General features: G+C 38.8%; 49 protein-coding genes. 29 read left to right on the top strand and 20 right to left on the bottom strand.

Annotated features, from left to right (window positions below):
- Positions 1-36 precede the first annotated feature (36 nt).
- Both FNZ24_RS12095 and FNZ24_RS12090 read right to left on the bottom strand, forming a co-directional pair.
- The gene (locus tag FNZ24_RS12095) at positions 37-1,215 is read right to left on the bottom strand and encodes a VIT domain-containing protein (protein WP_153914738.1); all 1,179 of its coding nucleotides are present in this window, start codon (positions 1,213-1,215) and stop codon (positions 37-39) included.
- Entirely contained in the window at positions 1,212-1,655 is a 444-nt protein-coding gene (locus tag FNZ24_RS12090) for a MerR family transcriptional regulator (protein WP_228768465.1), read from the bottom strand. Before FNZ24_RS12090 ends, FNZ24_RS12095 begins: the two co-directional genes overlap by 4 nt.
- A 171-nt stretch (positions 1,656-1,826) precedes the next feature.
- Here FNZ24_RS12090 and FNZ24_RS12085 point away from each other — a divergent pair, with 171 nt between their 5' ends.
- Positions 1,827-2,093 carry a hypothetical protein gene (locus FNZ24_RS12085; protein WP_153914737.1) on the top strand — a complete coding sequence of 89 codons (267 nt, stop codon included), beginning with the start codon at positions 1,827-1,829 and terminating at the stop codon, positions 2,091-2,093.
- A 559-nt stretch (positions 2,094-2,652) separates the two neighbouring features.
- Here the strand turns inward: FNZ24_RS12085 and FNZ24_RS12080 are convergent.
- Together FNZ24_RS12080 and yegS are read right to left on the bottom strand one after the other, a co-directional pair.
- The gene (locus FNZ24_RS12080) at positions 2,653-3,300 is read right to left on the bottom strand and encodes a hypothetical protein (RefSeq protein ID WP_324187474.1); all 648 of its coding nucleotides are present in this window, start codon (positions 3,298-3,300) and stop codon (positions 2,653-2,655) included.
- Positions 3,301-3,339: 39 nt separating this feature from the next.
- Positions 3,340-4,242 carry a lipid kinase YegS gene (gene yegS, locus FNZ24_RS12075; protein ID WP_153914736.1) on the bottom strand — a complete coding sequence of 301 codons (903 nt, stop codon included), beginning with the start codon at positions 4,240-4,242 and terminating at the stop codon, positions 3,340-3,342.
- A 380-nt stretch (positions 4,243-4,622) separates the two neighbouring features.
- Here yegS and FNZ24_RS12070 point away from each other — a divergent pair, with 380 nt between their 5' ends.
- A complete protein-coding gene (locus FNZ24_RS12070) occupies positions 4,623-6,398 on the top strand; it encodes a DUF885 domain-containing protein (protein ID WP_153914735.1) in 1,776 nt (591 codons plus the stop codon).
- Between the two features lie 87 nt (positions 6,399-6,485).
- On the opposite strand, the gene FNZ24_RS12065 is transcribed toward FNZ24_RS12070, so the two are convergent.
- The 5 genes from FNZ24_RS12065 to FNZ24_RS12045 form a co-directional block, all read right to left on the bottom strand.
- On the bottom strand, positions 6,486-6,929 hold the full coding sequence (locus FNZ24_RS12065; protein ID WP_153914734.1) for an N-acetyltransferase: 444 nt from the start codon (positions 6,927-6,929) through the stop codon (positions 6,486-6,488).
- A gap of 110 nt (positions 6,930-7,039) precedes the next feature.
- Positions 7,040-7,390, bottom strand: coding sequence for a putative quinol monooxygenase (locus tag FNZ24_RS12060; protein ID WP_153914733.1), 351 nt, complete (start codon positions 7,388-7,390; stop codon positions 7,040-7,042).
- Positions 7,391-7,485: 95 nt separating this feature from the next.
- Positions 7,486-7,971, bottom strand: a complete 486-nt coding sequence (locus FNZ24_RS12055) for a hypothetical protein (RefSeq protein WP_153914732.1) — start codon at positions 7,969-7,971, stop codon at positions 7,486-7,488.
- A 215-nt stretch (positions 7,972-8,186) separates the two neighbouring features.
- Positions 8,187-9,269: an ACR3 family arsenite efflux transporter gene (arsB, locus tag FNZ24_RS12050; RefSeq protein ID WP_153914731.1), complete on the bottom strand. Its 1,083-nt coding sequence runs from the start codon at positions 9,267-9,269 to the stop codon at positions 8,187-8,189.
- 104 nt (positions 9,270-9,373) lie between these two features.
- Complete coding sequence (locus FNZ24_RS12045) at positions 9,374-9,712, bottom strand: ArsR/SmtB family transcription factor (protein ID WP_153914730.1); 339 nt, start codon at positions 9,710-9,712, stop codon at positions 9,374-9,376.
- A gap of 322 nt (positions 9,713-10,034) precedes the next feature.
- On the opposite strand from FNZ24_RS12045, the gene FNZ24_RS12040 reads away from it, so the two are divergent.
- From FNZ24_RS12040 to FNZ24_RS12025, 4 genes are all read left to right on the top strand, one after another.
- The gene (locus FNZ24_RS12040) at positions 10,035-10,706 is read left to right on the top strand and encodes a response regulator transcription factor (protein WP_153914729.1); all 672 of its coding nucleotides are present in this window, start codon (positions 10,035-10,037) and stop codon (positions 10,704-10,706) included.
- A gap of 415 nt (positions 10,707-11,121) precedes the next feature.
- Positions 11,122-12,252 carry a M14 family metallopeptidase gene (locus FNZ24_RS12035; protein ID WP_153914728.1) on the top strand — a complete coding sequence of 377 codons (1,131 nt, stop codon included), beginning with the start codon at positions 11,122-11,124 and terminating at the stop codon, positions 12,250-12,252.
- Positions 12,253-12,259: 7 nt separating this feature from the next.
- On the top strand, positions 12,260-12,577 hold the full coding sequence (locus tag FNZ24_RS12030) for a zinc ribbon domain-containing protein (RefSeq protein WP_153914727.1): 318 nt from the start codon (positions 12,260-12,262) through the stop codon (positions 12,575-12,577).
- A complete protein-coding gene (locus tag FNZ24_RS12025; protein ID WP_153914726.1) occupies positions 12,574-12,855 on the top strand; it encodes a YeaC family protein in 282 nt (93 codons plus the stop codon). Before FNZ24_RS12030 ends, FNZ24_RS12025 begins: the two co-directional genes overlap by 4 nt.
- Positions 12,856-12,968: 113 nt before the next feature.
- Here FNZ24_RS12025 and ansA read toward each other — a convergent pair whose 3' ends face one another.
- Both ansA and sppA read right to left on the bottom strand, forming a co-directional pair.
- Complete coding sequence (ansA, locus tag FNZ24_RS12020) at positions 12,969-13,991, bottom strand: asparaginase (RefSeq protein WP_153914725.1); 1,023 nt, start codon at positions 13,989-13,991, stop codon at positions 12,969-12,971.
- 174 nt (positions 13,992-14,165) lie between these two features.
- Positions 14,166-16,007 carry a signal peptide peptidase SppA gene (gene sppA / locus FNZ24_RS12015; protein ID WP_153914724.1) on the bottom strand — a complete coding sequence of 614 codons (1,842 nt, stop codon included), beginning with the start codon at positions 16,005-16,007 and terminating at the stop codon, positions 14,166-14,168.
- A gap of 163 nt (positions 16,008-16,170) precedes the next feature.
- Between sppA and FNZ24_RS12010 the strand changes: the two genes are divergently transcribed.
- The 6 genes from FNZ24_RS12010 to FNZ24_RS11985 all read left to right on the top strand — a co-directional run bounded on the left by FNZ24_RS12010 (position 16,171) and on the right by FNZ24_RS11985 (position 23,434).
- Positions 16,171-18,186 carry an NADPH-dependent 2,4-dienoyl-CoA reductase gene (locus FNZ24_RS12010; RefSeq protein ID WP_153914723.1) on the top strand — a complete coding sequence of 672 codons (2,016 nt, stop codon included), beginning with the start codon at positions 16,171-16,173 and terminating at the stop codon, positions 18,184-18,186.
- Positions 18,187-18,273: 87 nt separating this feature from the next.
- Positions 18,274-18,744 carry a GNAT family N-acetyltransferase gene (locus FNZ24_RS12005; RefSeq protein WP_228768464.1) on the top strand — a complete coding sequence of 157 codons (471 nt, stop codon included), beginning with the start codon at positions 18,274-18,276 and terminating at the stop codon, positions 18,742-18,744.
- A gap of 38 nt (positions 18,745-18,782) precedes the next feature.
- Positions 18,783-19,445 carry an SDR family oxidoreductase gene (locus FNZ24_RS12000; RefSeq protein WP_153914722.1) on the top strand — a complete coding sequence of 221 codons (663 nt, stop codon included), beginning with the start codon at positions 18,783-18,785 and terminating at the stop codon, positions 19,443-19,445.
- A gap of 288 nt (positions 19,446-19,733) precedes the next feature.
- Positions 19,734-21,281 carry an AbgT family transporter gene (locus FNZ24_RS11995; protein WP_228768463.1) on the top strand — a complete coding sequence of 516 codons (1,548 nt, stop codon included), beginning with the start codon at positions 19,734-19,736 and terminating at the stop codon, positions 21,279-21,281.
- Positions 21,282-21,527: 246 nt separating this feature from the next.
- The gene (locus tag FNZ24_RS11990) at positions 21,528-22,790 is read left to right on the top strand and encodes a sensor domain-containing diguanylate cyclase (RefSeq protein ID WP_153914720.1); all 1,263 of its coding nucleotides are present in this window, start codon (positions 21,528-21,530) and stop codon (positions 22,788-22,790) included.
- A gap of 89 nt (positions 22,791-22,879) precedes the next feature.
- Positions 22,880-23,434 (top strand): YciI family protein, encoded by a 555-nt coding sequence (locus FNZ24_RS11985; protein ID WP_153914719.1) that lies wholly within the window; start codon positions 22,880-22,882, stop codon positions 23,432-23,434.
- A gap of 31 nt (positions 23,435-23,465) precedes the next feature.
- Here the strand turns inward: FNZ24_RS11985 and FNZ24_RS11980 are convergent, their stop codons facing one another.
- Positions 23,466-24,881 carry an MATE family efflux transporter gene (locus FNZ24_RS11980; protein ID WP_153914718.1) on the bottom strand — a complete coding sequence of 472 codons (1,416 nt, stop codon included), beginning with the start codon at positions 24,879-24,881 and terminating at the stop codon, positions 23,466-23,468.
- A gap of 134 nt (positions 24,882-25,015) precedes the next feature.
- On the opposite strand from FNZ24_RS11980, the gene FNZ24_RS11975 reads away from it, so the two are divergent.
- Entirely contained in the window at positions 25,016-25,936 is a 921-nt protein-coding gene (locus FNZ24_RS11975) for a LysR family transcriptional regulator (protein ID WP_153914717.1), read from the top strand.
- A gap of 49 nt (positions 25,937-25,985) precedes the next feature.
- Here the strand turns inward: FNZ24_RS11975 and yfaE are convergent, their stop codons facing one another.
- From yfaE to ubiG, 5 genes are all read right to left on the bottom strand, one after another.
- On the bottom strand, positions 25,986-26,339 hold the full coding sequence (gene yfaE / locus FNZ24_RS11970; protein ID WP_153914739.1) for a class I ribonucleotide reductase maintenance protein YfaE: 354 nt from the start codon (positions 26,337-26,339) through the stop codon (positions 25,986-25,988).
- The gene (gene nrdB, locus FNZ24_RS11965; protein WP_153914716.1) at positions 26,314-27,444 is read right to left on the bottom strand and encodes a class Ia ribonucleoside-diphosphate reductase subunit beta; all 1,131 of its coding nucleotides are present in this window, start codon (positions 27,442-27,444) and stop codon (positions 26,314-26,316) included. Before nrdB ends, yfaE begins: the two co-directional genes overlap by 26 nt.
- Positions 27,445-27,498: 54 nt before the next feature.
- A complete protein-coding gene (gene nrdA, locus FNZ24_RS11960) occupies positions 27,499-29,787 on the bottom strand; it encodes a class 1a ribonucleoside-diphosphate reductase subunit alpha (RefSeq protein WP_153914715.1) in 2,289 nt (762 codons plus the stop codon).
- Between the two features lie 562 nt (positions 29,788-30,349).
- Complete coding sequence (locus FNZ24_RS11955) at positions 30,350-31,027, bottom strand: HAD family hydrolase (RefSeq protein ID WP_153914714.1); 678 nt, start codon at positions 31,025-31,027, stop codon at positions 30,350-30,352.
- 225 nt (positions 31,028-31,252) lie between these two features.
- A complete protein-coding gene (gene ubiG / locus FNZ24_RS11950; RefSeq protein ID WP_153914713.1) occupies positions 31,253-31,981 on the bottom strand; it encodes a bifunctional 2-polyprenyl-6-hydroxyphenol methylase/3-demethylubiquinol 3-O-methyltransferase UbiG in 729 nt (242 codons plus the stop codon).
- A 356-nt stretch (positions 31,982-32,337) separates the two neighbouring features.
- On the opposite strand from ubiG, the gene gyrA reads away from it, so the two are divergent.
- A complete protein-coding gene (gene gyrA, locus FNZ24_RS11945) occupies positions 32,338-35,025 on the top strand; it encodes a DNA gyrase subunit A (protein WP_153914712.1) in 2,688 nt (895 codons plus the stop codon).
- A gap of 185 nt (positions 35,026-35,210) precedes the next feature.
- Here the strand turns inward: gyrA and FNZ24_RS11940 are convergent, their stop codons facing one another.
- Positions 35,211-36,377: a serine hydrolase domain-containing protein gene (locus tag FNZ24_RS11940; protein WP_153914711.1), complete on the bottom strand. Its 1,167-nt coding sequence runs from the start codon at positions 36,375-36,377 to the stop codon at positions 35,211-35,213.
- 474 nt (positions 36,378-36,851) lie between these two features.
- Here FNZ24_RS11940 and serC point away from each other — a divergent pair, with 474 nt between their 5' ends.
- Positions 36,852-37,943, top strand: a complete 1,092-nt coding sequence (serC, locus tag FNZ24_RS11935; protein WP_153914710.1) for a 3-phosphoserine/phosphohydroxythreonine transaminase — start codon at positions 36,852-36,854, stop codon at positions 37,941-37,943.
- 99 nt (positions 37,944-38,042) lie between these two features.
- Here serC and FNZ24_RS11930 read toward each other — a convergent pair whose 3' ends face one another.
- On the bottom strand, positions 38,043-39,233 hold the full coding sequence (locus tag FNZ24_RS11930; protein WP_153914709.1) for an amino acid aminotransferase: 1,191 nt from the start codon (positions 39,231-39,233) through the stop codon (positions 38,043-38,045).
- 406 nt (positions 39,234-39,639) lie between these two features.
- Here FNZ24_RS11930 and aroA point away from each other — a divergent pair, with 406 nt between their 5' ends.
- From aroA to FNZ24_RS11875, 11 genes are all read left to right on the top strand, one after another.
- Entirely contained in the window at positions 39,640-40,920 is a 1,281-nt protein-coding gene (gene aroA / locus FNZ24_RS11925; RefSeq protein WP_153914708.1) for a 3-phosphoshikimate 1-carboxyvinyltransferase, read from the top strand.
- Between the two features lie 180 nt (positions 40,921-41,100).
- Positions 41,101-41,778, top strand: a complete 678-nt coding sequence (gene cmk, locus FNZ24_RS11920; protein WP_153914707.1) for a (d)CMP kinase — start codon at positions 41,101-41,103, stop codon at positions 41,776-41,778.
- 92 nt (positions 41,779-41,870) lie between these two features.
- Entirely contained in the window at positions 41,871-43,559 is a 1,689-nt protein-coding gene (gene rpsA / locus FNZ24_RS11915) for a 30S ribosomal protein S1 (RefSeq protein WP_259651398.1), read from the top strand.
- A 78-nt stretch (positions 43,560-43,637) separates the two neighbouring features.
- Positions 43,638-43,925 (top strand): integration host factor subunit beta, encoded by a 288-nt coding sequence (gene ihfB / locus FNZ24_RS11910; protein ID WP_153914705.1) that lies wholly within the window; start codon positions 43,638-43,640, stop codon positions 43,923-43,925.
- Between the two features lie 143 nt (positions 43,926-44,068).
- Positions 44,069-44,356, top strand: a complete 288-nt coding sequence (locus tag FNZ24_RS11905; RefSeq protein WP_153914704.1) for a LapA family protein — start codon at positions 44,069-44,071, stop codon at positions 44,354-44,356.
- A gap of 1 nt (position 44,357) precedes the next feature.
- Complete coding sequence (lapB, locus tag FNZ24_RS11900) at positions 44,358-45,518, top strand: lipopolysaccharide assembly protein LapB (RefSeq protein WP_153914703.1); 1,161 nt, start codon at positions 44,358-44,360, stop codon at positions 45,516-45,518.
- 82 nt (positions 45,519-45,600) lie between these two features.
- Entirely contained in the window at positions 45,601-46,296 is a 696-nt protein-coding gene (gene pyrF / locus FNZ24_RS11895) for an orotidine-5'-phosphate decarboxylase (RefSeq protein ID WP_153914702.1), read from the top strand.
- 41 nt (positions 46,297-46,337) lie between these two features.
- Positions 46,338-47,183 (top strand): SDR family oxidoreductase, encoded by an 846-nt coding sequence (locus FNZ24_RS11890; protein ID WP_153914701.1) that lies wholly within the window; start codon positions 46,338-46,340, stop codon positions 47,181-47,183.
- A 26-nt stretch (positions 47,184-47,209) separates the two neighbouring features.
- Complete coding sequence (locus tag FNZ24_RS11885) at positions 47,210-47,761, top strand: DUF2058 domain-containing protein (protein WP_153914700.1); 552 nt, start codon at positions 47,210-47,212, stop codon at positions 47,759-47,761.
- Between the two features lie 127 nt (positions 47,762-47,888).
- Complete coding sequence (locus FNZ24_RS11880; RefSeq protein WP_153914699.1) at positions 47,889-48,707, top strand: CLCA_X family protein; 819 nt, start codon at positions 47,889-47,891, stop codon at positions 48,705-48,707.
- A 203-nt stretch (positions 48,708-48,910) separates the two neighbouring features.
- Complete coding sequence (locus FNZ24_RS11875) at positions 48,911-50,668, top strand: acyl-CoA dehydrogenase C-terminal domain-containing protein (protein ID WP_153914698.1); 1,758 nt, start codon at positions 48,911-48,913, stop codon at positions 50,666-50,668.
- A 229-nt stretch (positions 50,669-50,897) separates the two neighbouring features.
- On the opposite strand, the gene dacB is transcribed toward FNZ24_RS11875, so the two are convergent.
- A complete protein-coding gene (gene dacB, locus FNZ24_RS11870) occupies positions 50,898-52,418 on the bottom strand; it encodes a D-alanyl-D-alanine carboxypeptidase/D-alanyl-D-alanine-endopeptidase (RefSeq protein ID WP_153914697.1) in 1,521 nt (506 codons plus the stop codon).
- A gap of 431 nt (positions 52,419-52,849) precedes the next feature.
- Between dacB and pssA the strand changes: the two genes are divergently transcribed.
- The 3 genes from pssA to FNZ24_RS11855 form a co-directional block, all read left to right on the top strand.
- Positions 52,850-54,163, top strand: coding sequence for a CDP-diacylglycerol--serine O-phosphatidyltransferase (gene pssA / locus FNZ24_RS11865; protein ID WP_153914696.1), 1,314 nt, complete (start codon positions 52,850-52,852; stop codon positions 54,161-54,163).
- Between the two features lie 195 nt (positions 54,164-54,358).
- Positions 54,359-55,174: a tRNA-uridine aminocarboxypropyltransferase gene (locus FNZ24_RS11860; protein WP_153914695.1), complete on the top strand. Its 816-nt coding sequence runs from the start codon at positions 54,359-54,361 to the stop codon at positions 55,172-55,174.
- Positions 55,175-55,251: 77 nt separating this feature from the next.
- Positions 55,252-55,517: hypothetical protein (locus FNZ24_RS11855; protein WP_153914694.1), on the top strand; the 266-nt coding region annotated here is incomplete at its 3' end.

Here is a 55,517-nt window from a genome sequence, read left to right as displayed (position 1 = left end):
MCATTACAATACAAAACGCGGGCATAGTTACAATAATTATATGACCCCAACGGCAGCTGAATGCRTAGCATTTGCAAGTAATTCATCTTCGCTCCAAGTTTGACCATCGGTAATGAGCAGTATATCGGTTGGTAAATGGGGTATTGTTTTTGAGTTGTAGGCTGCAGTTAATGCTGGTTGCATTTCAGTACCACCTAGATTGGCTGCAAGTATCTGTAACTTATCCTTAGCGATACTAATATTTGTGCTATCAGCAATAACAGATTCGTTGAACAGTTGATGGTGAACAGAGCCAAATAGAATGATATTGAAATAGTCTTGAGCATCTAACAAATTGAGCATATCAATTAATGCGACACGCGCTTGGGCAATTGAATCACCGGCCATTGAACCTGAGCAATCTACAACCATTTTAATACAGCGCGGCTGGTATGTCGGCGGACTTGTTTGAGGTTGGTCTAGCTGCGGAATAAATGATGTTAACGCAACTATTTCCTCTCCATCATTTGCCCAATAACCTTCTCCAATATATCCGTTGGGCTTATCAATTTCTAAAATGAAGTCACGATCCATAGGCTGAGCATGCTTAAGGCTGGCCTTCATGACTTGATCTATCACTTGGTATGCCACGTTATGAGTGGGGCTATTGATTGCAGCTCCTGCGAGTAAACCTTCAACAGTAATAGAGAAATTTAATTTATACGATGCTGATAATGACTGCTGTGGAATTTGATGCTGAGTAATATTAGCTTGTTGCGGGTTGCCGTACTTTGGTGCAATTGTCGTCGGAAGGTAAAACCGAAGGCTATCACCTTGCCAGTGGTGAAGTTGAGCATAGCTGATAGAAATGGTTGCTTCATGCTCAGCAAGAAGGTTCCCTAGGTTAATACAATATAACCCATCGGTGACTTTAGTTAATAGAACAGCGGTATCGCCGCTAACAATGGCTTGTTCATAATCTTCTTCAGCGACAGCGTTTGCTTTGACTTGACCTTGGAGTAGCTCGCCATTTATTTCAACTTCTAGTGACGTTAATATGGCATCAATAGGAAGAGGGAAGGTATAAACTGTTTCAATATTATTTGATGAGTTATTTTTATATTGCTGCTCAATTTCAACCTCTGATAGTACTCCCGTTAGTTTGGCAGATATATCGACTGATTTTAGTGCTACGTGTTCACCAGATATTGAGGTTAATCCAATTTCACTGTTCATTTATCTTCCTTATCGCTTACTGCAATGCGTTGGTATAACGAGATGATTTCTAGTGTGAGTTGTTTAGTTTGTTCTGGGCTGAGATTAGCTTTACTTGGGTTTAATGTAAGCGTTAAACCTTCATCAATATATATATGGCTACATACTTCAATATCGCCAGGTTGTGAACGTTTCAGCGGCGGTAATGGCTTAGAGCTTCCTTCATCAAAAAGAAGCTCGTTAATACGCTCAAGTGACAAGCCTGCGTCTTGCCATTTTTTAATCTCAAGTAGTCGCTCTAGGTGTTTTTGTGTATAAAAAGATCCTCGACCACTTCCTTCTGGAGCTGGTAATAATGTCTTTTGAATGTAGAAACGAATTGTTCTAGGTGTCAGTTCTACGAGCTGGCAAAGATCATTTAAGGTGTAGCGCATATTATTTTGACTAGGATTATTTTTCATGACATTAATACTAGACAGTGTTACTGTTTAGATCAACTGTTAAGTTTAAATTTATTACCAACCTAGTTAGTTGTTGAGAAAGGAGCTTGGTATTGCCTAATCATAAATTTGTTTATCTCCCGATATGGCGGTTGCTGGAAGCAGTAACCACCTCAAAAGAGGAGAAAGAAAATGAAATACAAACGCTCGCTGAGAAGGCATCACTACGACCGTAAAAAGCTAAAAGTTGCTAATTGTCATTACTTTGGTCACTCAAAACTGACATGGGATTTAGAGCTGAATTTGAAATTAGGCCTCTATGCCAATACCCCTAAAGCTTGGTCTTGTAGTTGTTGCTCAAGTCCACGGAAAAATAAAAATCTTAAATTAAAGGATAGGTTGTCTGTGCAGGAAAAAATTAGTGATATTAGACTAAAAGAATTTACTACTGATAACTAGAGATAGAACTATTGGGTAAAAGAGAAGTCTTATTTATACAAAATTGTGTATTAATGTAAAATTTAAACTTTAAGTACATGTAGTGGTAAAGCGAAAATGTTTTTAATAGAAATATTCTTTGTACTACTGCATGTGCTACTAGAACTCAGGTATTGGTTTTAAATTTTGATAAAACAGTAAGATAAATATTAATATAGACTGCCTCCGTCCCGCCAAATTTTGTGCAAATTACTTTCTTATCTGTTTGTTTCAAGCTGTCTGTTTCAAGCTGTCTGTTTCACTCTATCTGTGCCTAACTATCTTTTTCTGATTATCGGTTTCTATAGGCTATCTCTCGATAAACTTTTCCTAAGTAAATTCTTTCTAAAAATGCCTTCCCTGTTGAGTGAATTATTATTTTGAATGGCCAACATAAAAGTCTACAGCGTTAAAACGACATATGTGTGCATCTGATTTAAAATAGCTTAAAAGTGCGGCCTTTGCATTTGACGAAGAGCACACTTCTTAACTCAAAATAAGTTAACTTCACTTCACTTCACTTCACTTCACTCAATGATGATTAACTCTTAGGCGTACTCAACAATACTATCCCTAGCCAAGAAAACCATATGATTTGGCTTAAACCGAAAATCTCTGTCAGTACATCTGCAGGGTAGATTGTGAAAATACCTACAATGCCTACAAAAAGGCCAAAGTAATTGAGTATTTTAGGTAATTGGTTACCTTTTAAAGCAGCAAAACTCAGTAATAATACCCACAGACCGCCAACAACCTCGTTTCCCCCACCTAAGCCTTCGACGACTGCATAGATAGATCGCCAGACTGACATCGCTTGCTCAGGGTCTTTTGTTGCCAAGTCCAATGCCGTAGCTAACCCTATATTGGCAATCATTCCACTGGCAATGACCAAACCCACCCAAATGATCCCAAAGACCGAAGAAATTTGTGACAACAATGGAGTGTTTATTGTTAATCGGTGATGCATAGCCATCACTAATATCGCTAGCAAGACACCGAATAATACATACATGATGAGATTGACTATAGATAAGGCAACTTGGTTTTCAGCCAGAAAAGCAAACTGTTGCGCGGGGGTAGCATCTATCGGATAAGCCCAGAATGCGCCAAAAAAAATGAAAGCTGACACGTAAATACTAGCTTGTAAAAGCGCTGCAATTCCGCCAGCTTTTTGTAATTGGTTCAGCATATAAACTCCTTGTTAACTGAAGGCTGCCACAGGAACCGGTTAAATCAACGGACTGTGCTCAGGCAGTACAAATTTGATCGCATTAGGTTTAACTTCGAAACGAACTTGTTCACAACGATAAGGTTCACCATCAAGATTTAGTGGTAAGGCAATCTGAAAATCTATCTCTAGCCATTTAGTTTGAAAGTGAAAACAAAATTCCCCGTCGGTATTTGCAGTATGGATTTCTTCAATGACTTGGGGCAGGTCAATTGGGCTAAAGCCTTTGATTAAAGTCACGTCCATCAGGCCATCATTTATTTTTGCAGTGGGTGCTAATACTTGACCACCACCGGCTTGTCGGCCATTGCACATAGCTCCTACAACAATATTGCCTTCAAATCGGCCTTTGTCAGTAGTGATAGATCCTTCATAAGGCTTAAACCCGATCGCTTTGGCTAAACCTGTAAGGGTATATGCGCCTCCACCAAGGAAATCTTTTAGCTCCACAGGGGTTTCTGCGGTGACTTGGGCGCCAAAACCTGCGGCGGCAATATTGATGAAGTGACGATCGTTAGCACTGATCAGATCGATAGGAAAACTGTCGCCTGTCATGGCAAAGTTAAGTGCTTCAGTAATGGTGGTGGGGATTTGGCAAGCGGTAGTAAAGTCATTGGCCGTGCCTAGTGGTAAAGCGGCTATTTCAGGTAATGAATAGTTATTCTGTAAGTACATTAACGCAGTAACAGCTTCATTTAGTGAGCCATCACCGCCACCAATGATAATTCTATCAACACCTGCAATGATTGACTCTTTTATAAGGCGCTCCATATCTGCACCTTCCCATGTAACTTTAACTGCAAGGTCATAACCTTTATCTCTTAATGCATAAACCGCTTTACGGATCTCTGGAATACCCGCTTTTTTGCCATTTAAAATCAAACTGTAACGAAGCGTTGTCATTTCAAATCCTTTTTGCGATGCGCTTAATGACATAGTGTGCCATGAGTGATTAATCTATTACCTCAGAGTGACCGAATAAGTTGTCACAAAAGGTGTCAAAAGACTAAATTGAGCTGAAATAAATTGAAGTTCATGATTTACTTATGCCATAAAAAAGTTAACAACTGAATGTTAAAACGCTTAAAAAATTAAAATAAATAACAATAAAAACATATCAAGCTTGCTAACTAATGTTTTAAATCAGTTTGTGAAAGAAGTTTGTAACTAAGGTTTACAACCGCATTTTATAGCTAAAGTTTATACCAAGATTTCTAACTAACGTTAGCAGCATCTATAAGTTCATGAATAACATGTTCTCAAAGAATAAAGGAATACAAACAATGAAAAAATCCACCATTTCAGTCGCTATTGCATTAGGACTCACTGCACTAATGGGATGTAATAGTGCATCGACAACAAGTGATACCACATTAGCTGTGGAGCAAGTTCAAGCGCCGAGTTTCAGCCAGTTCTCTGATGGATTTATTGATGATTTATGGCAGTGGTCACCAACATGGGCGCTATACAGTGGAAAGCATGTCAATGATGGCTATTTAGAAATCCCAGACGATGCATCACGAGCGAAAACATTGGCGTTTGTTGAAACCCAGCAAGCTAAATTACTGGCATTTGATAAAACCGCTCTGACTACCAATGAATTGATCGACTACGAATTAATCTCAAATTTACTTGGCAGTATTAAGTGGCAACAAGAGCGCTTTAAATCTTGGCAGTGGAATCCATCACAATACAATGTGGCAGGTGGTTTTGCGCAAATTATTAATGAAGACTTTGCGCCATTAGATGTACGACTTAAATCTGTGGTTGAGCGTTTAGAGAATGTGCCTGCCTATTACGCTGCTGCACAAGCCAATATTGTCGATCCAACGATCGAACATACACAATTGGCGATTATGCAAAACAAAGGCGCATTTTCTGTATTATCAGACAAGCTTAAACAGCAAGTCAGTGAGTCCGGTTTATCTGATGCCGATAAAGCGTTATTTAACCAACGTTTTATCAAAGCAACTGACGCGATTAATCAGCATATTGAATGGTTGACCCAGCTAGAAGCCAAGCTTGAAAAAGAGGGCTCACGTAGCTTTAGAATTGGTGAAGAGTTATATGAAGAAAAGTTCGCTTTTGATATTCAAGCGGGCATGTCAGGCAAAGCATTATTTGAAAAGGCGACCGCAGATAAGTATCGCGTTCAAGCGGAAATGGCCAAAATTACACACGATCTTTGGTCTAAATACATTGATACGCCAAAACCACAAGATGACAATGCTGCGATTAAGCAACTGATTGACGTATTGTCAGTTAAGCACGTTAAGCGTGAGGATTTTGTTGATGAAGTGCGCGCACAAATTCCTGAATTAGTTAAATTCGTTAATGAAAAACAACTTATGATGCTTGACCCTTCAAAACCGTTAGTCGTGCGTGAAACTCCTGAATACATGCGTGGCTTTGCAGGTGCATCCATTAGTGCTCCAGGCCCTTATGAGAAGTCTGCCAATACCTACTATAACGTGACACCGCTTGATGGCATGAGTGATGAGTCCGCAGAAAGTTATTTACGTGAATATAACCACTGGATATTACAAGTCCTTAATATTCATGAAGCAATTCCAGGACATTACACCCAATTAGTCTATTCAAACAAATCACCAAGCTTGGTTAAAAGCTTATTCGGTAATGGTGCCATGGTTGAAGGTTGGGCTGTGTATACCGAACGTATGATGCTTGAAGAAGGCTACGGTGACTTTGAGCCAGAACTATGGCTTATGTACTACAAGTGGAATTTGCGTGTTATCGCCAATACCATCTTAGATTACAGTATCCAAGTGAATGGCATGACCGAAGAACAAGCGTTAGATCTGATGATGAATGAGGCTTTCCAGCAACGTGCAGAAGCCGAAGGTAAGTGGCGCCGTGCAACCTTAAGCCAAGTGCAGTTAACCAGTTATTATTCGGGTTATCGTGAAATTTACGATCTACGTGAAGAGCTTAAAGTCTCACAAGGTGAAGCGTTTGATTTAAAAGCATTCCATGAGCAATTCTTAAGCTATGGTAGTGCGCCAGTTAAGTACATCAAACAATTAATGACCAGTAAATAACGCCATAGTGATATGACAAAGCCGACTTTTAAACCGAAATTGTTAAGTCGGCTTTTTTATTTTTACGTTATTTTTACTTTCTTGTTTTTATTTACTTTCTCGTTCAAGTGTAACCGATACCATAGAGTAGGTCGGGTGACCTGTATGTTCACAAAGTTGCTCGCTAAGTAGGGTAAAACCTTGTGATAGATAAAACTGATAACTTGCATTGTTTTGTTTATAGACGTTCAAGGTTAAAGCATCACTTTGCTGTTTAGCATGCTCGATTAATTGAGTGCCTATTTTCTGATTTTGAAAAGCGGGGGCAATAAAAATAGCAGCTAACATGTTTTCTAATAGTGAATAAAAACCAACAACTTTAGAATTTAAAACAAACACATAAGTTGCAGAGTTTGGAATATATACATCTCGCATGATATTGACTTGTGAGTGCCAATATTCTTTTTCTACAAAATGGTGCGATTCAATGGAAGCGGTAAGCCAGATATCGATAACCGTATCGATATCTGCTGAGGTTAAGGCTCTGATCATGTCTTTCTTTAATCGCTCGTTATTGATATTTGATACTTAATGATGACGCTTTACATGTAAGCGATTGAATGTTAATAAATTTTAAAGCACATCAAAGAGTTGTCTCAAAGCTATTCATATATTGGTGTATCATAATGATAACCTTCATCAGAGTATGCCGTTACTTTAGCATCTTCAACTAAACCTGATTCCGCTTGTACTTGGGTTTCGAAAAAATGTTGAATTTGTTTTCTACGACCATGGGCTGCCCATGATTCTGCATCATCCCAAATCTCATTGAAAACAATTGGGTATTCGTTTCTAGTTGCACTTGGATGGTCAATTTGACGAGTCAGCATATATTGAATACATCCTTCTTCACGATATGAATCAGGTTCTAGTGCTTTAAGGATTTCAAACAGCTCAGACTCTTTTCCGGCTTTAGGCTTAAATTGTGCTAATACATAAACGCGACTACTCATGATATACCCCTTAACTTCAATAAATAAGAAATTATAATTAATACAGCATACTAGATTAAAAAACTGAAAATTGAAACGGAATAAATAAGCTTGCTTTAAAATGTCTTATTTAACCAGTCTTGCCATGTAATTGTTCGCCCCGGATATGCAACTTGGGTAAAGTTCCATGTTTCATTAAGCCAGCTTTTGATGGTTTGAAACAAAACACTCTCTTGTTCAATACTATCGTTTCGTATCCAAAAATGAACCACACATTGATATTGTGAAAAGTCACTTGGGTCAATGTAAATAGAGCCTAGGCACTTGGTTTGCGAAAGGTTAAAAACTGAATAAGCAAATGCCTTTCGTGCTTCAAATTCTTGTTTATGTACGTTAAGGCTAATAATGTTTTGCTCTAGTGTCATGTCTTGCTCAGGCCAATTTGAATGGGGGCCGAAGATACCTTGCAAAGATTGTTGGCTAGACATAACGGCTTCATAATCTAACTCCGCAACGTTTTCATCTAGAGTTGTAAAATAGAAATCTTCTGTACTGTGTATTAACGGCACTGAAAATGATGTAGACACTAATGGTTTTGTCATTTCACAACCTTTTATAATAATGACTTTTCAATTCATAAAACTTGTAAATCTTATCAAGATAGTGGTTTATTGATAGAGTTTTCGAGATGATTTGAACACTAATCAGTGCTTTATAGTCATTACTTTATAATCGTATCTAGTAAGGAATAATAAAAAAGCGAGCCATTAAAATAATGACTCGCTATGCTAATTAAAATTGAACTGACTGACTAAGTTTAACCATTCACTTTTCTCGCGGCTAATTTTGCTTCAGATTTTGCCTTCATTCTTAAGGCGATATTAACCAGTGCAATTAATACTGGCACTTCAATTAATGGTCCAATAACACCAGCAAAAGCTTGGTCTGAGTGAATACCAAATACAGCGATAGAAACTGCAATGGCTAGCTCAAAGTTGTTACCTGTGGCTGTGAATGCAATTGATGCATTCTTGTCGTACGGGATCCCCATCTTTTCGCCAATAAAAAAGCTGATAAAGAACATTAGTACAAAATAAATTCCTAATGGTAAAGCGACTCTAAGTACATCCATAGGTAGCTCAAGGATCATGTCACCCTTTAAACTAAACATTAGTACGATAGTGCCGAGTAATGCGATTAAGGTAATAGGTGAAATTTTAGGAATAAATACTTCGTTGTACCATTGCTCACCTTTACGAGCGACTAAGATTTTACGACTTAAAAATCCTGCTAAGAATGGTATACCTAGGTAAATCATTACACTTTGAGCGATATCAGCCATTGAAATATCAACAACAAAACCTTCGTAGCCGAAAATGGGTGGTAAAACAGTGATAAACAACCACGCCATGACACTGTAAGTTAATATTTGGAATACGCTGTTAATCGCTACAAGTGCTGCGCCTAATTCTTTGTTACCACCGCCTATATCATTCCAAACGAGTACCATAGCAATACAGCGTGCAATACCAATTAATATAATGCCGACCATATAACCAGGGTAATCACTTAAAAATGTGATAGCCAAAATAAACATTAGGATTGGGCCAACAATCCAGTTCATGATTAATGAAAGGGTAATGGCTTGTTTATCTTTGGTGACTTTGCCTAGTAATTTGTAATCTACTTTTGCTAGTGGCGGATACATCATCAAAATAAGACCAATAGCTAGCGGAATGTTAGTACTACCTACACTCATTGAATTGGTGATTTGTTCGACTTGTGGGAATAGGGCACCAATCGATACGCCTATTGCCATAGCAACAAATATCCAAAGAGTAAGGTAGCGATCAAGAAAGCTCATTTTTTTTGTTGCAGTTTCAGGAATATTTTCACTCATTGTCATTTCTCTTATCTTTTATAGCTTTATCGATTATCGTCGAAAAACGATTAAGTAAAGCAGAATTAAATATTATATCTTTGCACTAACCATGTGCTCTAAATTTAAAACAGCTCGCAATATTGTTGTTTGAAATCTTCTAATGCCTCGCGATTAATGCGATAGCATATTTTTGGTGGATTGGGTTCAGCACAAATAAAACCTGCTTGCTTTAAAATACGAATATGTTCAGAAACCGTTGATTGCGCAAGACCTACTTCAGCAACCAGATCACTACTTAAACAGCCGCCAAGTTCATCAAGATTAAACAGTATCTTTAGTATTCTTACACGGGCAGGGTGTGACATCGCCTTAGCTTGCGCTGCGAATGACTTTTCATTGATTAACTGTTGCTCTGTCACGCTGAAGGCTAGTTGAGCACTTTTACCGCAATCTGCTGCCATGAATTAATCTCACTATTGTCGAAAATATGAATCAACTATTAATATTGCAACTCATATTTTATCTAAGCTAATTGAATCTAAGCTGATTGGATCTGAGCTGATTGAATCAGAGTAGCAAGTGCAAATAGTTAATCGTCGATTAACGATGAGTTTATGCCTATCTCAGATGACTGGCAAACATTTTTGTTGGATTATGCATATTTATCTTTAATTAGATAACGAAAAGTTAACTTAGATCTCAAATTTACATAAATATAGTAGTAATAACAAAATCACAGTGATAATCTAAATGGTAATTGTTCTCGTTTAGATTAAGTCCGTTATGAAAAAGATTCTCCTGATTGATCAACAGCTCACCAATAGCCTACAACTATGCCAGCAAATGGAGTCCATGGGATATGTCATTCAGATAGTAGACAATGGCTTTAATGCACTGGTGGAACTGGAGCGTAACGAATTTGAAGTTATCTTATTAGATTACTGTGTTCCGAAGATGGATTCATTCTGGCTATTAATGGCTAAGCATTGCCAAACTCCAGTGATTGTATTGGCTAACAGTAATGACGATCAGGAAAGAATTCACGCATTTGAACAAGGCGCAGATGATTACATAGCCGCTCCATTTAACGTTAAAGAATTGCTGCTTAGAGTCAACGTACTTCGTAGAAGAAGCGAGAAAGTTGTCCATCAATCAGATTTTGACGATATCTTGTTTGATGATGTGAGTAACACTGTGATACTAAACACCCAGAATTTAAAACTGACACAGACAGAGTATCGTTTGTTTAAGTATTTATTCCAGCGCAAGGGTGAAGTCGTTACAAAAGCTGAACTGCAGATGCGTGTCTTGCATAAAGAACTAGGTGAGTTTGATCGAAACCTCGATATGCATATCAGTAACACACGTCGTAAGATGGCGAAGAAGTGTTTACCTCGTGAATTAATCAACACAGTCCGTGGTAAAGGTTATTGTTTTAGTCCTATTTTAATTTAGTCCTTTTTTAATTTAGTGTTCAGTTACCTGTGTTCCATTTATTAAAGCTAATACACAGGGTGACAAAAACCATTCTAATGTCATCTTGCACAAGCTGTATCACTGAACAGAACACTATGATGAGTCGTTCAAACTATTAATTCGCTGTAAGTTGTTTTTCAGTCCAAAACTTATATTGATAAAAATGCCGAGTACATTTTGTATTCGGCATTTTTGTACCAATTTGTTAGTGCTGTATTAAACAAATAAACTGACTTGTTCAGTAAGTATCTCTGCTAGGCAACGTTTTAGACTTGAATTAGCCATTATTTGAACAGATGTGTCCTTGATGTTCAGCATTTGATTTTATTGAGTAACGGCATTTGATAAGATGCTGGCATAAAAAATCGATAACAACCTTACATAAGGAAGTCCTATGCGTATTAACGCGAATTTTGATGGTGGCAACATTGAGACTATCAATTTAGACAAACACGATGACATTCAACTTGCGATTAGACCTGATGAAGGTGGTGAATTCTATCAGTGGTTTAACTTTCGTATGGAAGGTGAAATCGGTCAAACTTATATATTGAACATCATGAATGCTGGTACAGCATCTTACCCTAAAGGTTGGGAAGATTATCAAGCTGTAGCAAGTTATGACCGCCAACATTGGTTCCGTTTACCAACGACCTATCAAGATGGCAAGCTTTCGATTCAAGTGGATTTAGATTGTGAAGCTATTCAAATTGCTTACTTTGCTCCATACAGTTATGAGCGTCACTTAGATTTAATCAGTTCTGTTCAATTACACCCATCAGTAAGCCTTGAAAATCTTGGTTTAACCCTAGATGGTCGTGACATGAGCTTACTTAAAATTGGTGACAATGACCCAGCTAAAAAGAACATTTGGATTACCGCAAGACAGCATCCAGGTGAAACAATGGCTGAGTGGTTAATTGAAGGTTTGTTAAATCAATTACTAGACAGTGATTGTCCTACAGCAAAACTGCTACTAGACAAAGCTAACTTCTACATTGTGCCTAACATGAATCCAGATGGCAGTGTCAGAGGCCATTTACGCACTAATGCTGTAGGCACTAATCTAAACCGTGAATGGCAGTCGCCGAGTTTAGAGCGAAGCCCTGAAGTCTATTACGTTACAAACAAGATGAAAGAAACAGGCGTAGACTTATTTTACGATGTGCACGGTGATGAAGGTTTACCATACGTATTCGTTGCAGGCTGTGAAGGTGCACCTAACTACACTGAACACATGGCTAAGTTGCAAGAGCAGTTCCTTGCAGCATTAGGCATGGCAAGTGCTGATTTTCAAACTAAGTACGGATATGACAAAGACGAGCCAGGTAAAGCAAACTTAACTGTTGGTTCTAACTGGGTTGGTAACACATTTAAATGTCTAGCTAATACATTAGAAATGCCGTTTAAAGACAACGACAACTTGCCTGATCCTGTAGTAGGTTGGTCGCCAGCTCGTTGTGAATATTTAGGTGAAGCATCGTTAGTTGCTATGCTTGCCGTTGTTGATAATTTAGCAAAGTAGGCAAGTTATGGCGTTAATTGAATGTCCTTCATGTCAAAAGCGTATTTCGAGTAAAGCGAAAGAATGCTCTCATTGCCGAGCAAAAACTGACGGTGATAATGAATCTGTTCGTATTATTAGTCACATCCAGAAATCAAATAAGTTAATGACTCACAGTTTTGTGTTTTTAACCTTATTTATTGCAGGTGTGGTGATTTGGTTTTGGGGTGGTGAAACAGCGACAGGCTTACAATCGCAAATAGCAGTAGGCTGCTTTGTATTTGGTTTTGTTGGCTACACCATCACACGAGCAAGGATTGTATTACATAAACGGAAAAGCGTATGAATGATATCAATAAAGTCATCGATGAGATGCCAGACGAAGTATATCATCGTCTAAAATCAGCTGCTGAAACAGGTAAGTGGGAAGATGGCACCGTTTTATCTGCTGAGCAAAAAGAGTCTACATTACAAGTCGTCATGTTATATCAGGCCCGCAAATTATCGCAGACTGATCATTTTACTATTGGTGCTGGTGGCAAAATTAATGAGCTGTCTAAATCACAGCTCAAAAAAGAGTTCCGCGGCGAATCAATTGCGGAATTTAAAGAGTCTGATATTTAGCTTTATCCAGCCTTTGTAATGAATTTATTGCGATGCAATAAAATAAAAAGCCGTATTATAGTAATGCGGCTTTTTTAATTTAAATACAATGTCTTATATTATTTAGTTTTGCGTTACTCTGTAAGTTCACCCAAGAGGTTTTTCTTCATTGCTGATTTAACTTCAGCAGAAGTCAAATTTTTTGAAAGTAAATAATGCAGTTTTGCTAACGCAGCTTCGATGGTCATGTCTGAACCACTGATCACCCCAGCTTGTGCTAACGCATTGCCTGTTGCATAACCACCCATGTTAACTTTCCCTTGAAAACACTGGGTAAGGTTAACGATAACTATCCCTCGCTCATCTGCTTGTTTTAGCGTATCCAACAATGCTTTATCTTGAGGGGCATTACCTACACCAAAAGTCAGTAAGATTAGTGCTTTAACAGGTTGCATCAAGATATTAGCGAAAATTTCGGTAGATATCCCAGGATATAGCGTAATAACGCCTACTGGCTGAGGACTAATATTAATGACTTCTAATGGCATTAATGGCGCTTCGGTTGTGGGCTCAGTTATTTGTCCTGCTCTGAGGTTTATTTTTATCCCTGCTTCCAGTAATAACGGGAAGTTTGGTGAGGCAAAAGCATCAAAACCATCAGCATGTGCTTTAGTCGAGCGATTACCCCTAAAAAGTTTGTTATTAAAGAACAAGCAAACTTCAGCTACTGGGTAATTAGCTGCGATGTATAATGAATTCAGTAGATTAGTTTGCCCATCTGAACGTAGCTGGGCTAACGGAATTTGAGAGCCTGTGACGATAACAGGCTTAGATAAGCCTTGGAGCATAAATGATAAGGCTGAGGCTGTATAGGCCATGGTGTCAGTACCATGCAAAATTACAAAGCCATCATACTTGTCGTAATTTGCCTTAATATCATTAGCAATGAGCTGCCAATCAGTAGGCGCCATGTTTGATGAATCTATTAATGGCGAATATTCATTAATGACAAAACTAGGCATTTCTTCATGATAAAACTCTGGCATCGATTTTACACAATCAGTTAAAAAACCTGCCACAGGGGCAAAGCCATTGTCTGTTTTGCGCATACCTATGGTACCGCCGGTATAAGCGACGTATATAGAACGTTTTGTCATTGAAGTTAATTCTCAGAGCGAGTTATTATCAGATCTGCAAATTATACGTCTTAGGTTGAGTAAAACCCAATAAAAATGCCCGCAAAGCGGGCATTTTTGAATATTATTCATTTTGAGGCGTTAAAGTCGCTAAAACACAAACGCTTTTAATGATGCTGAAGGCCTGATGTTCACCTAAAAATTGCAGTGTTCGCAATATAGATACATGCCGTTAGGGTCATCAAACATTGAAAATTCTTCCACAACGGATATCCATTGACTGAATAATTGTTCTAGCATTGGTGATTGAGTAGAAGCTTCAGGTAAATAAGTCGATGCAGAGGCCAGCATTTTCTGCACGAAGATTTCTTCTGTAGTAAGTTCACGCTCAATAAGCTTGGTATCAAACTTTTCAATTTCAGCAAGTTCTGCAGCTTTTGCTACGGCGCTATCTATATCACCGAGCTCATCAACTAAACCAAGTTCAGTCGCTCTGGTACCTGACCAAACACGGCCTTGTGCAATGCGATCGACTTGTTCAAGGCTCATATCGCGCTCTTTGGCGACTAACGAAATAAACTCATGATATCCATGTTCAATATGTCGTTGTACAACTGCCGAAACATTAGGGTCTAAAGCGCGAGTTGCAGAAATGCCAGCCCATTCTGATGTCGACACACCATCCGAGTTTATGCCCCAATTAGCTAAGACATTTTCGAAGGTAGCAAACATGCCAAAAATTCCGATAGAGCCGGTTAGGGTAGTTGGCGTTGCATAGATATAATCGGCACTTGCAGAAATCCAGTAACCGCCAGAAGCTGCAAGACTCCCCATGCTTACAACTACAGGTTTACCGGCATCTTTTAGTGCAATGACTTCTTGTCTGATTTTTTCAGAAGCAAATGCACTACCACCGGGGCTGTCTACACGTAAAACTACGGCTTTAACTTTATCATCAAAGCGTGCTTTTTTAAGTAGTGCAGAAGTGCTTTCACCACCAATTTGGCCAGCGGGTTGTTTACCATTAAGAATATTACCTTTGGCGACAATAATCCCTACAGAGTCTTGTTCAATTAGACTAGGTACAGGCTGTACAGCCGAGTAATATTCAGAAAAAGTAATTTGTTTGAATGATTCACCATCCGTGTTTTGGCCAACTTTCTCAACCATTGCTAAGCGGAATGCTTCATCTGAAACCAGTTCATCGACCCAATTCATGTTTAATGCTAATTGAGCTGAGTCACCTGAAACCTTATCTAACTCGGTTAAGTAACGTTGTGGATTAAGTACAATATCGTATTCATTAATATTTCTGTTTGAGGCGACTATCGACTCATAGTTTTGCCAAATATCGTTTAGTAATGCACTGCTAGCCTCTTTTGCTGGTGCAGACATATCATCACGGATATAGGGCTCTACTGCTGATTTAAAGGTACCTACACGAAATACATGAGTACTGACGTTTAATTTATCTAATGCCGATTTATAAAATAAGCGGTAACTGCTTAACCCTTCAAGAGATACAGCACCTTTATTATTTAAATAAATTTCATCTGCATAACTCGCAAGGAAATATTGATTTTGTTCGTAAGAATTGCCAAAAGCGACCACTGTTTTATCTGCAGCTTTAAATTTATTAAGAGCCTCACCGATAGCAGTCATTTTACTGATACCACCGGATCGCAAATTTCCCATTTTGAGCACTATGGTATTGATACGCGGATCTTGAGTCGCACTGTCAATAACGTAAACGATGTTTGAAAGTAATATTTCACCATTCGGATCATCAGTTTTGCTTTGTTTGAATACTGCTTCTATAGGATCAACATGTCTTTTTTGATCGACAATGCTGCCTGCAAGGTTAAGCACCAATGCAGATTGTTCAGGCACAACAATTTCATCGTCAGCACTTAATGCCACAACGATTATGGCTATGAATCCGAAAAATATAAGGTTTAAGATGATTTTACGAATACCGTTAATGGTTTTCCAAATCAGGGTAAAGATTCTTTTTATCAGTGATGGTTTGGCGGACATTAGCCACTCCTATAGCATTCTAATACTGTAATGCTAACTGATTATGACTCACTTGGGTAAATTGAATTGTAACGGTTTTTAACAATAGCTCTGTTTAAGCATTGAGCTTATTAATCTCACGTTGTATGCTAGTTTAAATCACTTGTTTAAAAAGGATGTTTGAATGTCGTTCCCACATTTATTAGAACCCTTAGATTTAGGCTTCACTCAGTTAAAAAACCGAGTACTGATGGGCTCAATGCACACAGGTCTAGAAGAAGAAAAGGGCGGATTTGAGAAACTGGCCGCATTTTATAAAGAACGAGCAGCAGGTGGCTGTGGTTTGATTGTCACCGGCGGTATAGCACCTAACTTCCGTGGGCGCCTTGCCCCACATGCTTGCCAACTTAGTTTTCCATGGCAAGTGCGTAAGCACCGAATAGTGACAGATGCTGTCCATGAAGCTGATGGCAAGATCTGTATGCAAATCCTACATGCAGGCCGATATGGTTATCATCCATTTACGCAGGCTCCGAGTAAGATCAAATCACCGATTACTCCATTTACGCCGTCTAAAATGTCTAGCAGACAAGTAAAAGGCACTATTGAAGACTATGCAAGTAGCGCTAAGCTTGCTAAAAAAGCAGGCTATGATGGGGTTGAAGTCATGGGCTCTGAAGGTTATTTAATTAACCAATTTATCAGTTCTCGTACTAACAAACGAACAGATGAATGGGGCGGCGGTTTTATTCAGCGAGCGCGTTTCCCACTTGAGATTGTTAAAGCAATCCGTGAAAAAGTCGGCAATGATTTTATTATTATTTTCCGTCTGTCTATGCTTGATTTAGTTGATAATGGTTCGACTTGGGATGAAGTTGTTAAGTTAGCTAAGTGGTTAGAAAAAGCAGGCGTGACAATCATTAATACTGGTATTGGTTGGCATGAAGCTCGGGTACCGACAATATCAACCAGTGTTCCTCGTGGGGCATTTTCTTGGGTGACTGAAAAACTTAAATCTGAAGTATCAGTTCCTTTGATTGCGACAAACCGAATTAATACGCCTGAAATTGGCGAGTCAATTATCGCCTCTGGTCAAGCTGATATGGTGTCGATGGCAAGGCCATTTTTAGCAGACGCCGAGTTTGTTAATAAAGCTGCAGCTGGTCAGAGTGATCTCATTAATACGTGTATTGGTTGTAACCAAGCATGTTTAGACCACACATTCTCGTTAAAACGTGCCACTTGTTTAGTGAACCCGCGAGCTTGTTATGAAACTGAGATAAATTTCACTCCAACTAGTAATAAAAAACGTTTAGCTGTAATGGGTGCAGGTCCTGCTGGAATGGCTTTCTCGGTTTATGCAGCCTCTCGTGGGCATGAGGTTGTCGTATTTGAAGCTAAAGCTGAAGTGGGCGGCCAATTTAATTTAGCCCGCAAAATACCCGGTAAAGAAGAGTTTGATGAAACAATCCGTTATTTCACTAATCAAATGAAACTGCATAATGTGGAATTGCGCCTTAACACACGTTTGGATGCTGAAGTATTCGCCAATGAAAAATTCGATGAAGTGATTGTTGCATCAGGTGTCGTGCCGCGTGCACTAAACTTACCTGGCTTCGATAGCCCTAAAGTAGTTGATTATCAGCAAGTATTGAAAGGCGAAGTATACATAGGCGAAAAAGTTGCTTTAATTGGTGCTGGCGGTATTGGTTTTGATATTGCGCATTTCTTGTGTGAACAAGAGTCAACTACGTTACAGCCAGACAAATGGCTTAAGCAATGGGGGATTGATAAGGATTACCAACATCCAGGTGGCCTTAAGGATGCTGAGCAACATACTCCTCAGCGTGAAGTTTACCTGTTACAACGTAAAACCACCAAAATGGGTAAAGGCTTAGGTAAAACGACTGGTTGGATCCATCGCAGTGTACTTAAACAGCACCAAGTCAATATGAAGACAGGTGTGAGTTACGAAAAATTTGATGAACAAGGTCTTCATATTAAAGTGGGTGAAGAGTCTCAAGTTTTACCAGTAGATAATGTTGTCTTGTGCGCTGGACAAGAATCAAACCGTACCTTAGTTGATGACATGAAAGCGACAGGTTTACCGGTTCATTTAATTGGTGGAGTTGATGTTGCAGCTGAATTGGACGCTAAACGTGCGATTCGTCAGGGCGCCGAGCTTGCTATGACTATCTAACGTATTAGAAAACTCTACAAATAAAACCTAGCATTTTGCTAGGTTTTTTGTTTTGTTAGTTTAAAAATGTCATGTTGGAAGACAATTATGAACTATCAAGATATGCAGTGCTTATTTGAAACCTTATTCAAACAGACAGATTGCGATGAATATCTAACATTAAACTTTAACATCCCAGATGTGGATGCTTTTACTAGCCTCAGAATTGATGCAGGTTGGTGGTTAATTGACTCTGCTTTAGCTAAGGTCAGTCTTGATAACTCTTTATTTCATGTTGGAATTTATAATCATGATAAGTTGCTCGCTTATGGCAGGGTTATTGGCGACGGCGCATTATTTTACTATGTTCAAGATGTGGTGGTGCTAACAGAGTATCAAGGTAGAGGTTTGGGTCATTTTATTATGTTGGCGATCGGATCATTTCTCGATACTGCTGTCACTAAAGGTGCAACGGTTGGGTTATTGTCGGTGAAAGGTAAAGAGCCTTTTTACCTTCGTTATGGTTTCAAGCCAAGAGATGGCAGTGAATTAGGTCTTGGTATGTGTAAGTTTTATTGATACTTTTTGTGTTAACTCGATATTGTTAAGGATATAAAATGTCTAACGTTGTAATTACAGGTGCCAATCGCGGTATTGGTTTAGCGCTCGCTACGTTATTTAAGCAACAAGGGTGCAAGGTGTTTGGCTTATGTCGGCATACTTCTGATGAATTAGAAGCTTTAGACATTAATGTCATTACTCAGATTGATGTCGCCACCGAAGAAGGCATACATAATATGCACACTTCATTGGCAGGAGTGGCAATAGATATATTAATTTGTAACGCAGGTATTTTACGTGATGAGCAATTAGCTCAGCTTAATTTAGATACCATCAGACAACAGTTTGAAGTTAATGCTGTTGCGCCATTACGCGTTGTTGCAGCACTTCAAAGCCAGCTTAATACAGGCGGGAAAGTGGCTATGATCACCTCTCGTATGGGGTCGATTGAAGATAATACATCTGGCGGTCGTTATGGTTATCGCATGTCAAAAGCGGCCCTTAATGCTGCATCTATGTCACTCAGTCACGATTTAGCCCACAAGAATATTGCAGTAGGGATTTATCATCCTGGGTATGTTCAAACAGACATGGTGAATCATGGCGGAGATATATCAGCTATTGAATCTGCCAGCAGACTAGTGGGTTTAATTAATGATCTAGATATGGATAGCACTGGCGTATTTAAACATTCTAATGGCCAAGAGTTACCTTGGTAGTTGCCATTTTTAGGGTTTATTAACATGGGAGTGTGTTGCTCCTTTTTTAATACCTATGATTTATGCTGTGTTATAGATCCCATAATGGAATGACAAAGCTAGTTTCATTATTAACTGATTGTTTAACGTACAATTTAAGTCCAAATTTAAGTTTGGTTACAGATTCTTTGATTACTCTTAAGGGCTAAAAATTATATTAAGCAGATTTATGGCGGTTTTCTATGCAATGATAATTATTCAATTTGCTTAGCAACTAGCCGAATACTGACAAGGTAGGAAGTGATGACGATGAAAAGTGACTCTGTGGAGAAAGCTCACGGATTACTAGGAAGGGCTCTAGATACCATTGAAAGGGTGGGTAATAAATTACCTGATCCTGCAATGTTGTTCTTAATTTTGATGTTCGCTGTATGGGGAATTTCAGCACTGCTTTCAGGCGTAAGTTTTGAAGCAATTGATCCTCGAACTAATAGCCCAATAGAAGTAAACAATTTATTAAGCGCTGATGCATTAACGCATTTTTTAACCTCGATGGTGACAACCTTTACTGCTTTCGCCCCTTTAGGTGTGGTTTTGGTTGCAATGCTTGGTGTGGGTATTGCTGAACAATCAGGATTTATTAACACTGCGTTGAAGCAGATGCTAAAAGTGACTCCTGCTAAGTTTTTAACCCCAGCAGTTGTACTTGTCGGGATCATATCTCATACAGCTACAGATGCGGGCTATGTGGTTGTTATTCCTCTAGCTGGTGTTATCTTTTTTACCGTAGGAAGACATCCATTAGCGGGTATTGCTGCAGCTTTTGCTGGCGTATCGGGCGGATTTTGTGCCAACTTTATTCCTTCAGGAATCGATCCGTTACTGCAAAGTTTTACTCAATCAGCAGCGCAAATTGTTGACCCTGATATTCAAGTAAATCCATTGAATAACTGGTTCTTCGCAGCCTCATCTTGTATCCCAATTACTTTAGTCATTTGGTATTTAACGGATAAAATCCTTGAGCCTAGACTTAATAAATCCCATAAAGTTAACCGTGATGAAGTTGACTTGCCTGCGATGGATGAAGCTAGTGCAAAAGAAATGAAGGCATTTAGAGCTGCTTCTGCTGTGATGCTAGCTGCAATTGTTGGTTTCTTCTCACTAACTATTCCTGAAACTTCAACCTTGCGTGATGCTAATGGGTCATTAACGAGTTTCAGTGCGCCGTTAATGCAATCAATTGTGCCGTTAATTTTCATTTTCTTTATGTTACCTGGTCTTGTATATGGTTACATGACGGGCAGCTTTAAAACGTCATCAGATGTTGTACAAGCGATGTCTAAGTCAATGAGTGGCATGTCGCATTATATTGTTATGGCGTTTTTCTGTGCTCAGTTTGTTGCTGCTTTTTCAGCATCTAACTTAGGCGCACTCATTGCGGTAGAAGGCGCTGGCGGGCTTAAAGCACTAAACTTACCTGCTGAAGTCACAGTAGTAGGTATGATTATTTTGGTGGGATTCGTTAACTTATTTGTCGGTTCTTCATCCGCTAAATGGGCATTAATCGGACCTGTGCTTGTACCTATGCTGATGCAGTTAAACATCAGCCCAGATTTGTCACAAGCGGCTTACCGTATTGGTGATTCAAGCTCCAACATCATTACTCCATTAATGCCTTATTTCCCTCTAGTCGTTGTTTACTGTCAGCGTTACGTCAAGGGCATTGGTATTGGTACGCTAATTTCAATGATGTTGCCGTTCAGTTTGGCATTGTTGTCTATTTGGAGTGCTTGGTTGCTAATTTATTGGTCCATTGGCTTACCATTAGGCTTAGGTGCAAGCTACACCTACGGTTAACAAACAGATAAGTTAAACTTGGTTACAAGTGTTTTAACTTTTGATTATAAAGTTACTAAAAAGCAACGATGAATCGTTGCTTTTTTTATTGGTTTAATAAATGTTATTAACAACTTAAATTCTATCCATAACAGCTTCATAACCGAGTTTAGTTAGCATTTTTTTATCCGCTGACTGGTTTATTCTATTTAGTGTTGACTATAATTAAGAGTAAATCATAAAAATAAAAAAATACGACTCTCAGTTATGCCAAAGATTAATATTGACTCAAGTTATGGCGTGATCATTATTCAAGATATGAATGCAGTTCATGTCGATGAAAATTACGCAAAAATTTTCGGTTACGACTCTCCTGAATCATTGCTGCAAAGTATTGATACTTTTTTAGATTTACTTCCCCTAAAGAATCATCACCAGGCGACTGATAATTACCATAAAATTGTCTCAGGACAGATTATTCCTCGAGGCCACACTTTTGTAAATATAGATAAAAACGGGTGCGAATTTACTGTTTTCTCAGTCGATCATTTGATTGAATGGCAAGGAAAACCTGCACTACAGGTAACAGTTATCGATTTGACTGCTCTTGTTGAAGCCAATGAAAGAGTGCGTGAAAAAGATCTCATGTTCAAACGCTTAATCACTCGTTCTGGACAGGGGATTATGGTTCACCGTGACTTTAAACCCTTAATGATCAATCAAGCCTGCGTAAAACAATTACGAGCAGAATCCATCGAGCAGGTGATGAGCATTGACTCTGTACTAGACTTGATTCCTGAGAATGATAAGCATAATGCGCTAATCCATTATCAAGAGGTTATTGGAGGAATAGCGACTGAAAACAGCACAGTTGTAGAGAACATTTGCTTCGATGGTATCAGCCGATTTTTTAATATTTACGATAACTTAATAGAGTGGGACGGTCTGCCAGCAATTCAAGTAGTCCTTGAGGATGTGACTGATAAAGTCAAACTTGAAAATGAGTTAGCGTATAAAGCCAGTCATGATGAGTTAACCGATATTTATAATCGTGGTGCAATTTACGATTGGTTAAATACTCACTTAGATATTTATACTGACTTGACATGTCTATTGTTAGATATCGATGACTTCAAACTTGTTAATGACTCATACGGTCATCACAGTGGTGATAAAGTGATTAAAGCCCTCGCATTTATTATCAAAGATGTCATTAGTGAAAAACTTGGCGCTGTTGGACGCTGGGGGGGAGAAGAGTTTATTGGCTTTATTCCCACGCATAATATCGAGAATGTCACGCAACTTGCTGAAACTATTCGCAGTCGGTTCGAAAATACTTGCTTTACTTCGGATGATATTGAGTTTTATACGACTGTGAGTATTGGCATAAGTGAAGCTTCACAATGCGATAGAATGAAATTAGTAGAAAACCTAATAAAAGATGCTGATAAATGCTTGTATCTTGCAAAGGCTCAAGGTAAAAACACCATTCACGTTTCTACAGTCAATAATATTGAGTACTTGCCATAAACATCTAGCGCTATTCAGTGACAGCAAATTGTACATAGAACCAATTTTATTCCATGCTTATTCAACAATAAGCCATGGGATCTTAAATCATGAACTCGTTAAATACTTTCTCAGTATCAGCCACACTTTCACTTTTTAATTTATATGTCCAACCAATAGTGAGATTGAGTCAATCAAGGTTTATTTTTAAACAGATACTGATCGTTATATGTTTTACGAGTTTAAGCCTTACCTCTGCCTGTTTTGCTAATACCAACCCTCAGTATGAACAACAATTAGCTGAATCACTGAATGCTGATGAATATGGCATGAAGCGATACGTGATGGCTTTTTTAAAACGTGGACCTAATCGAGATAGAAGTGAATATGAGGCTGCCAAGCTACAGCACGCTCATATGGAGAATATTGGTCAACTTGCAGAAGCGGGTAAGCTTATTGTTGCAGGGCCCTTTATTGGCAAAGGGGAGTTAAGAGGAATATATATCTTCAATGTTGAAACTATTGCCGAAGCAAAAGCATTAACTGAAACCGACCCCGCTATTCAAGCAGGTAGTTTAGTCATGGATTTATTGCCTTGGTATGGCAGTGCAGCGTTAATGAAAGTGAATGACATCCACAATAAGGTTGCAAAAACCTTAATGTGAATGCATTAAACATATTGGTTGGTTATAAATATTAACTAACACGAAGACTGATGTTGTCTTGCGTTGGTCGATTACTATTTTGGTTTCCAAACTCATTATTTGAATCAAGGTTTTTGATTCTTTTTATTTCATTGAATATCAGTGGTGATAATAAAATACATAAAGCCACATTCGATAAAGGCACAGAAAGCCAAATTCCGTTAACGCCTAAAATGGTAGGTAGTGTTAACAAAAATGGAATTTGGATAAGCATATTCCCAAGCGAAATGGTTAACGAACGCCCCCCTTGATTCACTGCCATAAAATACATGGTGGCTATAAAAATTAGCCCATCAAGCACTAGCGCAATTAAATGTAACCTCATGCCGATTAATGTTTCTGCCATCAACGCTTCATCTTGGCTACTGAAGAAGCCGATAACGAATTCAGGAAAGACATTAATAAAGGTGAGTGTTGCAACAGCTAATAAAACAATGACCTTTACAGCTAACTTTACAGTGGCTTTTATTTTATCAATTTGTTTAGCGCCATAGTAATAGCTTACAGGTGGTTGCATACCGCCAGCTATACCTTCAGCAAGTAAAAAGAAGCTGGTAGCCACATAACCCACAATAGCAAAAGCTGCGACATGTACTGCCGAACCAAACTTCATAAACAAATAGTTATGCAGCGCAATAATAAAGCTGAAGTATAAAAACATGAACAAGCTTGAGCTTCCCAAAACGATGATATGCTTCATCTGCGATAGGCTTAAAAGGTTAAATTCGAATTTGGCGCGCGTATTTGCTTTTGATGAAAAGAAATAACTAAAACCAAGTATGACAACCGTTGCCTGTGATAATAGAGTAGCAATTGCCGCACCTTTTAAACCCAATGGGTATACAGCAATAAGTAAGTAATCTAGTAAAATATTTAACGATGCACCAATAATTAAAAGCTTAGTTGCAAGACCTGGATTTTCATCATTTCGAATAAGCAAAGGTAGTGCGGTTGCAGCTGCTGTAAAAAATGCCCCGTAAGCAAAAACTTCGATGTAATTCATTGCCATGGCAAGGTTATCACCATTAGCTGATTGCAATAATAATAATGATTCACCCCCAAAATGAATAAAAACCGCAGCCAATACACTTAAAATGATGATAAGGGCCATAGCATTATTAAGTACTTTTAAGCCGTCTTTAGGTTTTTTTTCGCCGCGGCTAATAGAAAGTAAGCTCCCAGCTCCCATACCGATCATCATGCCAACACCAACAATGCAGCAGATGACTGGCCAGGCCATATTAATACCAGCTAAACCTTCAAAACCAATGTAATGGCCCACAAAAATGCCATCAATAATTTGATAGAGACCGCTGACAAGCATTGCTGCGATAGATGGAATCGCATACTTCCAGAAGTGTTGATTAACTGTAAGTTGTTCTATTGGGTTTTTATTATGCAATGACATTTTGTAAGCTCAAAACTAAATGAATTTCAAAGAATGCACATTATAAAGTCAAAGTAGATAGATAAAAGTTAGTATCCATCTCTTTAGCGGATAGATATAATTGATTTTACAATCTTGAAAATACTTGGTGTCGGATGAATTGGTCCATTGAACAATTACACGCTTTTGTCGCTGCTGTTAATACCGGCTCTTTTTCTGCTGCAGCCAGAACCTTAGGTAAGGCACAATCTCGAGTCAGTACAGCTATTGCTAACCTTGAAATAGATCTCGGGTTTAAGTTATTTGATAGAAATGCGCGTTTGCCTGTATTGACTGAGCAGGGCGAGCAAATGTTTATCGAAGCACAAGCTGTTATTGCGCAATGCGAGCGGCTTAATTCACGCGCGATGACAGTACAAACTAAAGATGAGTTAGCGTTAACCATTGCGATTGATGAAGCGGTTCCTATTTCAATTTTTGAAACTTTCTTCGACAAAACAGCGGCTAAATTTCCGTTATTAAAGCTAACGATATTAAATGGTTCCCGTGATGATATTGCACAATGGGTTGACAGTGAAAAAGCGGACTTAGGTGTGTTGTTTCATGGTGAACAGCTTTGCGACAGATTAGAGTTCTTCACCATTGATAGTTTTCACCAATCTTTAATTGTATCTGTGGATCACCCGCTAGCGTCAATTGCTGTACCCAATATTTCTCAATTAAATGAACATAGACAATTGGTTATCTGTGACCTTCAGACGCAAAGCAGACCCATTTCGGCTAATTGTTGGCATGTTGACAGTTATTATTACATTACGTCCCTGGTGACTCGAGGATTAGGCTGGGCATTGGTGCCTGAGCATATCGCTGATTCACAGTGGTACTCTGGCGAGATTAAAGAATTGAGCACTTATCATATTCCAGACTCATTACTCATTGAAATGGGCTTAGTTAAACGCCGAGATAAAGGTGCTGGTAATATTATGAATTGGATGTTTGCAGAGGTAGAAAAGATGTTTATAGAAGCTAAAAAAGCTAAAAGCAAAGCGAATTCTTATGCTGGAACAAAGACATGAGTCAGAGCGAGTTAATTTTCAATGACTAACTCGCTAGGTTTTCATATTTTTAATCAAGAAAGACCACTGACTTGTTGTGCTGCACGTATAAGTTACTTGGCTCATCGGTGGTTAGATCTAAATCTAGATTAGAATCGGGAACACAACAGCAAGGTAGACATTCGTCTTGTTCAAGCTCAACAAGTGGCTTGGTAAGATAACGTACTTGGCCTTTATTCACTTTAGTCTTACAAGCGCCACAAAAGCCATTTCTGCATTCTGAAAAAATATTAACTTTCTTTATTTCTAGCACTTCAAGCAAAGTGTGTTGCTGTTGATTGAACAGCAACACTGGTTCACCATTTAAACTGACAATGGGGGCTTTCTTAAAATTTGGTTTATAGGTCAAAATCAGAGAACTCATCACTGTCGACAGCAGAGTCAATTTGACCTACTAGATATGAAGACACTTCTACTTCTTGTGGTGCTACTTGAACCGCATCACTTTCTAACCAGTTTTTCATCCAAGGAAGCGGATTTGATTGCTCAGGGTAAGGCTGTGGTAAATTGACCGCTTTCATACGTTGGTTAGTAATGTACTCAACGTACTGACATAAAATTTGTTCGTTAAGGCCAATCATTGAACCGTCTTTGAATAGGTATTGTGCCCATTCTTTTTCTTGTTCAGCAGCTTTGTAGAAAATATCGTAGGCTTGATCGTGACATTCTTTAGCGATTTCACCCATTTCTGGATCGTCTTTACCGCCTTGCATGATGTTGACAATATGCTGGGTGCTATTTAAGTGCAATGCCTCATCACGAGCAATTAAGCGAATAATCTTAGCATTACCTTCCATCAACTTACGTTCAGCGAAAGCAAATGAACAAGCAAAGCTCACATAGAAACGAATTGCTTCTAATGCATTTACCGACATCATACAAAGATAAAGGGACTTTTTAAGAATTCGCGAGCTAACGGCGATTTCTTTACCATTAATGGTGTGCGTGCCTTCACCATGTAAATTGAAAACTTGAGTTAACTCAATAAGATCATCATAGTACTGTGCAATATCACCCGCACGTTTAAGGATCTCTTCATTTACCACGATATCATCAAAAACCACTGAAGGATCGTTAACGATATTACGAATAATATGGGTGTATGAGCGTGAGTGAATAGTTTCAGAGAAAGACCAAGTCTCAATCCATGTTTCCAATTCAGGTAAAGACACTAACGGCAGCAGAGCAACGTTAGGAGAGCGGCCTTGAATTGAATCGAGTAAGGTTTGGTACTTGAGGTTTGAGATGAAAATATGTTTTTCATGCTCAGGTAAGCTTTGGTAATCAATTTTATCTTTGCTTACATCTACTTCTTCTGGGCGCCAGAAAAAAGATAACTGCTTTTCAATTAACTTTTCAAAAACTTCATATTTTTGTTGATCGTAACGCGCAACATTAACTGATTGACCCATGAACATTGGTTCGTTCATAGGATTGTTAGGTGTTTGACAAAAAGTAGAGTAAGCCATTTATATATCCCAAAAAAGCGGGGAGAGTCCCCGCAATTATATGCTAATTATTGATTAAATTTTACAAGCGCCGCCGGCACAATCGTCATCTTCTTTTTCGACTACAGTGATGTCGTCTAAGTTGTCAGATGCACCATCACGAGTGTTGTGATAGTAAAGGGTTTTTACCCCTAACTTGTAGGCTGTTAGCAAATCTTTAAGCAAGGTTTGCATTGGAACTTTTTGACCGTCAAAGCGAGTAGGGTCGTAGTTAGTGTTGGCGGAAATTGCTTGGTCGATAAACTTCTGCATAATCCCGACTAATTCTAAATAACCATTATTATTCGGCATATTCCAAAGCAATTCGTATTGATGTTTTAGCTCATCAAAATCAGGTACTACTTGCTTTAACTGACCATCTTTACTTGCTTTTACGCTGATTAATCCACGTGGTGGCTCAATACCGTTTGTTGCATTTGAAATCTGAGAAGACGTCTCAGAAGGCATTAATGCAGACAATGTTGAGTTACGTAGACCGTGCTCTTGTATGTCGCTACGTAAACCTTCCCAATCCATATGAAGCGGTTCAGTACAAATCTTATCAAGGTCACGCTTGTAAGTATCAATTGGCAAGATACCTTCTGCGTATGTTGTTTCATTAAATAACGGACATGCACCTTGCTCTTTAGCTAAGTTCATTGACGCTTTTAATAAATAGAATTGAATCGCTTCAAATGTCTTATGGGTTAAATTATTACCAGAGCCATCAGAATATTTCATGCCATTTTTTGCAAGATAATTTGCAAAGTTGATAACACCTATACCAAGAGTACGGCGATTCATCGAACCAAGTTGCGCAGAGATAATTGGGTAATCTTGATAATCGAGTAAGTTATCCAAAGCACGAACGGCTAAATCAGCTAAAGGCTCTAACTCTGACAAATCATCTATTGCGCCAAGGTTTAGCGCTGAAAGAGTACAAAGAGCGATTTCGCCATTTGGATCTTCAATGTTTTTCATTGGCTTAGTAGGCAATGCAATTTCTAAACAAAGGTTAGATTGTTTGATTGGTGCAACTTTTGGATCAAACGGGCTGTGAGTATTACAGTGGTCCACGTTTTGAATGTAAATACGACCAGTAGAAGCTCGCTCTTGCATCATCAGTGAAAATAATTCAACTGCTTTAATCTCTTTACGGCGAATGCTAGTGTCAGCTTCGTACTGTAGATATAGACGTTCAAACTCAACTTGGTCAGCAAAGAATGCATCGTATAAACCAGGCACATCAGATGGGCTGAATAAACTGATGTTTTGAGATTTAATTAAACGCTGATACATCAGTTTGTTTAATTGCACACCGTAATCAAGATGACGGACACGGTTGTCGTCAACACCACGGTTATTCTTAAGTACAAGCAGTGATTCAACTTCTAAATGCCAAATCGGGTAGAAAAGGGTTGCAGCTCCACCACGTACGCCGCCTTGAGAACAAGACTTAACCGCTGTTTGGAAATACTTATAGAAAGGTAAGCAACCGGTATGGAATGCTTCACCACCTCGAATTGGGCTACCTAATGCACGGATGCGACCAGCGTTAATGCCTATGCCAGCTCGTTGGCTAACGTATTTAACGATTGAAGATGCTGTAGCATTAATAGAATCTAAGCTATCGTCACATTCAATCAATACACATGAGCTGAATTGACGTGTTGGAGTACGAACCCCAGCCATGATAGGTGTAGGTAATGATATTTTAAACGTCGATACGGCATCGTAAAAACGCTTAATGTAGTCAAGGCGAGTTTCTTTTGGATATTTAGCGAATAAGCATGCCGCGACTAAAATATATAAAAACTGAGCGCTTTCGTAGATTTCGTTAGTGACACGGTTTTGAACGAGATACTTACCTTCTAATTGCTTAACAGCAGCATAAGAGAAGTCCATATCACGCCAATGGTCCATGTAACCGTCAAGGATATCCAGTTCTTCAGCAGTATAATCTGCGATAATATGCTTATCGTATTTTCCGAGTTCAACTAAGCGATTAACTTGATCAATTAACTTAGGAGGCTCGAATTGGCCAAATGCTTTTTTACGTAGATGAAAAACAGCTAAGCGAGCAGCAAGAAACTGATAGTCAGGAGATTCTGGGGAAATAAGATCTGCTGCTGCTTTAATGATAGTTTCATGGATAGCTTCTGTAGGAATACCTTCATAGAATTGAAGGTGAGAACGTAATTCTACTTCGGAGACTGAGACATTATTCAGTCCTTTAGCTGCCCATTCGATAACGCGATGAATTTTGTCTAAATCGATTGTTTCGCGTTCGCCACTGCGTTTAGTGACTGTCATATTGCTGTTCATTAAAAAGAGGCCTTGGTTCTATATTTATTGGTGTAATTTATCTTTGGATCTTTCTACAACTCGTTACTTACGATCGCCAATAAATCACATTACGTTCCCTTGTAAGTTGATCATCCAAAAGCATTCACAACATAATATTTACAAAAATACTAGTGTTACAGCAAGATACTGAGCTTTTTAGGCTAGTGTCTCGTAGTGATGTCACACACAAGATATGGTGTTTTTAAATTTAATACATACAAGATAGTGAGGTTAGTCACCATTTGCAAGCAAGATTTTTATGAATAACTTGTGGATATCTCATGTATATTGATACAAGTTAGTAAAAGCTAACCTGCTAACGCAAATTGCGCTTTAAATTCGTGAGGGAGGTTAATTTATGTACTATGGCGGCGGTAAGTTTGATCGCTAAAATAATCAGCGATCAATTGTTTTGTTATAAAAATAGTTTGATTTTTGTTAGTCAGATTTGCTAAGCCAATATTGAGTCGTTAGTTCATTAAAAGCTAATGCACTATATGGATGATAGACCTAATTGCATGTGCCATATAGATTCAGTAAATTAACTAAATTGATGCAAAATGGATGTCGTAAAAAATTGATGCAAGTGATCAACGGTATTGAACTCAATTTGACTTGGCCATTGCTCAGGTGAATCCGAGTCTGACAAATAGCCCCATAAAGCAGTGCCACCGACCATGCCAGCATTCGCTGCTGCCACTAAGTCTCTTTCAGCATCGCCCAAATATAATATATTCTCTGGTTTACAGTTTATTTGCTGTGCAGCTAACAACATTGGTGCTGTATGCGGCTTAGGATGAAGGGTAGAGTCTCCACTTACAATGGATTTAGCTCGATGAGTTAGACTCAGTGCATTAAGGAGAGGGCGGGTAAATTTTGCTTGTTTATTAGTGACAATACCAAACGGTATATCATTGGATTCCAGCATATCTAAAAAGTCGTCAAAACCTGCAAACAATTGAGCTTTTTCGCCATTTACCTTTTTATAATGCATAAGTAATGATTGTTGAATATCAATTTGCTCTGCTTCACTGAGGTGAGGTACGCCTGCTTTAACTAATGCCAAGCTGCCGTGAGAAGCAGAGTAACGTAACTTATCAACGCTCTGAGCAGCAAGCCCTCGTTCTTCTAAACTAAGGTTTAAGGCATGAATTAAATCAGGTGCGGTATCCGCTAATGTGCCATCTAAATCAAATAACACTGCTTTAATTAAATTCATTTAATGCCTTAATAAGAATTTTGATGTGCCACATCTTAAATTAAAACCTTAAAATGTGGCAAAGAATGGAGAGAGTTAACTATTAACAGATACTATTAACAAATACTTCTAACAAAGACTTTGAACAGATACTTTAATAATTTAAAATCACGTTCAAATGGCTAAAACTCAAATCGATATAACCCACATAGGTATAACCCAAAGCATTGTATAAAGCAGAGTCAATTAATCTTCTATTTTCTGTGTCGCAATCATATAGTTTACATCCACTTTATTAGTGTATTTATATACACCTGAAATTGGATTGTAGGTAATACCTAGTGCATCGCGGCAAATTAATTCGGTGTTATCTACTAAGGTAATAAGCTCAGAAGGTTTAATGAACTTGCTATGGTCGTGTGTTCCAACTGGGAGCATTTTTAAAACATACTCAGCACCCACAATGGCTTGGATGTATGACATCATACTGCGATTAATGGTTGAGAAAAAAACATGTCCGCCTGGTTTCACCATGTCACAACAAGCTTGAATGACTGATAAAGGGTCAGGTACGTGTTCTAGCATTTCCATGCAAGTGACAACATCATAATGTCCAAGATGCGATTGGGCATGTTCTTCTGCTGTCATAGTATCGTAATTTATATCAACTCCAGTTTCCAAGGCATGTAATTTAGCTACCTCAATCTGGGCTTCTCCCATGTCTAAACCTGTTACTTTCGCACCAATTTTAGCCATGCTTTCAGATAAAATTCCGCCACCACAACCGATATCGATGACGTGTTTATCAAAAATGCCACCACTGGTTTGATCGATATAATTTAAACGTAACGGGTTTAGTTGGTGGAGTGGTTTAAAATCGCCGTTAGGATCCCACCAAGACGCAGCCATTTTGGCAAATTTTTCGATTTCTTGATGGTCAACGTTTTGTTGACTTGTGTGTTCTTGGTTCGACATAGCAAGGACCCATGATTTATTTATGATTATTGCATGCATTATAACCATACGTTTGGATAAACATAGTGAGATGAAACAAGATTCATTTTCAATTGGTTATATATTCGGCAGTATTTGCTGATAAAAAAGCCATTGTGATTATCCAAGCAAGTTTAAACTGATTTAATAGTAGAATTATCTAATCAATATTGACTAATTCTTGCTGTTTTTATTAAGTTTTTCACTTGCTTTCACTTTTCGTTGTCATAGGGTCTAGCCACTTTATATATCTGTGTTAGAATGCCAAATCACGTTTTTGAGCTACACAATAAAATGGAATAATTATTGTGCGCTAATTTTAGGGGAACGAGCAGTTTATGACTGATCTGGCAACATCAATTTCGCCAATTAACATCGAAGACGAACTAAAGAATTCTTATTTAGATTATGCGATGAGTGTAATCGTAGGTCGTGCATTACCCGACGTTCGTGACGGTTTAAAACCTGTTCACCGTCGTGTTTTATTCGCAATGAACGAATTAAAGAACGACTATAATAAGCCTTATAAAAAATCTGCTCGTGTTGTTGGTGACGTAATCGGTAAGTATCACCCACATGGTGATACAGCTGTATATGACACAATCGTTCGTTTGGCGCAGCCATTCTCAATGCGTTATACGCTTGTTGACGGCCAAGGTAACTTTGGTTCAGTAGATGGTGACTCTGCTGCGGCAATGCGTTATACCGAAATCCGTATGGAAAAATTGGCTCATTCACTTTTAGCCGATTTAGAAAAAGAAACAGTAGATTTTGTACCTAACTATGATGGTACAGAGTTTATTCCAGCAGTATTACCAACACGCGTACCGACCTTATTAATTAATGGTTCATCGGGTATTGCTGTTGGTATGGCGACCAATATTCCGCCGCATAATATCACTGAAGTGATTAATGGCTGTTTAGCATTGATTGCTGAACCAAGCCTTTCAATCGAACAGTTAATGGAACACATTCCAGGACCTGATTTCCCAACAGCTGCAACAATCAATGGCCGTAAAGGTATTATTGATGCTTATAAAACGGGCCGTGGCCGTGCAGTCATGCGCTCTAAAGCTGAGATTGAAGAAGATAACGGTCGTGAACGTATTATCGTTACCGAAATTCCTTATCAAGTTAACAAAGCTCGATTAATTGAAAAAATCGCCGAGCTTGTTAAGGATAAGAAAATTGAAGGTATTACCGGTTTACGCGATGAGTCTGACAAAGACGGTATGCGTATCGTTGTTGAGATTAAACGTGGTGAAGTCGGTGAAGTTGTTCTAAACAACTTATATGCTCAAACTCAAATGCAATGTTCTTTTGGTATCAACATGGTGGCATTGACTAATGGTCAGCCTAAGTTGTTTAACCTTAAAGAAATGCTTGAGTGCTTTATTCTTCATCGCCGTGAAGTTGTTACTCGTCGTACAGTATTTGAATTACGTAAAGCTCGTGACCGCGCTCATATCCTTGAAGCACTTGCGATTGCTTTAGCAAATATCGATCCGATTATTGCGCTGATTAAGAACTCACCAACGCCAGCTGAAGCAAAAGTTAAATTAGTTGAGCAAGGTTGGGATTTAGGCCATGTACAAAGCATGCTTGAAAAAGCAGGTGATGATGCTGCCCGTCCAGAATGGTTAGAACCAGATTTTGGTATTCGCGATGGCAAATACTATTTAACTGAGCAGCAAGCACAAGCAATTCTTGAATTACGTCTTCATCGCTTAACTGGCCTTGAGCACGAGAAAATTCTTAACGAATACGAAGAATTACTTGAATTCATCGCAAGCTTACTATTCATTCTTCGTAGCCCTGAACGCTTAATGGAAGTGATCAAAGAAGAGCTTGAAGAAATGCTTGAACAGTATGGTGATGAGCGCCGAACTGTGATTAATCAAAACGAAGTTGATATGAGTCTAGAAGACTTAATTAACGAAGAAGATGTCGTCGTGACATTATCACACATGGGTTACGCTAAATATCAGCCATTGACTGATTACCAAGCGCAGCGCCGTGGTGGTAAAGGTAAAGCAGCAACGAAAGTGAAAGATGAAGATTTCGTTGAAAAACTACTTGTTGCCAATACTCATGACACGATTCTTTGTTTCTCTGACTTCGGTAAAATGTACTGGCTTAAAGTTTACCAGTTACCGTTGGCAAGCCGCACAGCACGTGGCCGCCCAATCATTAACTTGTTACCGCTTTCTGATGGTGAACGTATTACAGCGATTCTACCAGTGCGTGAATATGCTGATGATAAGTTCATTGTTATGGCTACCGCTCACGGCACCGTTAAGAAAACAGCATTAACGGCTTACAGTAATCCTCGTGCAAACGGCATTATTGCAGTAAACCTTAAAGATGATGATCAATTGATTGGTGTTGATATTACTAATGGTAGTGATGACATCATGTTGTTCTCAAATGAAGGTAAAGTTGTTCGCTTTAACGAGAAAGTACGCGATTCTGAAACTGGTGAAGTTAAGAAAGATCCTGAAACCGGTGAAGATATGATTGCTATACGTCCTATGGGTCGTACGGCAACGGGTGTTCGTGGTATCAAACTTGAAGATGGTCAAAAAGTTGTTTCAATGATCATCCCTAAAGAAGAAGGTTCAATTCTTACGGTAACTGAAAACGGTTATGGTAAACGAACTGACCTTTCTGAATACCCAGCGAAGAGCCGTGGTACTAAGGGTGTTGTTTCTATCAAGGTGAGTGAGCGTAACGGTGCAGTCGTTGGCGCTGTTCAGGTGACTGAATCTGAAGAAATCATGTTGATCAGCAACAAAGGTACTCTAGTACGTACTCCTTCTAACGGCGTATCACTGATTGGTCGTAACACACAAGGTGTGACAATCATTCGTACTGCTGAAGATGAAAAAGTAGTCGGTTTGCAAAGACTAGATGAAATTGAAGTCACAGAAGAGTTTATTGAAGGTGAGGAGGGCGAACAGCCTGAAACACCAGCAGTAGAAAACACTACTGACGATGCAAATGATACACCTGAAGCTGATGCTTAAAACTAAGCGTTAAGTGAATACAAAAAAGGATGCCAATGGCATCCTTTTTTAATGTCTGAAATAATAAAGTTTAATAAGTTCACTCTTTAACTATAACCAACCAAATAATTAACCAAGTCAATTTCCAACCAAATAATTAGCCAAGTAACTAATAACCTAGTAATTAACTTAAAGCTTCTTACAAGCTAGCCGTTATTTTTAGCTAAAGTATCGGCGCGTTTAAAGGCATCACGCCAAAAGTTTGAACTTAGTTTAGCAATGACTCTAGATTCACCATTGAGCAACATTGCCATTCCAATATTTAATTCTGGTGAATAAGACACTTCAGCTACATATCCTGCAACCCAACCAGCATGATAAATTAAAGGTCGTCCTTCAAATTCATAAACGCGCCAGCCCTTGCCATAATGTGCATTATCAAGGAATGCGCGCCAATCACGACGTCGAAGCTCTTTAGTTGTTCTAACACCGGCAGTGGTGACATCTTTAATCACTCTGTTTGATAACACCCCAGGGTTTTCGCCTAAATTAGCAATTAACCACTTTGACATATCGGTAATGCTGGCGTTTACACCAGCGGCTGGTGCTAATTTATAATAATTGGATTTAACTTTTACCTTTCTAAAGCCTGATTGAGTTTTGACATGCGGTTCGGCGCGATTTGTTTGTTTATCAAATGCATCGTAACCAATTGATGCTGTGTCCATTTTAAGTGGCGAGAATATTTTTTGCTGAATTAAACTCTCGTAACTTTGGCCTGATTGCTGCTCTATGGCATCTTGGATAAATGAAAAGGCTACATTCTGATAGCTATAGCAAACACCAGGTTTGCACATCGGGGTTAATTCAGAAAACTTATTAATGATCCTTTCCATGCCTACATCAGCATTGATCAAATTATCGTAACTGTTCGGCATAAGACCGGTACTTTGGCCAATGATATGACCTAAATTGATGTCCTTAGCTTGTTGTTTATCTGCAAGGGTAAATTCAGGCAGATAGTTAACAATGGGCTCTTGCCAATGTAGTTTATTTTCAGTAACTAGCATACTGGCTAATGTACCAGCAAAGGTTTTGGATACAGAAGCTAATCGAAAGACTGTATCTGCGTTTACATTTAAGCTGCCACCTTTAGTCCGTTTGCCATAGGTACTCAGTTTAAGTATTTCATTGCCTTCAACAATAACAAAAGCGCCACCTGGCACTTTGTTTTTTTTCAGCTGGCTATGAAAGTTATGTTTAAAGTTATCGGAAATTTTATGGTATTCAGATTGCGATGCGGCAAAAGAGGAAGTTGGACTTAATGCCCCAATAGATAAAGTGCCTAAAAGCAAAATAGGTTTTAAAAACATTTACAGTTCCAGTGACCGTTAATACGATCTAATTTTTATTGTTTTGATGTCGACTTTATGTCGATTTTATGTTGATTCTGATGTCAAGATTGTCATTGAAATGACGTTTGTTACTAATTTGTATCAGGTATTGTTGTGCAAATCAGTTCTGATTACTAGTCGTTAATGAAGAATAATAATTAAAAAGTGACTAATGAATTTTTGAAGAACTCATTGGGTTTATTCATACAAGGATTTGCCTGTTTGTTCATAGCATCTGCCAATTTGTTGATGGCATTCGTTAAGTTAAAGCTGTCAATTATATCAAAAAAAGGCGTTAAAATAATATTTTAACGCTAATTTACTTCAAGAAGTTCATAACTCTTAACGGCTTTATGATTATTTTTCATTTTAGCCTATAAACAGTTGAGATATACTGCCTATCAAATTGCCATTAATTTAATGTTTTAACTAAAAACGATAAAGGACGATGCTGTGAGCGCTATTTATAATTTTTGTGCTGGACCTGCCATGTTACCACAAGCTGTAATGCAAAAAGCGCAGCAAGAATTAATTGACTGGAATGGTTTAGGTGTCTCCGTCATGGAAATTAGCCATCGCAGTAAAGAGTTTATTGCCTTAACTGAACATGCTGAAAAAACGTTACGATCATTGATGGAAATACCTGACAATTATCATGTACTGTTTATGCATGGTGGTGGTCGTGGTCAATTTACAAATGTGGTTAATAATTTCTTGGGCGATAATGGTAAAGCGCTTTATTTAGTTAATGGGCAATGGTCAACTGCTGCAGTTAAAGAAGCGGTTAAATTAGTAGGTGAAGATAATATTGACCAATTAAGCATTGTTGAAAACAAACAGGGCTTAAACGAAGTCGTAGTTCCTAATTTGAACGCTATCGAAAAAGATTATCGATATGTTCATTTTTGTGCCAATGAAACCGTTGATGGTATCGAAATTTTCGATGAGATAGAAAGCCCTTGGCCTGTAGTGGTTGATTTATCCTCAACGATTATGTCACGTCAGATTGATGTCAGTAAATACGCTGTTATCTATGCTGGTGCGCAAAAGAATATCGGTCCATCAGGTTTGTCCATTGTTATTGTCCGTGATGATATGTTGAAACTGCCAAGTTTACCTCAGTCTTCAATTATGGATTACAGTGTTGCTCAAGCAAATGGTTCTATGTTTAATACGCCGCCCACATTTGCATGGTACCTTGCGGCAGAAGTATTTGATTGGTTATCTGCTCAAGGCGGTGTGGCTCAAGTTGAAGCTATTAATAAACAAAAAGCTGATTTGTTATACCAGTGTATTGATAGCAACCCTTTCTATAAAAATGGCGTAGCTGTTAAGTATCGATCGCGTATGAATGTGACCTTTCAATTAGCAGATAACAGCCTTGATGGTGAGTTTTTAAAACAAGCTGAACAAGCAGGGTTGGTTGCGTTAAAAGGGCACAGAATTGTCGGCGGTATGCGTGCAAGTATTTATAATGCGATGCCGTTAAGTGGTGTACAAGCTTTAGTTAATTTTATGGAAAGCTTTGCAACGCAAAATAGATAATCATGACTTTTAACTAGACAAACTAAAGCCAAAAGCGAATGACATTGATGTCATTCGCTTTTTTGATTTGTTGCTACTTGGTGCTTTGTAGAGTCGATATTATAAAATCGATGCTATAGATTTAGCGAGGTAATCTACATTAGCCTCACTAATCCCAGCAATACTCATGCGACTTGACCCCACCATATAAATACTATGCTGTTGTTTAAGCTCTTCAACTTGCTGCGCATTAATGCCTAAAAATGAGAACATGCCTTTTTGGTTAGCGATGAAGCTGAAGTCTTGTTTGACCCCATTTTCTACTAATTTATTCACTAACATTTGGCGATTACCATTAATACGATTTCGCATTACAGATAATTCATCTAACCATTGTTGTTTTAGTTCTGGGGTTCCAAGAATTGTTTCAACTAACGCAGCGCCATGTGCAGGCGGCATAGAGTAAATACAGCGTACAACATAAAGTAACACTGAAAATGCGACATTTGCAGCATTGCTGTCCTTGGCGACTAAGGTACAAGCCCCGATACGTTCACGGTATAAACCAAAGTTTTTAGAGCAAGAGCTACATAAAATCATTTCTTCTACAGCAGCTGCCATTTGACGAACGCCATAGGCATCTTCATCCACGCCATCACCAAAACCTTGATATGCCATGTCGATAAGCGGAGTAAAGCCTTGTTTCGCAGTGATACTAATCACTTCATCCCACTGTTCAACGCTTAAATCCATACCACTTGGGTTATGACAGCAAGCATGCAGTAGTACGACATCATCACTACTGATGTTGTTAAGCGCCGCTTTCATTTCATCAAATTTAAGCGTTTTTGAATCATAATCGTAATATGGGTAAGTTTTAACTGTTAAACCAGCAGCTTCGAATAAACCTGTGTGGTTGGCCCAAGTTGGATCGCTAACCCAAATAACAGTATTAGGGTTACAGCTTTTAATAAACTCAGCTGCAACACGTAACGCGCCAGTGCCACCTGGTGTTGATACTGTACGAATACGGTTGGCAAGTAAGGCAGCATGAGACTGACCAAAAGCTAATTCCGACATTAAACTATTAAATTGCTCAGAACCTGTTGGACCGATATAAACCTTGGTGGTTTCGTTGTCAGTTCTTAGTTGCTCGGCTTTCTTTACGCAATTTAAAATAGGAGTGTGGCCAACAGGGTCTTTATACACACCCACGCCTAAATCTATTTTCTGTGGATGACTGTCCTGACGGTATTGAGTGATTAAGCCTAAAATGGGATCTGCAGGCATTGCAGTTAAACTATTGAACATGGCCGTTGACCTTATAATGTAGTCAGCTAATGAAATCAGCGTTAGTAGAATTGACTTTAGGGTAACGTAGATTAATTGATGATTGAAACGCCTTTTTTTATACAAACTCAAAAAGAAAGAATTTTGAAGTAGCAAGTTTACAGTTTGGGCGAAAAATAAAAGTGTTAATCGGCCTGATATGGTTATATTGGCTGTTTTTCATTCGTTTTATTCATGTTGGCTTAAATTCAGTAAATAAATTTCAGTTTTCCCTTGAATCGTGGGCTGCAATCAGTAAATTTGTAGGCAAGAATAATTAATCAGTTTAATAAAGTCAGAATCGTATAGATAAATTGACAATTTAGTCTTTATCTTCGCCTACAGTCATTCTCGCGTTTAGCTAGAACTCATGAAAGAAGAATTCATAATGAAACAATTGCGTCTAGAACCAGTCAAAAAAGTAAACGGTGTCGTCAATATTCCTGGCTCAAAAAGCATCTCTAATCGAGCTTTATTGCTCGCGACTTTAGCTAAAGGAAAAACGACCTTAACCAATTTACTGGACTCTGATGACATCCGATATATGTTGGAGTCTCTTAAGCAATTAGGCGTTAACTATCAGTTATCAGAAAATAATACTGTATGTGAACTAGAAGGTTTAGGTAAACCACTCAGTACTACTCAAGCCCAAACGCTATTTTTGGGTAATGCAGGTACTGCAATGCGTCCTTTATGTGCTGCGCTTACGTTAGGTTCTGGTGAATTTACCTTAACTGGTGAGCCGCGTATGGAAGAAAGACCGATTGGCGATTTGGTGGATTCTTTACGTCAATTAGGTGCCAGTGTTAGCTATCTTAAGAATGATGGATTTCCGCCATTAACCATTAATGCTGATGGATTAAATGGTGGTGAGGTTGAAATCGCGGGTGATCTTTCAAGTCAATTTTTAACGGCTTTGTTGATGGTAGCGCCATTAACGAAAGATACCGTGAATATTAATATTAAAGGTGAACTTGTTTCTAAGCCTTACATCGATATCACCATTGCGTTAATGGCACAGTTCGGTGTTGAAGTGATTAATCATGATTACCGAAGATTCGAAATACAAACAGGTCAGCAATATGTGTCACCGGGGAAAGTTCTTGTAGAAGGTGATGCGTCATCTGCTTCTTACTTTCTTGCTGCAGGTGCAATACAAGGCGGCGAAGTTAAAGTTACCGGTGTTGGCAAATTAAGTATTCAGGGTGATGTAAAATTTGCCGATGTGCTTGAAAAAATGGGTGCTGATATTGAGTGGGGTGATGATTATATTATTGCTCGCCAAGCAAAGCTAACAGCTGTTGATTTAGATATGAATCATATTCCTGATGCGGCAATGACCATCGCAACTGCAGCTTTATTTGCCGAAGGTACTACTCGAATTACAAATATTTACAATTGGCGAATTAAAGAAACTGACCGTTTATCAGCTATGGCAACTGAACTACGTAAAGTCGGTGCCATTGTAGAAGAAGGTCATGACTTTATTGCTGTTACGCCACCACAGGTGTTAAATACTGCGGCCATTGATACCTATAATGACCACCGCATGGCAATGTGTTTTTCTATGCTAGCCTTTGCTGACTGTGGGATTACCATCAATGACCCAGATTGCACTTCTAAAACATTCCCTACCTATTTCACTGAGTTTGATCGTTTAGCCCAGTAAGGCTGTTGATTTCATCCACCAATTAAATGACGGCAGTCAATATACTGCCGTTGTTTTGATCTTGTTAGTGAACTGACAAAATACTCCAGTTTTTTAATCGAAATTGTTATACAATGCCGCCCGCTCATTTTGATGAACCTTTTTATACTTTCATGGAAGATTGTTTTTTCGGAGGAATTTATGTCTGAACGTGCTCCAGTAGTCACAATCGACGGACCAAGCGGTGCAGGGAAAGGGACCATATGCCAACTAGTTGCTGAAAAACTAGAATGGCACTTATTAGATAGCGGTGCTATCTATCGTGTATTAGCCCTTGCTGCAATTCATCACAATGTTGAATTAGAGAATGAAGAAGCTATTACCTTACTTGCTGCGCACTTAGATGTGCAGTTTTTAACAGGTACTGACTCAGTTAAAGTGATCCTTGAGGGAGAGGATGTTTCAGTAAGCATTCGTACTCAAGAGTGTGGCAATGCTGCATCTAAAATTGCAGCTTTCCCACGCGTGCGTGAAGCTTTACTACGTCGCCAACGTGCTTTTAGTAGCGCGCCAGGTTTAGTGGCTGATGGACGTGACATGGGAACTGTCGTTTTTCCCCAAGCACCAGCTAAAATTTTCTTGACCGCATCGGCCGAGGAAAGGGCGCAGAGACGCTATAAACAGTTGCAGGACAAGGGCTTCGATGTTAATATCGATCGCCTTTTATCTGAAATCATTGAACGTGATGACCGCGATATTAATCGTTCTGTCTCACCTTTAGTGCCAGCAGATGATGCGCTAGTGATTGATACTAGTGGCATAGGTATTAATGAAGTGCTTGAGCTTGTGCTTGAACACATCAATAAAAACTTAACGTAATCTCTTAATTCTGAGAGGTTATGAAACAACATTTATGTCACGGATGATGTAAATAAATTAATTGACTCCACATCTAGGATGGATGGTGGTTTATAAAAGAAAGTAATCATAAAATGACTGAATCTTTTGCTGATCTATTTGAACAATCCCTAAATGAACTTGAGTTCCGTCCTGGTTCTATCGTACGTGGTGTAGTTGTACGCATCGAAAACGGTACCGTACTAGTTGACGCTGGTCTTAAGTCTGAAAGCCCAATTTCTGCTGACGAATTCAAAAACGCTCAAGGTGTTTTAGAAATCGCTGTTGGCGACGAAGTTGATGTTGCACTTGACTCTGTTGAAGACGGTTTCGGTGAAACTCAATTATCTCGTGAAAAAGCAAAACGTCACGAAGCTTGGATTGTTCTAGAAAAAGCTTACGAAGATGCTGAAACTGTAATCGGTATCATCAATGGTAAAGTTAAAGGTGGTTTCACTGTTGAATTAAACGGTATCCGTGCCTTCTTACCAGGTTCTCTAGTAGACGTTCGCCCAGTTCGCGATACTGCTCACCTAGAGTACAAAGAATTAGAATTCAAAGTTATCAAACTTGACCAGAAGCGTAACAACGTTGTTGTTTCACGTCGTGCTGTTATCGAATCAGAAAGCAGTGCAGAGCGTGATGCTCTTCTTGAGAACCTTCAAGAAGGTCAAGCAGTTAAAGGTATCGTTAAGAACCTTACTGACTACGGTGCATTCGTAGACTTAGGTGGCGTTGACGGTCTTCTACATATCACTGATATGGCTTGGAAGCGTGTTAAGCACCCATCTGAAATCGTTAATGTTGGTGACGAAATCAACGTTAAAGTTCTTAAGTATGACCGTGAGCGTACTCGCGTATCACTAGGTCTTAAGCAACTTGGCGAAGATCCATGGTTAGAAATCAGCAAGCGCTACCCAGAAAGCACTCGTCTTACTGGTCGCGTAACGAACTTAACTGACTACGGTTGTTTCGTTGAAATCGAAGAAGGCGTTGAAGGTCTTGTTCACGTTTCTGAAATGGATTGGACTAACAAGAACATCCACCCATCTAAAGTTGTTAACTTAGGTGATGAAGTTGAAGTTCTAGTTCTAGACATCGATGAAGAACGTCGTCGTATCTCTCTAGGTCTTAAGCAATGTAAGACTAACCCATGGGATGATTTCGCTACTCGTTTCAACAAGGGCGATAAAGTTTCTGGTAAGATCAAGTCTATCACTGACTTCGGTATCTTCATTGGTCTTGACGGTGGCATCGACGGTCTTGTTCACTTATCTGACATTTCTTGGAACGGTACTGGCGAAGACGCTGTATCTGAGTACAAGAAAGGTGACGAAATCCACGCAGTAGTTCTTTCTGTTGACCCTGAGCGTGAGCGTATCAGCTTAGGCGTTAAGCAAACTGAAGACGATCCTTTCAATGCTTACTTGGCAGACAAGAAGAAAGGTACTATTGTAAATGGTGTAGTTACTGCTGTTGACGCTAAAGGCGTTACAATTGAACTAGCTGAAACTGTTGAAGGTTACCTTCGCGTTGCAGATATCTCTCGCGAGCGTATCGAAGATGCATCTACAGTATTCGCTGTAGGTGACAAAGTTGAATCTAAGTTCATGGGCGTAGATCGCAAGAACCGTTCTATCAGCTTATCTATCAAAGCGAAAGATGAAGCAGATGAGAAAGAAGCAATGGCAACTATTAACAAGCAAGATGATGCTGTTATTAGTAATGCAATGGCTGAAGCGTTCAAAGCAGCTCGTAAGTAATAAATCGCCTGTTGTGTGGGAAACGCACTTTGTTTCCCATTAGGCGACTGTGTTTGGCTTGATAATAGAGGGTATAGGATGACGAAATCCGAACTGATCGAAAAACTCGCCACTAGGCAGTCGCAGCTGTCGGCGAAAGAAGTGGAAAGTGCTATTAAAGAAATGTTGGAGCAAATGGCAACAACATTAGAAGGCGGAGATCGTATAGAAATCCGTGGCTTTGGTAGTTTTTCTCTTCATTTCCGTGCACCACGTGTAGGCCGTAATCCAAAAACTGGAACCTCAGTTGACTTGGAAGGCAAATATGTACCGCACTTTAAGCCTGGCAAAGAACTGCGTGAACGTGTCGATGCGGTTAATCATTGATTAACGCTTGATTAAAAAGCCTCCTTTTGGAGGCTTTTTTGTATCTATTGCTCAGCAAAGCTGGTTAGTTGGCTAAAATTCTTGGATAATCATTATATTGGTAAATTCCGATCTTATTTTTCACAGATAGAATGGAGCTGCAGGTGAAATCATTTATTGCCATTGTCATTGTCGGGTTATTCTTTGTTCTTGCATTACTTTTTGGCGCAAAGAACGAACAAATCGTTACGGTCAGTTATTTTGTTGCAGAAGGCCAGTACCGCCTTCCTGTCGTACTCGCATTTGTTTTTCTTGCTGGTTTTATAATGAGTTGGTTATTCGCAGCCTATTACATCGTTAAACTCAAAATGGTACTTAGAAAAAGAAACAAAACAATAGCGCAGCTAACCGACAAAGTTTCAGAACCAAGAGTACAGGATACCGCCGCTTAATATGCTAGAGATCCTCTTTCTGTTGTTACCTATTGCTGCCGGATACGGTTGGTATATGGGACGAAGAAGTATACGACAGAATCAAAAACAGCAAAGTAAAAAACTCAGTAGAGACTACTTTACCGGGCTTAATTTTTTGCTATCAAATGAGTCAGACAAAGCGGTTGATTTGTTTATAACCATGCTAGATGTTGACGACGAAACCATTGATACCCACTTATCTTTAGGTTCTTTATTCAGAAAGCGTGGTGAAGTAGACCGTTCAATCCGAATTCACCAAAACCTCATCGCAAGGCCCAGTCTTACCACCGAGCAACGTGATATAGCGATGATGGAGTTAGGTAAAGATTATTTAGCTGCAGGGTTTTATGATCGAGCTGAAGAAATATTTTTAAACCTTGTCAGTCAAGATGATCATAGTGAAGAAGCTGAAACTCAATTAATTTCTATCTATCAAGTCACTAAAGAATGGCAAAACGCCATTAACATTACTAAGGGCTTAAGCCGTAAACGTCAACAAGCCTTAAAATCCATTACAGCCCACTTTTATTGTCAACTAGCGGACGAAGCGACTGATACAGCAGACAAAGTCAAACTATTACAACAAGGCATCAAACTCGATGACAAATGCGGTAGAGCTTGGTTGACCCTTGCCAAAATTTACCTTGATACCAATCAAACCAGTTTATGCAAAAAAGCTATCTTTGAGTTAAAGCTAGCAGACATTGAGCTGTTTTCTGATGCCATAGGAATTGCTCGCCAAGTTTATCGCGATAGCAATGACCTCGAAAACTATCAATCATTATTGCAACAGGCTTTAGAGTCAGGTGCTGGTGCTAGCGTTATCATCGCACTCGCGCAACATAAGATTGAGCAAGGTCATACTAAAAATGCTGAAAAAATGGTGTTAGACCATTTGTACCGTAATCCAACGATGAAAGGGTTTCAGCATTTAATGCAGTTACATATTAAACAGGCCGAAGACGGTCAAGCTAAACAAAGCTTGTCAATGTTAGAAAAATTAGTAGAGCAACAGATAAAGTTCCGACCAAGCTATCGTTGTTGCTCCTGTGGTTTTCCTGCTCATAGTTTGTATTGGCATTGTCCGTCATGTAAAGAATGGGGCAGTATCAAACGAGTTAAAGGATTAGATGGTGAATAATACGCAAGCAAAGTTTTGCAAGTTTCACTGTTTAGCCACATCATTATTAAGTTAGCGTTAATCAATACCCTACGGAGTAAACATGGCAGATAAACCGATTGTAGTAGCCTTAGATTATGATAATAAAAATGAGGCACTATCACTGATTGATAAACTTGATCCGACAATGTGTCGTCTTAAAGTAGGCAAAGAGATGTTTACTTTATTTGGGCCGCAATTGGTTAAAGATATTCATGATCGTGACTTCGATTTATTTCTTGATTTAAAATTTCACGATATTCCAAATACGGTTGCTAAAGCCGTATCTGCAGCAGCCGATCTTGGTGTTTGGATGACGAACGTTCATGCAAGTGGTGGCTTAGCTATGATGCAGGCAGCAAAAAATGCCTTAGGTAATTATGGTAATGATGCCCCTTTGCTAATCGCAGTAACAGTATTAACGTCAATGAGTGATGAAGATTTATCATTATTAGGGATCAATGTTCCTGCATCTGAGCATGTTAAACGTTTAGCTGCGCTAACACATCAAGCTGGACTTGATGGCGTTGTGTGTTCAGCTCAAGAAGCCACTATGCTTAAAACAAGCTTTGGTAAAGACTTTAACCTAATCACTCCAGGTATTCGTCCTGTTGGTGCTGATGTCGGTGATCAGCATCGCGTGATGACACCACCAAAAGCAATAGCTGCCGGCTCCGATTATTTAGTGATTGGACGCCCAATCACCAAAGCTGCAGATCCACTAGCGTCATTACATCAAATTGTTAACTCATTAAAATAAGCTCGATATTGAATTTATATTGTCACCGTTAATCAACAAATATGCAGGAGCGCTCAATGTTTGACTATAAAGGGAAGAAGGTTGTTGTTATTGGCGGTACAAGTGGCATTAATTTAGGTATTGCTTGTGCTTTTGCTGCTCAAGGTGCTGACGTAGCAGTGGCCAGTCGCAGTATCGACAAAGTAAATGCAGCAGTTGATGCGTTAAAACAAGTTAATGGCAATGGCCATCATGTGGGCGTGAGTTTTGATGTAAGAGATCCTGAAGCTGTAACTAAAGGTTTTGCGGAGATTGAAGCTCAGTTTGATTACATTGATGTACTTGTAAGCGGCGCAGCGGGTAACTTTCCTGCAAGAGCAAAAGATTTATCTGTTAATGGATTCAAGTCTGTGATGGATATTGATTTACTTGGCAGCTTTCAAGTGATTAAGCAGGCATACCCACTTTTAGTAAAAGGCATTAAGCAAAATGGACCCAATTCATCTGCAAGTGTTATACAGATTTCGGCGCCTCAAGCTTATGTCCCTATGGCGCTGCAAGTTCATGTTTGCGCCGCTAAAGCTGGTGTAGATATGTTGACACGTACCTTAGCGATTGAGTGGGGCGTAGACAAGATCAGAGTTAACTCGATTGTCCCTGGGCCTATTGCTGATACAGAAGGTTTTGATCGCCTCGCGCCCAGTAAAGGATTAAAATCGATGATAGCAGACAGTGTGCCACTTAAACGTAATGGTCAAAAACAAGATATTGCAAACGCAGCACTATTTCTTGCTTCTGACATGGCTTCATATATCACTGGTACGATATTACCGGTTGATGGCGGTTGGTCATTAGGTGGAGCAGGCGCTGCAATGGACGCATTAGCAAAACATTTACCTGAACAGTAAAACAAAATTTTTTAAAGGTGATTTAAATGGCGAACGCATTGCAAGAGCAATTGCTAAAAGCAGGATTGGCGAGCAAACAAAAAGCGCGAGATGTTAAAACTCAAAAACGTAAACAAAAGAAAGCAAAAGTTGATGATGGCAGCGCTGACTTAAAGCAGCAAATTGCACAGCAAAAATTAGCTCAGGCTGAAAAAGATCGTGCCTTAAATGAAAAACGTTTTGCTGAAGCCAGTGAAAAAGGCCAAGTACGTGGCTTAATCACTGAGTTTACCAAGTTTGCTATCAGCATTCCAAAGGATGCTGAAATCAAGTTTAACTTTACGATGGATAAAAAGATTCTATCTATCTATGTGACAGATGAACTGCAAGGGCAGTTATTATCTGGTGCTGTTGGAATTGTACGTCATGAAGACAAAAGTTATCTCGTTCCGCATAAACTAGCTGAACGTGTTAATTTATTAGTACCAGAATGGTGTGGTTATTTATGGGAAGAGAGCAGTAGCAATCAAACTGAACAAGTTGACCAAGCTGATGATCCCTATGCTGACTATGCGATTCCAGATGACTTAATGTGGTAGTTTGTATAATTATGACTGAGTTATTTAAATAGCCTCTTTTTGAGGCTTTTTTATTGGCCGTTTCTTAAATTACTTAAGCCAATTAACAACAGGTATCTTTTTAATCCTTTTAATTTAGGTCGCTATAGTGCTAAAAAACGCAAACTATTATCGTGATGGTGCTGATTATCGTGATGGACAGCAAGCTCACTTCATCGACATAAAACACACTTTTGGGTTAAGGCATATCAGTGTCGGCAAGTGGGTGACAAAAGAAGAATCTCTAATCGCAGCCAATTTAGTGTTTGATTCACTAGCGGACTTATCTCAAATATTGCAAGTCCCAACGGCCCTTATAGGTTTACGACAAACACTTAACTTACTTTTTGGCCGAGGAGGGCAAAAAGGTGTACAAGCCCATTACTCACCAACCACCAGAGAGTTAGCGTTAGCTAAAAATGCTGGTGCAGGAGCATTAGCCCATGAGTTTTGGCATGCATTTGACCATTATATCGTCGATAAAGCATTTGATATTGGTAGTCAGCGAACAAGAAATAGGGAAGCTTCACAATTTAAATACGCTTGTGCATCAGATTTATGGCTTAAAGACGTATTACTAAAACCGCATCGTTTAAATGACAAATTATCTGCTTTATTCAAATTGGTGTTACTAAGCGAGGATGGTAAAAATCCGAGTGATTACGTTACAAAGGCTATTGCAGTTGATAAACAGCAAGGTAGTTACTACTTCTCAAAACCAACAGAATTAATGGCAAGGGCATTTGAGTCTGCTATTGAATCAGATGGACACCTTAATAACCAATACTTAGTTTCAGGAACAATGAAGCAAGATACGGTTTCTAAAATGATATATCCCACCATGGAACACCGAAAGTTAATAATGATGAGTATTGTGGAATATTTCGCCCTATTAGGATTAGCTTTTGAGCAACAGCAAGATAGCTAGGTAAAGGTGTTGAGCGAATAACACCTATGTTTCAATTTCCTAGTTTATACCGTCATCAGCCTAATTTCTTACACCAAAAACTAATAATATTCTTATTCAAATATTATATTTATATTGGCTTTAAATGTAGATTCAGCTTGTGTTTGACTAGACTTTTGTATAAATTGAAACAACTGTTTTAATTATCTGTTTAAGAGTCTGATATGAACCCTTACCAAGCCCCTTTAAAAGACATGCAGTTTTTATTAGAAAATGTTTTTGATGCCACCAATACTTGGCAAAGCATGCCTGATATTGCTGAAATGGTCGATATGGAAACAGCAGTCGCTATTTTAGATGAAGCGAGCAAAATAAGCCGTGACCTAATTCAACCTATTAACCGAAATGGCGATGAGCAAGAAGTTAGACACGTCGATGGTAAGGTAATTACACCTGATGGGTTTAAAGAAACCTATCAACAGTTTTCAGAAGGCGGTTGGGTAGGCCTTTGTGGTGAACCTGATTTTGGCGGTATGGGCATGCCTAAAATGTTAGGCGTATTGGTTGATGAGATGAACTACAGTGCCTGTAACTCTTTTACCCTTTATAGCTCGCTTACTGCTGGCGCTGCTTTGTGTATCAATGCACACGCAACAGATGAATTAAAAGAAAAGTACCTTCCTAATTTGTATTCAGGTGTTTGGTCTGGCGCTATGGATATGACAGAGCCGCAAGCTGGTTCTGATTTACGTAATATTCGCACTAAAGCTGAGCCATTGGATGATGGCAGCTACTCAATTTCTGGTAGCAAAATTTTCATCACTGGTGGCGATCACGACTTAACAGAAAACGTGATTCATTTAGTGCTAGCAAAACTACCAAACTCAAGCGGGATCTCTTTATTCTTAGTGCCCAAAATTAGTGTTAACGATGATGGTTCACTCGGTGAACCAAACGGTGTTACTGTTGGGTCTATCGAACACAAAATGGGGCTAAAGGCCTCTGCTACTTGTGTCATGAATTACGACAATGCAAAAGGCTTTTTAGTTGGTCGAGTGGATCGTGGTTTAGTGTGTATGTTCACAATGATGAACTACGAACGTTTAGCGATTGGTATTCAAGGTCTTGGTAGTGCGCAGGGCGCTTATCAAATGGCTGCAGATTACGCAAAAGAGCGTGTACAAGGTGTCGCAGCAGGAGGTTCACCTACAGGAGCTACTGCCGATCCAATTATTGTACATGGCGATGTTCGTCGTATGCTATTAACGATCAAATCAATCACTGATGCTGGCCGTGCTTTATCTGTGTTTACTGGCAAGCAATTAGATTTAGCCAAACATGGAGAAGGCGAAGTAAAAGCCAAAGCGTCTAAATACGTTGGCTTACTCACTCCAGTTTCAAAAGCTTTCTTAACTGATCGCGGTTTAGACTCAACCATTATGGCGCAGCAAGTATTCGGTGGTCATGGTTATATTCGTGAAACAGGCATTGAGCAATTTGTACGTGATACTCGCATAGCGCAAATTTATGAAGGCACTAACGGCATTCAAGCTATCGACTTCCTAGGCCGTAAAGTGACTGGTGACAATGTCGCTACGCTAACAAGCTTTGTAGCTGAAATTAGTGAAGAGCTAGCCTGTCTTGAACATGTTTCATCTTCTGATAAACAAGCCATCAATTCTCGATTTGATAAATTGCTAACTATTGCCAATCATATCAATGATAACAAGTTATCTCAGCCAGCTTTGATTAACTCAAGCGCAGTAGATTTCTTAGATGCGTTTGGTTATACCCTTTATGGTTATTATTCATTACTCATGGCTGAGCGAGCTCATGGGCATGAAGATCAAGAGTTTGCTAGACAAAAACAATTTGTAGCTCAGTTCTTTATGGATAAAGTATTACCCAAAGCTGATTTTCATCTGGCTCAAGTAAGTCAGGGTGATGATTCAATTATGGCAATGCCTGCAGACTTGTTTTAAAAAAACTAAGTTAAAAGAAACGACTTATTTAAAACAGACGGCTTATATAAACCTTTAGTTTATCAAGTAATAAAAAAGCACTTTGTCATTACAAAGTGCTTTTTTTATTGGTAAACAACGACTAGGTATAGACTGAAACTGATATAAGTAGCTATTTTCAAGAGTTATTTTAAGTAACTACTTTCAAGCAAATTTTTTAGTAACTACTTTCAATAACTACTTTCAAAAACTATGGTAAATCGTTGATCGTTTGTAGTAATAAAGCACTAAAAGGGGCAAGTCTGGCTTTTTTGGCCTTAGGGCTTAATCCATTTTCAATAATGACAAATGCATACTGTTTACCATTATCTGCATTCAAGTAACCCGCTAAATTCTCAACACCGATCATAGTGCCAGTTTTAGCGGCAACTTCATTTTTTAATGGAGGCTGGTTAAAGTATTTTTTATAGCGAAGGGTGCCTGATTGACCAGAGATTGGCAGTAAATTTTCAATATATTGTAAATCTTGTTCGGTCTTTATTAACTGTAACAGGGACATCATTTGGCTAGCTGTAATTAAGTTGTAGCGAGATAAACCAGAGCCATCAACGATATTGGCTTCGATAAAAGGAAGCCCCAACTCACGCATGATATGCTCAATTGCCTTGGCTCCTACGATGAAACCATCTTTTTGAATTACTTTTTGCCATTGTGGATGGTGATTGTCGGTATCACTTTGCTGTTCATCCTTGGTTTGTGTGAGTTTTAGATCAGATGTGTGATCTATATTTTTATAAAAGTAACTACTGCCTATTTGTTTCAATAAGCTATCAGCGATCAAATTGTCTGATTTTTGAAGCATAATTTTAAGCAATTCAGGCAGTAACTCTGATTGGTGAGATGCAATAACAGTTTGCTGCTTGTTAACTTTTGATGTGGTTTTTATTTGTTGATATACAATATTGTTTGCTGATAACAAGTCAGCAATGACAGCTTGGCTATATATGCTGGGGTCATTCACAGCGATGGCTAATCTAACCGATTTGTTCCCAGGGTAACAGCCATCTAATTGGTAATGATTGTTGTCAAATCTCTGCATATGCAATTCACAAAAATGTTTCTGTGCTTCTTTAACCTCAATACTTGCATCAAATGTTGCCGTTGATGTCATTGTTATCGGGTAAATAGGCTTTATGGATACAGTAGAAGAGTCTTTAGAGGGTGATAGCGATGCTTTTACGCAATTTCTATCTATGATGTAATTCGATACTGGCGCAGCATAACAAATGCCCAAATCGTCCCATGCCCAGCCTGGAGCTCGAGTCTGTTTTGATTCTGCTGCAACTAAATAAACATTGCCAGAGACTTTGTTTATTCCACTTAGCTTTAATGTGTTGATTAATTCATTGAGGTGTTTACGTTTTAGCGTGGGGTCGCCTTGAAAATGGATATATAGATCGCCATTTAACACCTCATCGATCATTTCACCATTGTAAGTTAACTGGGTATGGTAACGAAAGTCACGACCTAACTGGTGACTTGCAGCTACTGCAGTGATGAGCTTTTGAATACTGGCGGGTAGCATCAAGGTATTATCATTTAAATTATAAACATCTTGCTGAGTTTCTACATCCCACACACTTACAGCTAATTGTGATTGGGGTGGGCTGATGATATTCATCATCTTAGTTAAGTAGTCGCCTGCTGCGACACTAAAACTAACAGTCAGGGTAATGAGTGGTAAACATAGAACGCTATAAACAAATGACATAATAAAATACACTTAATATGGATAGTGTTAAAATACGTTATTTACTTCAGGTTTACATTAAACATCTTTGATTTTGGCAGAGAATGCTTATTTTTTACTGTAAAGAACTGGTCATCATCGTGAGTAAATCGTTAGAGTTTGATCCCAAATATATTAATTGTTTCTCATAAACTAACCAAACGGGTGTTTAAGTTAAGAAAAACCTTGCTCGAAAGCAGTTAAGTCGGTAATTTCTATTTCCAAATATTTTGTTAAACAGTTATTGCGGCAATTCAAAAGCGCCGTTTAATCGACTTAGGTTAGTTTTAGCAATGAGTATGAAGCATCAGTAGAACATCACTGAATAGGACTTCAATGCTAAATCTACATATTAAACAGGCAGGACTGTCGAACTCAATGAATTGCATTGAGCATTATTTAAGGAGGTTGCCTTGCTGGACAAGCTAGGTGGTATCGCATTACAAGCTGAATCATTAAAGTGGTTATTAGATCCTATTCAGTTTCGAACTGAGTTACTGACACGTATCGAAAACGCGAAGAACTCGATCTATATTGCTGCATTATATCTAGAGGATGATGAAGCAGGGCGAGAAGTATTAAATGCGTTATTAGCCGCAAAGGCTGCCAACCCTGAATTAAATATTGTTGTGCTGGTAGATTATCACCGTGCTCGTCGTGGACTTATAGGTCACAAAGGCGACAGTGGTAATTACATTATGTACCGGAAAGCAATGGCTGAAGCACAAGTTCCGTTCGATATCCTAGGGGTACCTGTAAAATCACGCGAATTTATGGGGGTTCTGCACCTTAAAGGATTTATTATTGATGATGCCGTTATCTTTAGTGGTGCGAGTATAAACAATATTTATTTTCAGCAATTTGAAAAGTATCGTTTTGATCGTTATCACTTAATTGAGTCTGCAGAGCTTGCTAGAAGCATGACAGCTTTCATTCATAAGTATTTGGTAAGCGATCCAGCAGTATGTTCTTTAACGCAAGACAGCATTCCTGAACAGTGCCCAGAAAAGAATGACGTTCGCACCTTTAAAACACGTCTAGGTCGTTCTAAATATGAATTTGAAAGCACTCGCATTGGCAATCGTGTTACACCACTTGTAGGGCTTGGGCGTAAAAAGAACAAGCTGAATGAAGTGGTCGTTAAGTTAGTTGATGAATCAAAAGAGTCGTTATTTATATGTACTCCGTACTTTAATCCGCCAAATGCATTAGTACGTGCTTTAACTCGACACCTTCGTAACGGCAAAAGTATCGATATTGTTGTTGGTGATAAAACCGCAAACGACTTTTATATACCACCTGAAAAAGAGTTCTCTACCATTGGGGCGTTGCCTTACATGTATGAGCAGTCTTTACGTAAGTTTGTAAAGCGTCAGCAGTGGGCAGTTGAGAATGGACAGCTTCGCATTCACCTTTGGAAAAATGGCATCAACAGCTACCATTTAAAAGGTATCAGCGCAGATGGTAGAAAACACCTGATCACAGGTTCTAATCTGAACCCTCGAGCATGGGCATTAGATCTTGAAAATGGTTTATTACTCCATGATGAAAGTGGTGCTTGGAAGGAAAACTTTGAAGCTGAGCAAGAGCTGATCCTAACTCATACTGAAAAACTTTTTCATTACAGTCAAATTGAAACGCTACAAAAGTATCCGGTTCCTGTGAAAAAAATTATGACTAGAATTAAACGCTTAAAAGCTGATTTCTTGCTCAGAAGAATCTTGTGATTTAGTTTTAGTTAATCAAATTTATCTTTAAAGATGAATTTATTTGAAAGCTAATGCGTCGCCTTTAAACTATTATTGTAAATAATTAGTTTGAATAATCGATGTGTTAGCTTTTTATTTCCTAGGTTTACTCATGCTATTTACGATTTGATATCAGTCGTGCCTTCCTAAGTAGCCTTCGCAAGAGAGTTTGTCATGTTAGCTTTACCTTCAGAGCAGCAGCACGCTGTACATCGTCTTTACCAATACAGAAAGTCTATATCGACTAAGCCTTTTGCTGCCAGAGGAATGAAGCTAATTCGTTGTCCTTGGTGTTTGTTGGGTGAGATATTTTGTACTTGTGAGCATAGGCAGTACCTTAATACTTCAGCGCACTTTATGCTGATTATGTATGATGATGAAGTACTTAAACCAACAAATAGTGGTCGATTAATTGCGGATACCGTCCCTAACACCAGTGCTTTTTTATGGTCACGTAAAGAGCCCAATAAGCAAATGGTGGAGATGATCAACGATCCCAAATATCAACCTTTGTTAATTTTTCCTGCGCAGTATGCGCAAGAAGGACAGCGAGTGGTTGAGCATATTAATCAACTGGTTCAATCATCTATAGCTGATAATGCGTTAACTGACGCACAGATAACGGCACAACAGAGCAAAATACCGTTATTAATCTTATTGGATGGTAGTTGGCGTCAAGCTATCAAAATGTTCCGCAAAAGTACTTACTTGCATGAATTGCCTTTATTGTCTTTCACACCAGAAACACTAGCCACTTATGAACTAAGAAAAGGCAGTCATGACTTTCAACTTTCGACCGCTGAAGTTGCGGCATTAGCATTTAACGCAATTAATGAACCTAAAAATGGTGAAGCATTATCTGCTTGGTTTGAGTTATTTGTTGAATCATCTTTATTAGGACGAAACCGACGTTTAAAAGAAGATATTGTGCCAATTGAAAACTATATTGATAAGTTCAAACAGGCTATGATAAATGCAAAAGAAGGTTAACTTTCTAATAGTTAGCCTTTCAGATTGGAAAATTTGTAAATCAGTTCAATTATTTACGCATAGGATGCGCGCTTAGTATGTTTGATAATAAATTAATTGTGCTATACCGACTTGAACCAGGTTGTTTAGGACCTGACGGTATAGAACACATCGAAACTTTCTGTAACCTTGCGCAACAAACCCTAGCTGCGTTCGATACAGATACTTGCCAATGGTTTCTTGAACCTAGATATAACAAGCAACTAGATGAAATGGCTTATTGTCTCGCCAATAAAATGTTGACCCGTGTGCAAGCAGCTAAATATTTATGGAAGTGTCCGAGTGCGTTAAGTGAATTGACGTG

The sequence above is a fragment of the Shewanella sp. TC10 genome, from assembly GCF_009663145.1.
GTDB lineage: Bacteria > Pseudomonadota > Gammaproteobacteria > Enterobacterales > Shewanellaceae > Shewanella.
This window is presented reverse-complemented; position numbering and strand designations above follow the sequence as displayed.

Excerpts from the sequence above, each read along its gene's own strand:
- FNZ24_RS12090 (WP_228768465.1), bottom strand. The coding sequence starts at position 1,655 with ATGAAAAATAATCCTAGTCAAAATAATATGCGCTACACCTTAAATGAT.
- FNZ24_RS12085 (WP_153914737.1), top strand. The coding sequence starts at position 1,827 with ATGAAATACAAACGCTCGCTGAGAAGGCATCACTACGACCGTAAAAAG.
- FNZ24_RS12080 (WP_324187474.1), bottom strand. The coding sequence starts at position 3,300 with ATGCTGAACCAATTACAAAAAGCTGGCGGAATTGCAGCGCTTTTACAA.
- yegS (WP_153914736.1), bottom strand. The coding sequence starts at position 4,242 with ATGACAACGCTTCGTTACAGTTTGATTTTAAATGGCAAAAAAGCGGGT.
- FNZ24_RS12070 (WP_153914735.1), top strand. The coding sequence starts at position 4,623 with ATGAAAAAATCCACCATTTCAGTCGCTATTGCATTAGGACTCACTGCA.
- FNZ24_RS12065 (WP_153914734.1), bottom strand. The coding sequence starts at position 6,929 with ATGATCAGAGCCTTAACCTCAGCAGATATCGATACGGTTATCGATATC.
- FNZ24_RS12060 (WP_153914733.1), bottom strand. The coding sequence starts at position 7,390 with ATGAGTAGTCGCGTTTATGTATTAGCACAATTTAAGCCTAAAGCCGGA.
- FNZ24_RS12055 (WP_153914732.1), bottom strand. The coding sequence starts at position 7,971 with ATGACAAAACCATTAGTGTCTACATCATTTTCAGTGCCGTTAATACAC.
- arsB (WP_153914731.1), bottom strand. The coding sequence starts at position 9,269 with ATGAGTGAAAATATTCCTGAAACTGCAACAAAAAAAATGAGCTTTCTT.
- FNZ24_RS12045 (WP_153914730.1), bottom strand. The coding sequence starts at position 9,712 with ATGGCAGCAGATTGCGGTAAAAGTGCTCAACTAGCCTTCAGCGTGACA.
- FNZ24_RS12040 (WP_153914729.1), top strand. The coding sequence starts at position 10,035 with ATGAAAAAGATTCTCCTGATTGATCAACAGCTCACCAATAGCCTACAA.
- FNZ24_RS12035 (WP_153914728.1), top strand. The coding sequence starts at position 11,122 with ATGCGTATTAACGCGAATTTTGATGGTGGCAACATTGAGACTATCAAT.
- FNZ24_RS12030 (WP_153914727.1), top strand. The coding sequence starts at position 12,260 with ATGGCGTTAATTGAATGTCCTTCATGTCAAAAGCGTATTTCGAGTAAA.
- FNZ24_RS12025 (WP_153914726.1), top strand. The coding sequence starts at position 12,574 with ATGAATGATATCAATAAAGTCATCGATGAGATGCCAGACGAAGTATAT.
- ansA (WP_153914725.1), bottom strand. The coding sequence starts at position 13,991 with ATGACAAAACGTTCTATATACGTCGCTTATACCGGCGGTACCATAGGT.
- sppA (WP_153914724.1), bottom strand. The coding sequence starts at position 16,007 with ATGTCCGCCAAACCATCACTGATAAAAAGAATCTTTACCCTGATTTGG.
- FNZ24_RS12010 (WP_153914723.1), top strand. The coding sequence starts at position 16,171 with ATGTCGTTCCCACATTTATTAGAACCCTTAGATTTAGGCTTCACTCAG.
- FNZ24_RS12005 (WP_228768464.1), top strand. The coding sequence starts at position 18,274 with ATGAACTATCAAGATATGCAGTGCTTATTTGAAACCTTATTCAAACAG.
- FNZ24_RS12000 (WP_153914722.1), top strand. The coding sequence starts at position 18,783 with ATGTCTAACGTTGTAATTACAGGTGCCAATCGCGGTATTGGTTTAGCG.
- FNZ24_RS11995 (WP_228768463.1), top strand. The coding sequence starts at position 19,734 with ATGAAAAGTGACTCTGTGGAGAAAGCTCACGGATTACTAGGAAGGGCT.
- FNZ24_RS11990 (WP_153914720.1), top strand. The coding sequence starts at position 21,528 with ATGCCAAAGATTAATATTGACTCAAGTTATGGCGTGATCATTATTCAA.
- FNZ24_RS11985 (WP_153914719.1), top strand. The coding sequence starts at position 22,880 with ATGAACTCGTTAAATACTTTCTCAGTATCAGCCACACTTTCACTTTTT.
- FNZ24_RS11980 (WP_153914718.1), bottom strand. The coding sequence starts at position 24,881 with ATGTCATTGCATAATAAAAACCCAATAGAACAACTTACAGTTAATCAA.
- FNZ24_RS11975 (WP_153914717.1), top strand. The coding sequence starts at position 25,016 with ATGAATTGGTCCATTGAACAATTACACGCTTTTGTCGCTGCTGTTAAT.
- yfaE (WP_153914739.1), bottom strand. The coding sequence starts at position 26,339 with ATGAGTTCTCTGATTTTGACCTATAAACCAAATTTTAAGAAAGCCCCC.
- nrdB (WP_153914716.1), bottom strand. The coding sequence starts at position 27,444 with ATGGCTTACTCTACTTTTTGTCAAACACCTAACAATCCTATGAACGAA.
- nrdA (WP_153914715.1), bottom strand. The coding sequence starts at position 29,787 with ATGAACAGCAATATGACAGTCACTAAACGCAGTGGCGAACGCGAAACA.
- FNZ24_RS11955 (WP_153914714.1), bottom strand. The coding sequence starts at position 31,027 with ATGAATTTAATTAAAGCAGTGTTATTTGATTTAGATGGCACATTAGCG.
- ubiG (WP_153914713.1), bottom strand. The coding sequence starts at position 31,981 with ATGTCGAACCAAGAACACACAAGTCAACAAAACGTTGACCATCAAGAA.
- gyrA (WP_153914712.1), top strand. The coding sequence starts at position 32,338 with ATGACTGATCTGGCAACATCAATTTCGCCAATTAACATCGAAGACGAA.
- FNZ24_RS11940 (WP_153914711.1), bottom strand. The coding sequence starts at position 36,377 with ATGTTTTTAAAACCTATTTTGCTTTTAGGCACTTTATCTATTGGGGCA.
- FNZ24_RS11930 (WP_153914709.1), bottom strand. The coding sequence starts at position 39,233 with ATGTTCAATAGTTTAACTGCAATGCCTGCAGATCCCATTTTAGGCTTA.
- aroA (WP_153914708.1), top strand. The coding sequence starts at position 39,640 with ATGAAACAATTGCGTCTAGAACCAGTCAAAAAAGTAAACGGTGTCGTC.
- cmk (WP_153914707.1), top strand. The coding sequence starts at position 41,101 with ATGTCTGAACGTGCTCCAGTAGTCACAATCGACGGACCAAGCGGTGCA.
- ihfB (WP_153914705.1), top strand. The coding sequence starts at position 43,638 with ATGACGAAATCCGAACTGATCGAAAAACTCGCCACTAGGCAGTCGCAG.
- lapB (WP_153914703.1), top strand. The coding sequence starts at position 44,358 with ATGCTAGAGATCCTCTTTCTGTTGTTACCTATTGCTGCCGGATACGGT.
- pyrF (WP_153914702.1), top strand. The coding sequence starts at position 45,601 with ATGGCAGATAAACCGATTGTAGTAGCCTTAGATTATGATAATAAAAAT.
- FNZ24_RS11890 (WP_153914701.1), top strand. The coding sequence starts at position 46,338 with ATGCAGGAGCGCTCAATGTTTGACTATAAAGGGAAGAAGGTTGTTGTT.
- FNZ24_RS11885 (WP_153914700.1), top strand. The coding sequence starts at position 47,210 with ATGGCGAACGCATTGCAAGAGCAATTGCTAAAAGCAGGATTGGCGAGC.
- FNZ24_RS11875 (WP_153914698.1), top strand. The coding sequence starts at position 48,911 with ATGAACCCTTACCAAGCCCCTTTAAAAGACATGCAGTTTTTATTAGAA.
- dacB (WP_153914697.1), bottom strand. The coding sequence starts at position 52,418 with ATGTCATTTGTTTATAGCGTTCTATGTTTACCACTCATTACCCTGACT.
- FNZ24_RS11860 (WP_153914695.1), top strand. The coding sequence starts at position 54,359 with ATGTTAGCTTTACCTTCAGAGCAGCAGCACGCTGTACATCGTCTTTAC.